General features: G+C 72.0%; 51 protein-coding genes, 1 tRNA gene and 1 pseudogene (2 of these 53 running past the window's edge). 30 read left to right on the top strand and 23 right to left on the bottom strand.

Annotated elements, in window-relative coordinates; genetic code table 11:
* Both JK359_RS08540 and JK359_RS08545 read left to right on the top strand, forming a co-directional pair.
* Positions 1 to 1618: the 3' portion of a fructose-specific PTS transporter subunit EIIC gene (locus tag JK359_RS08540; RefSeq protein WP_201833558.1), read on the top strand. It extends 728 nt beyond the left edge of the window; only the last 1618 of its 2346 coding nucleotides appear in the window; its start codon lies beyond the left edge, outside the window; its stop codon occupies positions 1616 to 1618.
* 120 nt (positions 1619 to 1738) lie between these two features.
* Complete coding sequence (locus JK359_RS08545; protein ID WP_201833560.1) at positions 1739 to 1999, top strand: hypothetical protein; 261 nt, start codon at positions 1739 to 1741, stop codon at positions 1997 to 1999.
* 12 nt (positions 2000 to 2011) lie between these two features.
* Here the strand turns inward: JK359_RS08545 and JK359_RS08550 are convergent, their stop codons facing one another.
* The 4 genes from JK359_RS08550 to JK359_RS08565 form a co-directional block, all read right to left on the bottom strand.
* Positions 2012 to 2758 carry a DUF6227 family protein gene (locus JK359_RS08550; protein WP_201833562.1) on the bottom strand — a complete coding sequence of 249 codons (747 nt, stop codon included), beginning with the start codon at positions 2756 to 2758 and terminating at the stop codon, positions 2012 to 2014.
* Between the two features lie 157 nt (positions 2759 to 2915).
* Complete coding sequence (locus JK359_RS08555; RefSeq protein WP_307788016.1) at positions 2916 to 4136, bottom strand: L,D-transpeptidase; 1221 nt, start codon at positions 4134 to 4136, stop codon at positions 2916 to 2918.
* A gap of 172 nt (positions 4137 to 4308) precedes the next feature.
* Positions 4309 to 5334: a P1 family peptidase gene (locus tag JK359_RS08560; RefSeq protein WP_201833564.1), complete on the bottom strand. Its 1026-nt coding sequence runs from the start codon at positions 5332 to 5334 to the stop codon at positions 4309 to 4311.
* 42 nt (positions 5335 to 5376) lie between these two features.
* Positions 5377 to 6615, bottom strand: coding sequence for a low temperature requirement protein A (locus tag JK359_RS08565; RefSeq protein WP_201833566.1), 1239 nt, complete (start codon positions 6613 to 6615; stop codon positions 5377 to 5379).
* A gap of 148 nt (positions 6616 to 6763) precedes the next feature.
* Between JK359_RS08565 and JK359_RS08570 the strand changes: the two genes are divergently transcribed.
* The gene (locus JK359_RS08570) at positions 6764 to 6940 is read left to right on the top strand and encodes a hypothetical protein (RefSeq protein WP_201833567.1); all 177 of its coding nucleotides are present in this window, start codon (positions 6764 to 6766) and stop codon (positions 6938 to 6940) included.
* 82 nt (positions 6941 to 7022) lie between these two features.
* Here the strand turns inward: JK359_RS08570 and mscL are convergent, their stop codons facing one another.
* From mscL to JK359_RS08600, 6 genes are all read right to left on the bottom strand, one after another.
* A complete protein-coding gene (mscL, locus tag JK359_RS08575) occupies positions 7023 to 7499 on the bottom strand; it encodes a large conductance mechanosensitive channel protein MscL (protein WP_201833569.1) in 477 nt (158 codons plus the stop codon).
* A 138-nt stretch (positions 7500 to 7637) separates the two neighbouring features.
* A complete protein-coding gene (locus JK359_RS08580) occupies positions 7638 to 8150 on the bottom strand; it encodes a CpaB family protein (protein WP_201833986.1) in 513 nt (170 codons plus the stop codon).
* Positions 8151 to 8576: 426 nt separating this feature from the next.
* Positions 8577 to 9410: an S-methyl-5'-thioadenosine phosphorylase gene (locus JK359_RS08585; RefSeq protein ID WP_201833571.1), complete on the bottom strand. Its 834-nt coding sequence runs from the start codon at positions 9408 to 9410 to the stop codon at positions 8577 to 8579.
* Between the two features lie 123 nt (positions 9411 to 9533).
* Entirely contained in the window at positions 9534 to 9839 is a 306-nt protein-coding gene (locus tag JK359_RS08590; protein WP_201833573.1) for an FmdB family zinc ribbon protein, read from the bottom strand.
* Between the two features lie 67 nt (positions 9840 to 9906).
* On the bottom strand, positions 9907 to 11205 hold the full coding sequence (locus JK359_RS08595) for an MFS transporter (protein ID WP_201833575.1): 1299 nt from the start codon (positions 11203 to 11205) through the stop codon (positions 9907 to 9909).
* Positions 11206 to 11563: 358 nt separating this feature from the next.
* On the bottom strand, positions 11564 to 13090 hold the full coding sequence (locus JK359_RS08600; RefSeq protein WP_201833987.1) for a potassium/proton antiporter: 1527 nt from the start codon (positions 13088 to 13090) through the stop codon (positions 11564 to 11566).
* A 192-nt stretch (positions 13091 to 13282) separates the two neighbouring features.
* Between JK359_RS08600 and JK359_RS08605 the strand changes: the two genes are divergently transcribed.
* Positions 13283 to 16153, top strand: coding sequence for a penicillin acylase family protein (locus JK359_RS08605; RefSeq protein ID WP_201833577.1), 2871 nt, complete (start codon positions 13283 to 13285; stop codon positions 16151 to 16153).
* Between the two features lie 122 nt (positions 16154 to 16275).
* Here the strand turns inward: JK359_RS08605 and JK359_RS08610 are convergent, their stop codons facing one another.
* Positions 16276 to 16857, bottom strand: coding sequence for a 5-formyltetrahydrofolate cyclo-ligase (locus tag JK359_RS08610; protein ID WP_201833579.1), 582 nt, complete (start codon positions 16855 to 16857; stop codon positions 16276 to 16278).
* 134 nt (positions 16858 to 16991) lie between these two features.
* On the opposite strand from JK359_RS08610, the gene galU reads away from it, so the two are divergent.
* The 7 genes from galU (at position 16992) to JK359_RS08645 (ending at position 22716) form a co-directional block, all read left to right on the top strand.
* Positions 16992 to 17903 (top strand): UTP--glucose-1-phosphate uridylyltransferase GalU, encoded by a 912-nt coding sequence (gene galU / locus JK359_RS08615; RefSeq protein WP_201833581.1) that lies wholly within the window; start codon positions 16992 to 16994, stop codon positions 17901 to 17903.
* On the top strand, positions 17900 to 19222 hold the full coding sequence (gene glp / locus JK359_RS08620) for a molybdotransferase-like divisome protein Glp (protein WP_201833584.1): 1323 nt from the start codon (positions 17900 to 17902) through the stop codon (positions 19220 to 19222). Before galU ends, glp begins: the two co-directional genes overlap by 4 nt.
* An 85-nt stretch (positions 19223 to 19307) precedes the next feature.
* On the top strand, positions 19308 to 19820 hold the full coding sequence (gene moaC, locus JK359_RS08625; protein WP_201833585.1) for a cyclic pyranopterin monophosphate synthase MoaC: 513 nt from the start codon (positions 19308 to 19310) through the stop codon (positions 19818 to 19820).
* Positions 19817 to 20356, top strand: coding sequence for a MogA/MoaB family molybdenum cofactor biosynthesis protein (locus JK359_RS08630; protein WP_201833586.1), 540 nt, complete (start codon positions 19817 to 19819; stop codon positions 20354 to 20356). The genes moaC and JK359_RS08630 overlap by 4 nt, the downstream gene beginning before the upstream one ends.
* 20 nt (positions 20357 to 20376) lie before the next feature.
* A complete protein-coding gene (locus tag JK359_RS08635; protein WP_201833587.1) occupies positions 20377 to 21054 on the top strand; it encodes a GNAT family N-acetyltransferase in 678 nt (225 codons plus the stop codon).
* 179 nt (positions 21055 to 21233) lie between these two features.
* A complete protein-coding gene (sepX, locus tag JK359_RS08640) occupies positions 21234 to 22559 on the top strand; it encodes a divisome protein SepX/GlpR (RefSeq protein WP_201833588.1) in 1326 nt (441 codons plus the stop codon).
* Positions 22560 to 22642: 83 nt separating this feature from the next.
* A tRNA-Ala gene (locus tag JK359_RS08645) sits at positions 22643 to 22716 on the top strand.
* A gap of 248 nt (positions 22717 to 22964) precedes the next feature.
* On the opposite strand, the gene JK359_RS08650 is transcribed toward JK359_RS08645, so the two are convergent.
* Positions 22965 to 23441, bottom strand: a complete 477-nt coding sequence (locus JK359_RS08650; protein WP_201833590.1) for a GNAT family N-acetyltransferase — start codon at positions 23439 to 23441, stop codon at positions 22965 to 22967.
* An 80-nt stretch (positions 23442 to 23521) separates the two neighbouring features.
* Here JK359_RS08650 and JK359_RS08655 point away from each other — a divergent pair, with 80 nt between their 5' ends.
* Entirely contained in the window at positions 23522 to 24325 is an 804-nt protein-coding gene (locus JK359_RS08655) for an exodeoxyribonuclease III (RefSeq protein ID WP_201833592.1), read from the top strand.
* A 16-nt stretch (positions 24326 to 24341) separates the two neighbouring features.
* Here the strand turns inward: JK359_RS08655 and JK359_RS08660 are convergent, their stop codons facing one another.
* Entirely contained in the window at positions 24342 to 24962 is a 621-nt protein-coding gene (locus JK359_RS08660) for a MerR family transcriptional regulator (protein WP_201833988.1), read from the bottom strand.
* Between the two features lie 243 nt (positions 24963 to 25205).
* Here JK359_RS08660 and JK359_RS08665 point away from each other — a divergent pair, with 243 nt between their 5' ends.
* The 4 genes from JK359_RS08665 (at position 25206) to JK359_RS08680 (ending at position 28921) form a co-directional block, all read left to right on the top strand.
* Entirely contained in the window at positions 25206 to 26729 is a 1524-nt protein-coding gene (locus JK359_RS08665) for a flavin-containing monooxygenase (RefSeq protein ID WP_201833593.1), read from the top strand.
* The gene (locus tag JK359_RS08670) at positions 26726 to 27703 is read left to right on the top strand and encodes an alpha/beta fold hydrolase (protein ID WP_201833594.1); all 978 of its coding nucleotides are present in this window, start codon (positions 26726 to 26728) and stop codon (positions 27701 to 27703) included. Before JK359_RS08665 ends, JK359_RS08670 begins: the two co-directional genes overlap by 4 nt.
* Positions 27700 to 28584 (top strand): SDR family oxidoreductase, encoded by an 885-nt coding sequence (locus tag JK359_RS08675; RefSeq protein WP_201833595.1) that lies wholly within the window; start codon positions 27700 to 27702, stop codon positions 28582 to 28584. Before JK359_RS08670 ends, JK359_RS08675 begins: the two co-directional genes overlap by 4 nt.
* Positions 28585 to 28678: 94 nt before the next feature.
* A complete protein-coding gene (locus JK359_RS08680; RefSeq protein ID WP_201833596.1) occupies positions 28679 to 28921 on the top strand; it encodes a hypothetical protein in 243 nt (80 codons plus the stop codon).
* 244 nt (positions 28922 to 29165) lie between these two features.
* On the opposite strand, the gene JK359_RS08685 is transcribed toward JK359_RS08680, so the two are convergent.
* Positions 29166 to 32813: a S41 family peptidase gene (locus JK359_RS08685; RefSeq protein WP_201833597.1), complete on the bottom strand. Its 3648-nt coding sequence runs from the start codon at positions 32811 to 32813 to the stop codon at positions 29166 to 29168.
* A 154-nt stretch (positions 32814 to 32967) separates the two neighbouring features.
* Here JK359_RS08685 and JK359_RS08690 point away from each other — a divergent pair, with 154 nt between their 5' ends.
* The 5 genes and pseudogenes from JK359_RS08690 to JK359_RS08710 all read left to right on the top strand — a co-directional run bounded on the left by JK359_RS08690 (position 32968) and on the right by JK359_RS08710 (position 37559).
* Positions 32968 to 33615: a TetR/AcrR family transcriptional regulator gene (locus JK359_RS08690; protein WP_201833598.1), complete on the top strand. Its 648-nt coding sequence runs from the start codon at positions 32968 to 32970 to the stop codon at positions 33613 to 33615.
* 101 nt (positions 33616 to 33716) lie between these two features.
* Positions 33717 to 35936: an MMPL family transporter gene (locus tag JK359_RS08695; RefSeq protein WP_201833600.1), complete on the top strand. Its 2220-nt coding sequence runs from the start codon at positions 33717 to 33719 to the stop codon at positions 35934 to 35936.
* Between the two features lie 192 nt (positions 35937 to 36128).
* Positions 36129 to 36344 (top strand): annotated as a pseudogene (locus tag JK359_RS08700) (hypothetical protein); the annotation flags it as partial.
* Positions 36345 to 36361: 17 nt separating this feature from the next.
* A complete protein-coding gene (locus JK359_RS08705; RefSeq protein WP_201833602.1) occupies positions 36362 to 37207 on the top strand; it encodes an EamA family transporter in 846 nt (281 codons plus the stop codon).
* A 73-nt stretch (positions 37208 to 37280) separates the two neighbouring features.
* Entirely contained in the window at positions 37281 to 37559 is a 279-nt protein-coding gene (locus tag JK359_RS08710) for a DUF1876 domain-containing protein (RefSeq protein ID WP_201833604.1), read from the top strand.
* A gap of 23 nt (positions 37560 to 37582) precedes the next feature.
* On the opposite strand, the gene JK359_RS08715 is transcribed toward JK359_RS08710, so the two are convergent.
* The 6 genes from JK359_RS08715 to JK359_RS08740 form a co-directional block, all read right to left on the bottom strand.
* A complete protein-coding gene (locus JK359_RS08715; protein WP_201833606.1) occupies positions 37583 to 38743 on the bottom strand; it encodes a serine hydrolase domain-containing protein in 1161 nt (386 codons plus the stop codon).
* A 73-nt stretch (positions 38744 to 38816) separates the two neighbouring features.
* On the bottom strand, positions 38817 to 39263 hold the full coding sequence (locus JK359_RS08720) for an organic hydroperoxide resistance protein (protein ID WP_201833609.1): 447 nt from the start codon (positions 39261 to 39263) through the stop codon (positions 38817 to 38819).
* A 233-nt stretch (positions 39264 to 39496) separates the two neighbouring features.
* On the bottom strand, positions 39497 to 39928 hold the full coding sequence (locus JK359_RS08725) for a MarR family winged helix-turn-helix transcriptional regulator (protein ID WP_201833989.1): 432 nt from the start codon (positions 39926 to 39928) through the stop codon (positions 39497 to 39499).
* A 29-nt stretch (positions 39929 to 39957) separates the two neighbouring features.
* Positions 39958 to 40716, bottom strand: a complete 759-nt coding sequence (locus JK359_RS08730; RefSeq protein ID WP_201833610.1) for an energy-coupling factor ABC transporter ATP-binding protein — start codon at positions 40714 to 40716, stop codon at positions 39958 to 39960.
* On the bottom strand, positions 40704 to 41465 hold the full coding sequence (gene cbiQ, locus JK359_RS08735) for a cobalt ECF transporter T component CbiQ (protein ID WP_201833612.1): 762 nt from the start codon (positions 41463 to 41465) through the stop codon (positions 40704 to 40706). The genes JK359_RS08730 and cbiQ overlap by 13 nt, the downstream gene beginning before the upstream one ends.
* Before the next feature lies 1 nt (position 41466).
* Positions 41467 to 42546 (bottom strand): energy-coupling factor ABC transporter permease, encoded by a 1080-nt coding sequence (locus JK359_RS08740; protein ID WP_201833614.1) that lies wholly within the window; start codon positions 42544 to 42546, stop codon positions 41467 to 41469.
* A 148-nt stretch (positions 42547 to 42694) separates the two neighbouring features.
* Here JK359_RS08740 and JK359_RS08745 point away from each other — a divergent pair, with 148 nt between their 5' ends.
* Entirely contained in the window at positions 42695 to 43051 is a 357-nt protein-coding gene (locus JK359_RS08745) for an SsgA family sporulation/cell division regulator (RefSeq protein ID WP_201833616.1), read from the top strand.
* A gap of 19 nt (positions 43052 to 43070) precedes the next feature.
* On the opposite strand, the gene JK359_RS08750 is transcribed toward JK359_RS08745, so the two are convergent.
* On the bottom strand, positions 43071 to 44738 hold the full coding sequence (locus tag JK359_RS08750) for a penicillin-binding transpeptidase domain-containing protein (RefSeq protein ID WP_201833618.1): 1668 nt from the start codon (positions 44736 to 44738) through the stop codon (positions 43071 to 43073).
* A 96-nt stretch (positions 44739 to 44834) separates the two neighbouring features.
* On the bottom strand, positions 44835 to 46457 hold the full coding sequence (locus JK359_RS08755; protein ID WP_201833620.1) for a penicillin-binding transpeptidase domain-containing protein: 1623 nt from the start codon (positions 46455 to 46457) through the stop codon (positions 44835 to 44837).
* A 584-nt stretch (positions 46458 to 47041) separates the two neighbouring features.
* Between JK359_RS08755 and JK359_RS08760 the strand changes: the two genes are divergently transcribed.
* Positions 47042 to 47560 carry an immunity 26/phosphotriesterase HocA family protein gene (locus tag JK359_RS08760; RefSeq protein ID WP_201833622.1) on the top strand — a complete coding sequence of 173 codons (519 nt, stop codon included), beginning with the start codon at positions 47042 to 47044 and terminating at the stop codon, positions 47558 to 47560.
* 208 nt (positions 47561 to 47768) lie between these two features.
* Here JK359_RS08760 and JK359_RS08765 read toward each other — a convergent pair whose 3' ends face one another.
* Positions 47769 to 49526, bottom strand: coding sequence for a dolichyl-phosphate-mannose--protein mannosyltransferase (locus JK359_RS08765; RefSeq protein ID WP_201833630.1), 1758 nt, complete (start codon positions 49524 to 49526; stop codon positions 47769 to 47771).
* Between the two features lie 172 nt (positions 49527 to 49698).
* Here JK359_RS08765 and rsmI point away from each other — a divergent pair, with 172 nt between their 5' ends.
* The 7 genes from rsmI to JK359_RS08800 all read left to right on the top strand — a co-directional run.
* Positions 49699 to 50550 (top strand): 16S rRNA (cytidine(1402)-2'-O)-methyltransferase, encoded by an 852-nt coding sequence (rsmI, locus tag JK359_RS08770; protein WP_201833632.1) that lies wholly within the window; start codon positions 49699 to 49701, stop codon positions 50548 to 50550.
* A gap of 220 nt (positions 50551 to 50770) precedes the next feature.
* The gene (locus JK359_RS08775) at positions 50771 to 51172 is read left to right on the top strand and encodes a hypothetical protein (RefSeq protein WP_201833634.1); all 402 of its coding nucleotides are present in this window, start codon (positions 50771 to 50773) and stop codon (positions 51170 to 51172) included.
* Between the two features lie 47 nt (positions 51173 to 51219).
* Positions 51220 to 52116, top strand: a complete 897-nt coding sequence (locus JK359_RS08780) for a TatD family hydrolase (protein ID WP_201833636.1) — start codon at positions 51220 to 51222, stop codon at positions 52114 to 52116.
* A gap of 157 nt (positions 52117 to 52273) precedes the next feature.
* Positions 52274 to 53779: a resuscitation-promoting factor gene (locus JK359_RS08785; protein WP_201833638.1), complete on the top strand. Its 1506-nt coding sequence runs from the start codon at positions 52274 to 52276 to the stop codon at positions 53777 to 53779.
* Between the two features lie 182 nt (positions 53780 to 53961).
* Positions 53962 to 54864 carry a 16S rRNA (adenine(1518)-N(6)/adenine(1519)-N(6))-dimethyltransferase RsmA gene (gene rsmA, locus JK359_RS08790; protein ID WP_201833640.1) on the top strand — a complete coding sequence of 301 codons (903 nt, stop codon included), beginning with the start codon at positions 53962 to 53964 and terminating at the stop codon, positions 54862 to 54864.
* 66 nt (positions 54865 to 54930) lie between these two features.
* Positions 54931 to 55824 carry a 4-(cytidine 5'-diphospho)-2-C-methyl-D-erythritol kinase gene (locus JK359_RS08795; RefSeq protein WP_201833642.1) on the top strand — a complete coding sequence of 298 codons (894 nt, stop codon included), beginning with the start codon at positions 54931 to 54933 and terminating at the stop codon, positions 55822 to 55824.
* A gap of 175 nt (positions 55825 to 55999) precedes the next feature.
* Positions 56000 to 57671: the 5' portion of an ABC-F family ATP-binding cassette domain-containing protein gene (locus JK359_RS08800; protein WP_201833644.1), read on the top strand. Its footprint extends 137 nt past the window's final position; the window shows 1672 of its 1809 coding nt (coding positions 1-1672); its start codon is at positions 56000 to 56002; its stop codon lies off the right edge, out of view.

Raw genomic sequence — 57671 nt, forward strand, 5'->3', positions numbered from 1 at the left:
GACGGGCGCTGATCGGCGTGCCGTCGGTCTCTCCGAGGACACCGTCGCGGCGTCGGCGGCGGCCTCCGCCGGCGCCGCGGCGGGCAGTGCGGCGCGCGGGGCGGACGTGCCGCCCTTCCGGGTCGTCGCCGTCACCTCCTGCCCCACCGGTATCGCGCACACCTACATGGCGGCCGAGTCGTTGGAGAACGCCGGCCGTGCGGCGGGCGTCGAGGTGGCCGTCGAGACCCAGGGCTCGGCCGGCTTCACCCGGCTGGACCCCGCGGTGATCGCCGCGGCGGACGGCGTGGTCTTCGCGCACGACGTCCCCGTGCGCGACAGGGACCGCTTCGCCGGCAAGCCGACCGTCGACGTGGGCGTCAAGGCGGGCATCAACCACCCCGCCGAACTCATCGCGGAGGTCCGCGAGAAGGCGGCGCGCGGCGAGGTGGGCACCCCGGCGCAGGCGCCGTCCGGCACGCCGGTCGAGCGCGCCGGTGGCGCCACCGAGGGCTACGGCACCAAGCTCCGCACGTGGCTGATGTCCGGTGTGAGCTACATGGTTCCGTTCGTCGCCGCGGGCGGCCTCCTCCTCGCCCTGGGCTTCGCGATCGGCGGGTGGCAGGTCAGCAAGGCGCCCTCGGTCATGGACCACTTCGTGTGGACCCAGACCGGCAGCTGGGGCGCCCTGCTCTTCCAGATCGGCCAGGTCGCCTTCAAGTTCCTCGTCCCGGTCCTGGCCGGCTACATCGCCTACGGCATGGCCGACCGCCCCGGCCTCGTCCCCGGTTTCGTCGGCGGCGCGATCGCCCTCGACATCAACGCGGGTTTCCTCGGCGGGCTGGCGGCCGGCCTGGTCGCCGGTGGCGTGGTGACGGCGATCCAGAAGGCACGCATCCCCGCGGCGTTGCGCGGCATCATGCCGGTGGTGGTGATCCCGTTGATCTCCTCGGCGATCGTCGGGTTCCTGATGCTGGTCGTGATCGGCAAGCCCATCGCCAGCGCCCAGAACGGCCTCACCGACTGGCTGAACAGCCTCACCGGCACGAACGCCGTCCTGCTGGGCGCCCTGCTCGGCCTGATGATGTGCTTCGACCTCGGCGGACCGGTCAACAAGGTCGCCTACACCTTCGCCACCGCCGGTATCGCGGTCTCGGACCCCAGCGACTCCGCGATGAAGATCATGGCCGCGGTGATGGCGGCCGGCATGGTCCCGCCGCTGGCGATGGCCCTGGCCACCACCGTGCGGGGCAAGCTGTTCACCCGGGCCGAGCGAGAGAACGGCAAGGCGGCCTGGGTCCTGGGCGCGTCCTTCATCTCCGAGGGCGCGATCCCGTTCGCGGCGGCCGACCCGCTGCGGGTCATCCCGTCCTCCATGGTGGGCGGTGCGCTCGCCGGCGCCCTGTCGATGGTCTTCGACGCCACCCTGCGCGCCCCGCACGGCGGCATCTTCGTGGTCCCCTTGATCGGCAACCCGTTCCTGTACCTGGTCGCCGTCGCCGCCGGTGTCTGCGCCACCACGGCCCTGGTCGTCCTCCTCAAGGGCATGAGCAAGCGGACCGTGCAGCCGACGGCCCCCGACCCCGCCGCGGACTCCGGCGCCGCCTCCGAAGGGACCGAGCAGCCGGTGGCGGCCTGACCCGCCGCACGCGGTCCGCACGCCCTTGTCCCTTTAGTGCGCTGTGACTTGTTCACGGCACCTGCGAGATACGTCACGGTCCGGGGCCAAAGTCCCGGACCGTGGTGTGTACTGGGGCGCATGCCTGATCACGCCCCGCCTCTCCAGCTGATCGGCGGGGCCGTCCTCGCTGTGGCGGCCGTCGCCTGGGCCGTCGTCCTCTTCCGCCTGTTGCGCCTGCTGCGCGGCACCGGTCACCGGCCCGCCGCCCGGCGCCGCTCCGCGCCGCTCGCGGCCCTGCCCCGCCAGAACCGCGTGGGCCCCGCGCTGGAGTCCGTGGAACTGACCCCCGCCGAACGGGACGCCTTCGCCCGCCTGGTACGGCGATTCGCCCAGGGCTGAGACGAGACGCCGCTAACCCTGCCGCGCCGCGCGCCTCTCCATGGCGTCCCGGGCCGCCTCCTCGGTCATGTACACCTCGCACATGTGCCGCCCGTCGGGCGTCGCCGTGTGCTCGACCTCCCACAGGGACAGCTCGGTGCCGTCGGGCAGCAGGAAGGCGTGCTCGTACAGCGCGTAGGTCAGCCCGATCCGCCCGGCCCGGCCGGGCCGTCCGAACGCCTGGGTGATCTCGTGCGCGGTCGCCGTCGACAGCAGGGCCGCAGTCTCCGCGCCGGGGCGGTCGGAGTTCTCCGCACGGCGCAGCAACCGGCGCGCATGGTCCGCCGAGTCGTCGGAGGCGAACATGTGCCGGGGCTCGGGGATCGCCCACAGCCGCATCAGCGCGGGCAGTTCGAAGTCCTGCGTGTCCGGAGGCAGCCCGAGCCGTGCCGTGGCGGCGCCCAGCTCCTCCTCGTCGACGTACACCTCGTGCTCAGGGGCGCTGCCGGGCGTCGGGTTGTGCACCAGTTCCCACAGGGTCACCGCCGAACCGTCGGCGAGCAGCCAGGTGTGCCGGTACGTCTCACGGTGCAGTCCGGCGCTGTGGTACGCCGAGTGCAGCGAACTGTCGTGCGCCAGGGCGCAGTCGAGCTGCCGTATCACTTCGTCCGGCAGTTCGAAGGAGTTCAGGGCGCGGCCGAGGAGCCGCGCGAGATGCTCCTCCGGAGACTCGGGCGACTCGGCTGGTTCGTACGCTGCGGTCTCGTACGGAACGCTCAAGGCATCTCCCGGCGTTGCTGCATGTCACCTTGTGGGTGCATACCGTAGCCCCTCGATCGGACATCATGTCCGGGAACCGAGAAAACGTGCGCCAGGAAAACGGGCGGGCCGCCCGGAAAATTCCCGCGCGGCCCGCCGGCCTGTCAGAATCCGCCGCTCAGGAGGCGCTTCCCGCGGTCCACGCACTCCAGGACATGTTCCAGCCGTTGAGGCCGTTGTCGGGTGAGACCGTGGTGTCGGGGGAGTTCTTGACGATCACGACGTCCCCGATGAGCGAGTTGTCGAAGAACCACTTGGCCGTCGTGGCGCCCTGCGCCCCCTGCACGTCCGCGAGGCCGACACAGCCGTGGCTGGTGCCCTCCCGGCCGAACGGCGGGTTGCCCCTGTTGTACCAGTAGTTGCCGTGGATGAACGTGCCCGACGTCGTCAGCCGCATCGCGTGCGGCACGTCCGGGATGTCGTACTCCCCGCCGAAGCCGACCGTCGAGCCGTTCATGCGGGTCTGCACGAACTTCTCGGAGATCACCATCTGCCCGTTGTACGTCGTGTGCTGCGCGCTGCCCGCCGAGATCGGCACCGACTTGAGGGTCTTGCCGTCCCGCACGACCGTCATCGTCTGCGTGTTGACGTCGACCGTGGAGACCTGCGACCGCCCGACGGTGAAGGAGACGGTCTTCTTCTGCACGCCGTAGACACCCTTGGCGCCCTGCACGCCGTCCAGGTCGATCTTCATCGTGACCTTGGAGCCGGCCTTCCAGTAGTCCTGCGGCCGGAAGTCCAGCCGCTGGTTCCCGAACCAGTGCCCGGCCACCTGCTGGCCGCTGCTGGAGTTCACCGTGATGTGCGACTGCACGGCCTTCTTGTCGGTGATGGCCTTGTCGAAGGTGAAGGACACCGGCATGCCCACGCCGACCGTCGCGCCGTTGTCCGGCGTGTAGCTGCCGATGAAGCTGTTGGCCGAGGTGACGGTGGTGAAGATGGAGTTGGCCGCCGCCGTACGTCCCCCAGAGTCCTTGGCGGTCGCGGATATCCGGTACTTCGTGCCGCGCTCCAGCTGCTCCTTCGGCTTCCAGGTGCCGCCGTCCGCCGATATCGACCCCGGCACCGCCTGGCCCGAGCCCGACACGGTCATCTTCACGTCGGTCAGCTTGCCGTCGCTCACCTTCACGCCGGTGGCGTTGATGGACGCGCCGGTCGAGCCGTCCTTGGCAGAGATCGTGATCTTCGCCGTCGACGTCTTCGGGGAGTCGCTGCCGCCCTTGCCGTCGTCGCTGTCCGCGTTGGCACTGCCGCCGCAGGCGGTCAGGGTGAGGGCGCCGACCATCAGGGCGGCACAGGCCCCCAGTGCGCGCCGCGCAGTAATGTCCGGCGTTGTCACGGGCTGCTCCAGGTTCGTGTGTTGTGCGTGGTCCGTTCCAGTCCGTGAGGAAAGAGGGCCCGGATGCCGGGGAAGGTTCCCTCCGTATCCCTTGAACGCCATCACGTGACAGAACCGCGACAATCCGACGCCGCCCGCCCCCGCCGGAAGCGCCACCAGCCGCCCCCGCGCTTCAGTCCTTCCCGTACAACTCCCCGTACGACGGCCACACTCCGCCCGGCCCGGCGGCCGACTCGGCGGCGCGCAGGGCCCGTACGATCGCCCGGGTCACGACGTCCGCTCCGGCCGCGAGCACCTCGTTGAGCGCCAGAGGGTGCGCGTCGAGCGACCGCCCGCCGGTCGACAGCGCGAACACCGTGTCCCCGTCGTTCAGGAGATGCACCGGCCGTACGGCGCGCGCGATCCCGTCGTGCGCCGTGCCCGCGAGCTTCTGTGCCTGCGCCTTGGACAGGTCCGCGTCCGTCGCGACCACCGCCAGCGTCGTGTTGAGCGGTGCCGGCGCGTTCCCGCCCGCGCTCTCGTCGAGACGGCGGCGTGCGGCCTCGTGCACGCGCTCCTGCGGGTACTCCACCCGCCCCTGGAACAACTCCCCGTACAGCACCCCCGTTTCCGGATCCACCGCCGACCCCGCCGCGTTCGCGACCACCAGCGCCGCCACGGTGATCCCCGGGCCGAGCACCGTGCTCGCGGTACCCACCCCGCCCTTGAACCGTCCGACGACGGCGCCCGTGCCGGCGCCCACGCCCCCCTCCGCCACCCGCGCGCCCGGCCCGCTCGCCGCCGCGGCCTCCACCGCCGAGCGCCCGGTCGCCGCGTCCGGGCGCGCCCGGAAGTTCCCGCCGCGCCCCAGGTCGAAGACGCACGCGGCGGGCACCACCGGCACGACGTGCGCCGGATCCGGGCCCACCGGCACACCGCGCCGCTCCTCCTCCAGCCAGGCCATCACCCCGGAGGCCGCGTCCAGCCCGTAGGCGCTGCCTCCGGTCAGCACGATGGCGTCCACCTTCTGCACCACGTTGCGCGGGTCGAGCGCGTCGGTCTCCTTGGTGCCGGGCCCGCCGCCGCGCACGTCCACGGCGGCGACGGCGCCGCCCTCGGGGGCGAGGACGACCGTGGTGCCGGTGAGCCAACCGCCGCCGGCACGGGTGGCGTGCCCCACGCGCAGCCCGGCGACGTCCGTCAATGCGTCAGCTGTCATGGAGGCCAGTCTGGCCCAGGCCGGTACCTTGCCCGGAGGACTTCAGCCGGCCGCGGCGGTGGCGTCCGCCTCCCGCTGCCGGCCGCGGGTGCGCGCCGTCAGCGTCACCCCGATCGCCACGGAGGCCGAGGAGACCAGTCCCGCCGCGAGCACCGCCCAGTCACCCAGGAAGGTGCAGCAGATCACCAGCAGAGCCGTGCCGGGCAGCACCAGTTGCTGGGCGATGCCCACCTTGAAGTGGCGGGAGTGCAGTGCCCACACGGTCAGCATGTACAGCGCCGTGGGCAGGGTGACGGCCGCTGCGGCGGACAGCGCGGAGATGTGCGCCTTGCCGACCGCCTGTTCCACGGCGACCTCCAGGCCCGCGCCGATCGCAGCCGCGGAGGCGAAGACCAGATAGTGGCCGTAGCCCCAGACGAACGCCCGTCTGCTGGAGCGCAGATGACCGTGGATGGGCACCACGAAGTAGATCCACCACGCGGAGAAGACGATCAGCAGCCCGCCGGCCGCGATGGGCAGCAGCTCGCCCATCGCGTCGTGCTCGTCCACGCCCGACTTCACGGCGACCGTGGCCGCGGCGATCGTCTCGCCGAGCACGATGATGGTGAACAGGCCGTACCGCTCGGCGATGTGATGCGGGTGCCAGGTGGTCTCGTGGCACCTCTCGGCGTACAGCGGCACGCACAGTTCCGCGACCACCATCACGAGGAACACCCAGGGCCGGGCCGGCTCGGGCAGCAGCACCAGGCCGAACCAGCCCACCATGCACAGCAGCACGCCGCCCGCGTAGCGCACCGCCATGGTCCGCTCCGCGTCCGTCGCCGATCTCGCGGCTCTCAGCCACTGCGCGGCCATCGCCAGCCGCATGATGATGTATCCGAGCCAGACCAGCAGGAAGTCGTGCTGCACGAAGGCTTTGGAGACACCGGCGGCCAGGACCAGGACGCCGGCGATCTGCACCAGGGTGACGACCCGGTAGAGCGCGTCGTCGTTGTCGTACGCCGAGGCGAACCAGCTGAAGTTCATCCACGCCCACCAGATGGCGAAGAACACCATCGCGTAGCTGAGGATCCCCTCGCCCGCGTGCCCTTCCGCGACGGCGTGCACCAGCTGTGCGCCCGCCTGTGCGATCGCCACGACGAAGCACAGGTCGAAGAACAGCTCCAAGGGGGAGGCGACGCGGTGCGCCTCGTGCCGCTCGCGCGCGGTGAGCCGCCGCAGGGGGCCGGAGGGCTGCGGTGCGCCCGAGGGGGCGGGCGCCGGAGTGGAACTCGACGTCATGCTTCCCAGGACAGCAGAAAACCGGCCCAAAATCTTGTGAACGGGAGCGCAAGTGAACGAAAGCGGCAGGGCCGTGCGAATCCAGGGATCTCGGGCTGTCTTCCCCCGCTCGGCCGGGCCGTCGTGGCAGGAGCCGTACGCTGGAGGCATGAGCACCGCCCCCGAACCCGAGCAGCGCGACCCGAAGCCCGCGCTGGTCTTCGACGACCCGCTGGACCGGCAGACCTCGGACGACACCGACCGTGGCTGGGGCGAGCGCACGGACGGTGACAGCGCCGCCGACCTGAAGCGCTTCCTCGACGAGAAGCCGCCCCACCACCTCTGAGCGCCACCAGCTCTGAGCCCCACCAGCTCTGAGCCCCACCGCCTCCGAGCCCCGCCCCCGCGGAGCCGCCGTGGCAGGGGCGCTAGCGCTCGCCGGGCCCCGGACCGCGCTGGGCGACCAGAGCGTCGCGGATCTCCTTGAGCACCTCCAGCTCGGTCACCTCGATGACCTCCTTCGTGCCCTCTCGCGCCGCCTTGCGGGCCGCCTGCCGGGCCAGGTACTTCGACATCGGCAGGACCATCAGGAAGTACACCACCGCAGCGGTGATCAGGAACGTCAGCATGGACCCCAGCACGGAGCCCCACAGGATCGGCACACCGCTCTGCACCGTGCCGTCCGGGGCCACCTTGCACGGGGCCTTCAGACAGGAGCTGTAGCTGTCGAGGTTCTGCGTGCCGATCGCGCCGACCAGCGGGTTGATGATCCCCTTCACCACCGAGTTCACGATGTTCGTGAAGGCCGCGCCGATGACCACCGCGACCGCAAGATCGACGACGTTGCCGCGCATCAGGAAGGCCTTGAAGCCCTGCAGGACGCTCGGTTCCTTCTTCGCGCTCACCTAGACGACTCTCCTCGCATGCACCGGGTGTGGAAGGAAACGCTCCGCAACCTACGGCACGGTCCTGCCGTCGTGTCCAGTACCGCAGCACGATCGAGGTAAGCGACACGAATCCGCCGACGGCACGTACGAGCCCCTTCAGCACAGCGTCACCGCCAGCCGGGCGGTGGCGCTCGCGCCGACCAGCCGTGCCGCCGTGGCCCGCGGCACCGACAGCACGACCAGCGCCCCGCTCCCGGTCGCGCCGTCCAGCGGCTCCGGCACCTTCGTCACCCGCACTGCGCGGGCGAGGACCCGGGCGCCGCCGCCGGCCGAGGGGTCCTCGGCGGCGATGACGTCGACGCGGTCACCGGGCCGGAGCAGCTGCACGGTTGCGGCGTCGGCGATCCGCACCGGCGCCGTCACCATGTCCGCCGCGGGGTGCCGCCGTACCGGTTCCGCCGCCGCGGGGCCGCGTGGCCGCTCCGCCTCCCGGAGTGCCGGCCCCGTCCGGGGCCCCGCGGCCACGAGAGCCGCCGCGGTCACCGCGAGGCCGGCCGCGACGGCCCGCCGGTGCTGCCGTAGTAGCCGCTGCAGCTGGTACCGCCCGCCGCGCACACGCACCGCGTCGAACGGGGGCACCTCGCAGATCGCCGGGGCGTCCGTGCCCAGCGGGCGCGGGAGCCGGAGGGGAGGCGGGAAGGAGGGGCGGGTGGGGCGGGCGAGCGGGGACGGCGTCGGGGCGGACGAGGAGGAAGGCGTCGGGGTGGACGAGGAGGAAGGCACGGGAATCACCGCCTGCGAGGAGGAATCCGGCTGGTGATGCCACGATGAGGCCGCACGCCGGATCCCGCAGGCGCCGGTGGATCACAGCCCGGTTGTGGACAACTCGGCCACCCGAACGACGAGTTCCGCCGAGCGCCGACCACCACCGGCTTCCGCCGAGTGCCGCCGAGCAGCACCGGCTTCCGCCGAGTGCCGCCGAGCAGCACCGGCTTCCGCCGAGCAGCACCGGCTCCGCGGAGCACCACCAGCTTCCGCCGAGCACCGCCGCCGACCGGTCCCGGCGTCCCGCCCCTGCGTCCCGCCCCGGCCCCGCTACGGCAGTTCGAACCCCGGGTTCATGCCGCCGAGCGCGTTCACGCACAGGCAGTCGCGTGCTTCGGTGTCCGGCAGTGCCGCCACCGCGTCGAACAGCACGCCACGCAGCCGGTCCACGTTGGCCGCGAAGACCCGCAGCACCTCCTCGTGCGAGACGCCCTCGCCGGTCTCCGCGCCCGCGTCGAGGTCGGTGACCAGGGTCAGCGAGGTGTAGCACAGCTCCAGTTCCCGGGCGAGCGCCGCTTCGGGATGGCCCGTCATGCCCACCACCGACCAGCCCTGCGCCTGGTGCCACAGGGACTCGGCGCGCGTCGAGAAGCGCGGGCCCTCGACCACGACCAGCGTGCCGCCGTCCACCGGCTCCCAGTCCCGGCCGCGCGCAGCCTTCAGCGCGGCGGCCCGCCCGCCGGGGCAGTACGGGTCGGCCATGGAGACGTGCACGACGTTGGGAATGCTGCCGTCGGGCAGCGGCAGCCCGTCGAAGTAGGTCTGCGTCCGGGACTTCGTGCGGTCCACCATCTGGTCCGGCACGAGCAGGGTGCCGGGACCGTACTCGGGACGCAGCCCGCCCACCGCGCACGGAGCGAGGACCTGCCGGACCCCGACCGAGCGCAGGGCCCACAGGTTGGCGCGGTAGTTGATGCGGTGCGGCGGCAGATGGTGTCCCCGGCCGTGCCGGGGCAGGAAGGCGACCCGGCGGCCGGCGACCTCGCCGAGGAAGAGGGAGTCGCTGGGCGGCCCGTAGGGGGTCTCCACCTGGATCTCGGTCACGTCCTCGAGGAACGAGTAGAAACCCGAGCCGCCAATTACGCCGATCTCTGCGTTCGCCATGACCAGCACATTAGCTGGCGGCCGAACAGCGGGGGAGCCGGTGCGGAGTGCCGGGCCGGTGCCGCGGAACGCCGAAGACCCTGCCGTCGTACGAACGGCAGGGTCGGCGTGAGAGGCCGGGCCTCAGGCTGCGGAGCTGGAGGACGACGAAGACGCCGTGGACGACGAGGTCGACGTGGACGTCGACGAGGACGCCTTCGAGTCGCTCGACGTGCCGGACGGCTTCGACGCCGGCGTGCTGCTCGACGTGGAGCCGCGGGAGTCGTTGCGGTAGAAGCCGGAGCCCTTGAAGACGATGCCGACCGCGGAGAACACCTTCTTCAGGCGGCCCTGGCAGTTCGGGCACTCCGTCAGGGCGTCGTCGGTGAACTTCTGCACCGCCTCGAGGCCCTCGCCGCACTCGGTGCACTGGTACTGGTAGGTCGGCACTGTCTTCCTCCTGGCACTCTCACTCGATGAGTGCTAACGACGATCCATAGTGACGTATTCCCGGGGATCAGTCCACCGTCACCGGCACGCGGTGACCGACGCCACGCGCGACCGTGCGGTTCACGGGCCGCGCGACCAGCACCGACCGCAGCGTCACCAGGACCGCCAGGGCGAGCACCGTGCCGGCCATGGGCACCAGGAATCCGGCGCCGTCCCACAGCCGGTCCTCCAGCTGTCCGGCGACCGTGACGGCGGCGGCCTGGCCGAGCGCGACCGCGCCGGTCAGCCAGGTGAAGGCCTCGGTGCGGGCGCCGGCCGGGACCAGGCCCTCGACCAGCGTGTAGCCCGTGATCAGCGCCGGGGCGATGCACATGCCGACCAGCAGGCCGAGCGCGGCGAGCAGCAGCACCGAGTGCGCCGTCCACAGGGCGGAGGCGGCCAGCGCGAGCGCGGCGTAGCCGACGACCAGCCGCTTGTGCGGAGCGACCTTCCAGGCGATCGCACCACAGGCGATGCCGGACAGCATGTTCCCGGCGGCGAACGTGCCGTACAGGACGCCGTTCAGGCCGGGCTCGCCGATCGACTCGGTGAAGGCCGCGAGGCCCACCTGCATGCCGCCGAAGACCGAGCCGATGCCGAGGAAGGTCACGATCAGCACGCGCACGCCCGGCACGCGCAGGGCGGAGACGTGCTGCACACGCGCGTGCTCGCTCTCGGCGGTCACCGAGGGCTGGGTGCTCTTCTGCGCGGCGAACAGCAGACCGCCGACGAGCGTCAGCGTGGCCTCCGTGACCAGGCCGGCCGACGGCGTCACGGTGGTGCACAGCGCGGTCGCCAGCAGCGGACCGAGGACGAAGGTCAGCTCGTCGGTGACCGACTCGAAGGCCGCCGCGGTCGCCATCAGCGGCGACCCCTGGAGCTTCACGCCCCAGCGGGCCCGCACCATCGGACCGACCTGCGGCACCGAGGCGCCGGTCGGGACAGCCGCGAGGAACAGCGCCCACAGGGGGGCGTGCGCCAGCGCGAGCGCCGTCAGGGTCAGGCCGGAGAACGTGTGGACCAGGACGCCGGGGATCAGCACGGCGCGCTGGCCGTAGCGGTCGGCGAGGCGGCCGCTGTAGGGCGCGAACAGCGCCATGGAGACGCCGGTGGCGGCCGCGGCGGCACCCGCGGCACCGTACGAGCCGGTGGTGTGCTGGACGAGCAGCACGATGGAGATCGTCAGCATCGCGAACGGCTGACGTGCAGCGAAGCCGGGGAGCAGGAAGGTCCAGGCGCCGCGGGTGCGCAGCAGCTGTCCGTATCCCGGGCGGGACGACGCCGGTGAGGTCTTCTCCGGCTCGGTGGTGGTGACCGTGGATCCCACGGCCCGTGCCTTTCTGCCGCCTGGTAGCGCGGGCCCCGTGCGGGCCCGGGCGCCGAGAGCTGTCCTCTTGCGCGGACTGCGGTAGATACCGGCGCCCACTGCGGGTGGGGGGCGTGCGGCCGCCATACGGTCGCGCCAGCTCTGCGTCAGGCAGAGTTGGTTCGATCAGGGTGCACCCCGCATCGTACAGGGATCAGCGGCTTGTGCGGCTGTGAAAATGAGCACCATGGCGCCCGGCCACCTGGGATTTCAGGGGCGTGACCGGTGCGGATCCCGTGCGGGCGGGACGACGCCGGTGAGGTCCTCTCCGGCTCGGTGGTGGCCGTGGACGCCGGGGCCCGGCACGAGCCGGCCGGGCTCAGTGCGAGCTGCCCGCCCCGTCGGTGCCCAGCCAGCCCGCCAGCTTGCCGCCGTGGGCGACCGCCCGCAGTCGCCGTTCCGCCGCGTCGCGGACCGGGTCGGTGGCGACGACCAGCAGTTCGTCGCCGCGCCGCAGCACGGTCGAAGGCAGCGGAACAAACGATTTTCCTTCGCGCACGACGAGGGTGACGGCGGCGCCGGGCGGCAGCCGCAGCTCGTTCACCTCCACGCCGTGCATCCGGGATCCCCCGGGGATCGAGACGGACAGCAGGTGGCCGCGCAGCCGCTCCAGGGGAGCGGACTCGATGCCGAGATCGGAGGCCTCGCCCTGCTCGCCCAGGCGCAGGGTGCGGGCCAGCCAGGGCAGGGTCGGCCCCTGGACGAGGGTGTAGACGACGACCAGGACGAAGACGATGTTGAAGATGCTGCGGCTGCCGGCGACGCCGTTCACCATGGGGATGGTCGCCAGGATGATGGGCACGGCGCCGCGCAGTCCCGCCCATGACATCAGGGCCTGCTCCCGCCAGGGCACCCGGAACGGCGCCAGGCTCAGCACCACGCTCAGCGGCCGGGCCACCATGGTCAGCACCAGACCGATGACCAGGGCGGGCCAGATGTCGTCGCCCAGCTCGTGCGGGGTGACCAGCAGGCCGAGCACGACGAACATGCCGATCTGGGCGATCCAGCCGAGCCCCTCCGCGAAGCCGCGGGTGGCGGGCCAGTGCGGGAGCTTGGCGTTGCCGAGCACCATCGAGGCCAGGTAGACGGCCAGGAAGCCGCTGCCGTGCCCCAGGGCACCGGCCGCGTACGCGGTGACGGCGATGGCGAGCACGGCGATCGGGTAGAGGCCGGACGCCGGGAGGGCCACGTGCCTGAGGCCCCAGGAGCCGAACCAGCCCACCGCGAGCCCTACGGCCGCGCCGATGGCCAGTTCCAGGACGATCTCGCCCAGCAGGACGTACCAGTGCTCCACCGGGCCGGCCGTGGAGAAGGCGACGACCAGGATGACCACCGGGGCGTCGTTGAAACCGGACTCGGCCTCCAGCGTGCCCGTCACGCGCGCGGGGAGGGGGATCCTGCGCAGCACCGAGAAGACCGCCGCGGCGTCGGTCGACGAGACCACCGCACCGATGATGAGCGCCTGCCGCCACTCCAGCCCGACCAGGTAGTGCGCCCCGGCCGCGGTCACCCCCACGCTGACCGCGACGCCGAGCGTCGCCAGGGTGGCGGCGGACGACAGGACCGGCCGGACCTCCTTCCACTTCGTGCCCAGGCCGCCCTCGGCGAGGATCACGACCAGGGCCGCGTAGCCCATGACCTGGGTCACTTCGGCGCTGTTGAAGTGGATGTCCGCGATGCCGTCCTGGCCCAGGAGGACGCCGATCCCGAGGTAGACGAGCAGGCTGGGGAGCCCGCTGCGGGAGGAGACCCGGACGGCCGCGACGGCGACGAGCAGGACGACGGAGCAGACGAGCAGGAGCTGGTTGAGGTGGTGGACAGTCAGCGGGCGCCTCCCCTGGGGAATCTCCGGTTACTTCGTTACCTTACCTAACTCTTGACGCTTTCTTGACGTTCGCCAGGGCAAGATCGAACGCTCGTGCGCGCCGGTTCCGGACTCCGCGTCCAGCGGGACGGGACCCTGCGCCTATGGTTGCTCCAGCGCTCATTCAAAGTCACAGCCCGACCTGCCGCTCGCGTTAGGACAGCAAGGACAGCGATGCCCCCCAACACCACCGCCACAACGGGTGACACCGCCACCACGGGTGCCACGTCCGTCACGTCCGGCAGGAAGAAGGGGCGCAGAGCCCGACTGCTCGTGCTCGTACTGGTTCTGGCCCTCGTCGCAGGACTCGCCTACGGCGGCTGGTGGTCGATCAGCACCGTCCGGGCCTCCTTCCCGCAGACCACGGGCACCATCAAGCTGGACGGCCTGTCCGGACCGGTCGACGTCAAGCGGGACGGCTACGGCATCCCGCAGATCTACGCGTCCTCGGACGAGGACCTGTTCATGGCGCAGGGCTTCGTCCAGGCGCAGGACCGGTTCTACGAGATGGACGTGCGCCGGCACATGACCTCCGGGCGCCTGTCGGAGATGTTCGGCAAGGGCCAGGTCGAGAACGACGAGTTCCTGCGCACCCTCGGCTGGGACCGGATCGCCGAGCAGGAGTACGAGACCAAGCTCTCGGACTCCACGAAGAAGTACCTCCAGGCCTACGCCAAGGGGGTCAACGCCTACCTCCAGGGCAAGGACGGCGAGGACATCTCCCTGGAGTACGCGGCCCTGGCCCTCGACAACGACTACAAGCCGGAGAAGTGGACCCCGGTCGACTCCGTCTCCTGGCTGAAGGCGATGGCCTGGGACCTGCGCGGCAACATGCAGGACGAGGTCGACCGCGCGCTGATGACCAGCCGGCTCGGCCCGCAGCAGATCCAGGACCTGTACCCGGCGTACCCCTACGGCCGCAACAAGCCGATCGTGCAGGAAGGCCAGTACGACGCGCTGACCAAGGCCTTCCAGCAGGGCGGATCCGCCAATTCCGGTCAGGGGGCGGCCGGCGGCGCCACGAGCGGCTCCCAGGGCACCACGGGCACGACGGGGACCACGGGTACGGCCGGCGGCGCCACGAGCGGCTCTCAGGGCACGACGGGTACCACCGGCTCCTCCACCTCGGCCGGCACCGGCTCAGGCCTCACGAGCCAGCTGGGGGGCCTCTACAAGGTCCTCGACGATCTCCCCACGGCCGTCGGCGTGAACGGCCAGGGCATCGGCTCCAACTCGTGGGTGGTCGCCGGGAAGCACACCATCACCGGCAAGCCGCTGCTCGCCAACGACCCGCACCTGTCGGCGTCCCTGCCCTCCGTCTGGTACCAGATGGGCCTGCACTGCCGGACCGTCTCGAGCAAGTGCCAGTACGACGTCACCGGCTACACGTTTGCCGGGATGCCCGGTGTGATCATCGGTCACAACGCGAAGATCGCCTGGGGCATGACCAACTCCGGCGTCGACGTCACCGACCTGTACCTGGAGAAGGTCAGCTCGGGCGGCTACCTGTACGACGGCAAGGTCCGGCCCTTCAAGACCCGCGAGGAGACCATCAAGGTCGCCGGCGGCTCCCCGAAGACGATCGTCGTCCGGCAGACGCAGGACGGGATGCCGCTGCTGTCCGACCGTGACGACGAACTGGTCCAGGTCGGCAGGAAGGCCGCCGTGAACACCGCGGCGCCCGACCGGGGCGACGGCTACGGCATCGCCCTGAGGTGGACCGCGCTCGACCCGGGCACCTCGATGGACGCCGTGTTCGCCATCGACAAGGCGGCGGACTGGAGCGACTTCCGGGCGGGGGCGGCCCTGTTCGACGTGCCGTCGCAGAACCTGGTCTTCGCCAGCACGGACAACCACATCGGCTACACGCTGCCCGGCAAGATCCCCACGCGCACCGCCAAGGGCGCAGGCGCCTTCCCGGCGCCGGGCTGGGACTCGAAGTACCGCTGGAAGGGCTTCATCGGGAAGGACGAGCTGCCCTACGAGTACGACCCCGAGCGGGGCTACATCGTCACCGCCAACCAGGCCGTGGTCGACCAGGCCAAGTACCCGTACCGGCTCACCGGCGACTGGGGCTACGGCGCCCGCAGCCAGCGCCTCACCGATCTGATCGAGTCCAAGATCAAGGGCGACGGCCGGATCTCCACCGACGACATGCGGCAGATGCAGCTGGACAACAGCAGCGAGATCGCCAAGCTCCTGGTGCCCAAGCTGCTGAAGCTCAACCTGGACGACCCGGAAGTCCGCGAGGCGCAGAAGCTGCTGGAGGGCTGGGACTACACCCAGGACGCCGACTCCGCCGCGGCCGCGTACTTCAACGCCGTCTGGCGCAACGTCCTGAAGCTGTCCTTCGGCAACAAGCTGCCCAAGGAGCTGCGCGTCAAGGGACAGTGCCTGTGGGTCGACAAGATCGACAGCACCGGCCCGGTGGACGACGACACCAAGGTGCGCGAGTGCGGCCAGCGCGATGCCGAACAGGCGCAGCCGGACGGCGGTGACCGCTGGTTCGAGGTCGTGCGGACCCTGATGGAGAAGCCGGACAGCGACTGGTGGAAGACCCCCGCGTCGGGCACCCGTCCCAAGGCCGACAACCGAGACGAGCTGTTCGTCCGCGCCATGATCGACGCCCGCTGGGAGCTGACCGCCAAGCTCGGCAAGGACATCGACACCTGGAGCTGGGGCCGGCTGCACCGCCTGTTCCTGAAGAACCAGACGCTCGGCACCGAAGGGCCCAAGGTCCTGCAGTACCTCCTCAACCGCGGCCCCTGGAATCTCAGCGGCGGCGAGGCCACGGTGAACGCGAGCGGCTGGAACGCCGCCGGCGGCTACAACGTCGTCTGGGTGCCGTCCATGCGGATGGTGGTCAACCTCAAGGACCTGGACAAGTCCCGGTGGATCAACCTGAGCGGCGCCTCCGGGCACGCCTACAACGCCCACTACACCGACCAGACGGGCAAGTGGGTCAAGGGCGAACTGCTGCCCTGGTCGTTCTCCGGGAAGGCGGTCGGCGACAGCACGAGCGACACGCTCGTCCTCCGGCCGTGAGCCTGCCCCGGAGCCTCCAGGGCCCCGGGGATCCGGACGGCAGCACTCGGAAAGGGCCCTCCACGCACGCGTGGAGGGCCCTTTCCGTGCCCGGGAGCGGTCGCGCGAGCCGGGCCGCCGGGTCAGACGCCGGGGAAGCGGCGAACCCCGGAGGGCGTCACCACCGCGTGCACCGGCTTGTCGTGCGGCTCCGCCGGGACGTCCGCGACGACCTCCGTGTCGTACAGCAGCACCACGAGCCGGGGGCCGGCGCCCGCCCGTTCCAGGCGGGCCAGCACCCGGTCGTACGATCCGCCGCCGCGCCCCAGCCGCATCCCGCGCGCGTCCACCGCGAGCCCCGGCAGCAGGACGACGTCCGCTGCCGTCACGGCGTCCGGGCCGAGCCGCGCGCCCGAGGGCTCGAACAGCGCCATCTTCCCGCCGTGTCGGACCGGCGCGAGGGAGTCCGGGCCGGTGTACTCGCCCCAGTCCAGATCGTTGTCCGGCAGCAGCGCGGGAAGCAGGACACGCACGCCCCGCGCGCGCAGCGCGTCCAGCAGCGTGAGCGTGCCCGGTTCGCTCCCGACGGAGACGTACGCCGCCACCGTGCGCGCGTGCGCCAGCTCGGGCAGCTCCAGGGCGCGCCGCGCCAGCGCGCGGCCGGCCTCGCGCACGTCATCCGCCGTCAACCTGTTCCTCACCGTGAGGAACTCTCGTCGCAACATGCGCTTGTCAGGCTCGCCCGTGCGTCCGTGCTGTGCCACTGGTCGTCCTCGTACCTTTCCCAATGCAGGTCATATGCGGGTCAAGCAACCGGAGCCCCAGATTCCCTGCAAAGGCACCGGATATGGTGGCGGGCATGACTCAGTCCCACCCCAGGATCAGCAAGGCTGTCATTCCCGCAGCCGGCCTCGGCACCCGGTTCCTGCCGGCCACCAAAGCCACTCCCAAGGAGATGCTGCCGGTCGTAGACAAGCCGGCGATCCAGTACGTGGTCGAGGAGGCCGTGTCGGCGGGGCTCGACGACGTCCTCATGATCACCGGGCGCAACAAGCGGCCGCTCGAGGACCACTTCGACCGCAACTACGAGCTGGAGTCGGCGCTCGAGAAGAAGGGCGACGCCGAACGGCTCGCTAAGGTGCAGGAGTCCAGCGACCTGGCCACGATGCACTACGTGCGCCAGGGTGACCCCAAGGGCCTCGGCCACGCCGTGCTGTGCGCCGCCCCGCACGTCGGCCACGAGCCGTTCGCGGTCCTCCTCGGTGACGACCTGATCGACCCGCGGGACCCGCTGCTGCAGCGCATGATCGAGGTCCAGGAGCAGCGCGGCGGCAGCGTGATCGCCCTCATGGAGGTCGCGCCCGAGCAGGTCCACCTCTACGGCTGCGCGGCCGTGGAGGCCACCACCGACGGCGACGTCGTGCAGGTGACCGGACTCGTCGAGAAGCCGGACCCGGCGGACGCCCCGTCGAACTACGCGATCATCGGCCGCTACGTCCTGGACCCGCACATCTTCGACATACTGCGCAAGACCGAGCCCGGCCGCGGCGGCGAGATCCAGCTCACCGACGCCCTCCAGCAGCTCGCGCAGGACGAGAAGATCGGCGGCCCGGTGCACGGCGTCGTCTTCAAGGGCCGCCGCTACGACACCGGGGACCGTGGCGACTTCCTGCGTGCCATTGTCAGACTCGCGTGCGAACGTGAAGACCTGGGCCCGGACTTCCGGACCTGGCTTCGCAGTTACGTAGCCGAGGAGATGCAGCAGTCTTGAGCAGCGCCGCGACCCGTCCCGCCGGCCCGGACGACCTGTGGTCGGTGGACGAGCACCTGGAGGACATCCTCTCGACCGTCCGCCCCCTCGAACCCATCGAGCTGCAACTGCTCGACGCCCAGGGCTGTGTCCTGGTCGACGACGTCACGGTGCCGGTCTCCCTGCCGCCGTTCGACAACAGCTCCATGGACGGGTACGCGGTGCGGGTCGCGGACGTGGCGGGCGCCGGCGAGGAGTTCCCGGCCGCCCTCGAGGTCGTCGGGGACGTCGCGGCGGGCGCGGCCGACCTGGTCCGGGTGGGCCCCGGACAGGCCGCGCGCATCATGACCGGAGCACCGCTGCCGCCCGGCGCCGAGGCCGTCGTCCCCGTCGAGTGGACCGACGGCGGGCTCGGCGAGGGCCCGGTGAGCGGCATGCGCGCCCGCAGCCTGGCCCCCGAGGGCGCCGAGGGCCACGTGCAGGTGTACCGCCCGGTGGAGGCACGCGCGCACGTGCGGGCCAAGGGCAGCGACGTGCGCGCCGGCGACCGGGCCCTGGAGGCCGGCACGATCCTCGGCCCGCCGCAGATCGCACTGCTCGCCGCGATCGGCCGCGGCACGGTCCGGGTGCGCCCGCGCCCGCGCGTGGTCGTGGTGTCCACCGGCAGCGAACTCGTCCAGCCCGGCGAGGAGCTGGCCGGCGGCCAGATCTACGACTCCAACAGCTTCGCCCTCACCGCCGCCGCGCGGGACGCGGGTGCCATCGCCTACCGGGTGGGCGCCGTCGCCGACGACACCGAGACCCTCCGCTCCACCATCGAGGACCAGCTCATCCGCGCGGACCTGCTGGTGACCACGGGCGGGGTGAGCGTCGGGGCGTACGACGTCGTCAAGGAGGCGCTGGCGCACGTCGGCGACGAGGACGAGGCGGGCAGCGGTGTCGAGTTCCGCAAGCTCGCCATGCAGCCCGGCAAGCCCCAGGGCTTCGGCTCCATCGGGCCGGACCACACCCCGCTGCTGGCCCTGCCCGGCAACCCCGTGTCGTCGTACGTCTCCTTCGAGATGTTCGTCCGCCCCGCCATCCGCGCGCTGATGGGCCTCACCGACCTCCACCGGCCCCGCGCGCGGGCCGTCCTGAAGGCGGACGGGGCGCTGCGCTCGCCGAAGGGCCGCCGCCAGTTCCTGCGCGGCACGTACGCCGACGGCGAGGTGGTCCCCGTGGGCGGTGCGGGCTCCCACCTGATCGCGGCGCTGGCGCAGGCCGACGCGCTGATCGTCGTCCCCGAGGACGCCGAGTCCGTCGAGCCCGGCACCGAGGTCGAGGTCGTCCTGCTGGGCTGAGCCCTCCTGGTTGGCGGTACCGTGTCGCGCACAGCAGGCCCGTGCACCGCACTGCCACGGGCCCGGACCGGGAGCACCACACACCATGACTGTGCCTTCCCGGGGGGAGACCCCCGGACCCCCAGTGCAGGACCGACTGACGCACATCGACGAGGCGGGCGCGGCCCGCATGGTCGACGTCTCCGGGAAGGACGTGACCGCGCGCACCGCGCGCGCCAGTGGCCGCGTCCTGGTCTCACCGCGCGTGGTCGAGCTGCTGCGCGGTGAGGGGGTCCCCAAGGGAGACGCCCTGGCCACCGCCCGGATCGCGGGCATCATGGGCGCCAAGCGGACCCCGGACCTGATCCCGCTGTGCCACCCGTTGTCGGTGTCCGGTGTGAAACTGGATCTGTCGGTCGCGGACGACGCCGTGGAGATCCTGGCCACCGTGAAGACCACGGACCGCACGGGTGTCGAGATGGAGGCCCTCACCGCGGTGACGGTCGCCGCGCTCACCGTGATCGACATGGTCAAGGCGGTCGACAAGGGGGCGGTCATCACGGACGTACGGGTCGAGGAGAAGACAGGCGGCAAGTCGGGCGACTGGAGCCGGGCATGACATTCGGTGACACCACGGGAGGCGCGCTGTCGGCGCCGTACGCCGCGCTGGTCGTCACCGCCTCCAGCCGGGCCGCCGCCGGTGTCTACGAGGACAAGGGCGGCCCGCTGATCGTGCGGGGCCTGGAGGATCTCGGGTTCGCCGTGGACGGGCCGCAGGTGGTGCCGGACGGGGACCCGGTGGAAGCGGCGCTGCGAGCGGCCGTGGAGGCGGCGTACGACGTCGTCGTCACCACCGGCGGCACCGGCATCTCGCCGACCGACCGCACGCCCGAGGCGACCCGCGCGGTGATCGACCGCGAGGTGCCGGGCATCGCCGAGGCCATCCGCGCGTACGGCCGGGAGAAGGTGCCCACCGCCGCGCTCTCCCGGGGCCTGGCGGGAGTCGCCGGGGGGACGCTGGTCGTCAACCTGCCCGGTTCGACCGGCGGTGTGCGGGACGGCCTCGCCGTCCTGGAGCCCCTGCTGATCCACGCCGTCGACCAGATTCGCGGCGGTGACCACCCCAGACCCGGCAGCACCGGGGGTGCGAGCTGAACAGCCCTTCCTGGCCCGTCGTGCTGGCGGACGGCGATGTCGTCCTCCGGCCGATAAAGCTGCGCGACCAGCGGGTGTGGCGCGAGGTGAACCGGCGCAACCGGGACTGGCTGCGCCCCTGGGAGGCGACCATCCCGCCGCCCACGCCGAGCGGGCCGATCGTGCACCGGCCGACCTACCGCCAGATGGTCCGGCATCTGCGGTCCGAGGCCGGCTCGGGCCGGATGCTGCCGTTCGTCATCGAGTACCAGGGCCGGCTGGTCGGGCAGCTCACCGTCGCGGGGATCACCTGGGGATCGATGTGCTCGGGACACGTCGGTTACTGGGTGGACGAGGCGGTGGCCGGGCGCGGGGTGATGCCGACGGCCGTCGCGCTCGCGGTGGACCACTGTTTCCGCAGCGTCGGGCTGCACCGCATCGAGGTCTGCATTCGTCCCGAGAACCGGCCGAGCCGCCGGGTCGTGGAGAAACTCGGATTCCGCGAGGAGGGGCTGCGACCGCGCTATCTGCACATCGACGGCGCCTGGCGGGACCACCTCGTCTACGCGCTCACCGCCGAAGAGGTGCCCGACGGTTTGCTCGCCCGCTGGCACCGGGCACGCTCCCGGGGGGCGCAGCACACCGAGGGGGACTCCGGCGAGCCGGACGCGGCGGGCAACGGACGGAGCACGCCCGGGAATCCCGTCGAGCGCTCCTGAATTGAATATATGTTCGAAATTGATCGGCGGCTGACCGACTTGGCGCGCTGAAAATTCGCCACTGTGGCGGCTCTCTGATCGCATCGGTCGAAAAAAATGCTGGAAATATCAGCCAGATCGTGCGACACACCGGCCCAATTGGCGGATGGCCTCGTGCAAACCCCTCTACCGTGTGAGGCGTGAGCAGCAGCGGCCTCATCTACGCAGTCATTGTCGGGGCCTGGGCCGCCTACTTGGTGCCGATGTGGCTCCGTAGGCAGGACGAGCTGAACGAGGCCCGTCCGACGGAACGCTTCAGCACCGCCATCCGGCTGCTGTCCGGAAGGGCGGGCATGGAGCGCCGATACGCCAGGGACCTGCGGGCGCGCTCCGCCCAGGAGGGGGAGCCGGACGCCGGCGATCCGGATGCCGTCACCGACTCGGTGGACGTCCGGGCCTTCGCCGTGCCTCCGACCCGCCGTCAGGTCACCACGGAGAGCGAGCCCGAGGCACCCGGCACCCCGGACCCGGCACGCGACCAAGGGGCCGCACCGGCACCCGACCCAGCCTCCGCCCACCCGCCGGCGCACACGCCGGCCCCGAAGCGGGTACCCGCGGCACGGCAGGCACCCTCGGCACAAGCGTCCTCGGCACAAGCGTCCTCGGCACAAGCACCCTCGGCACAAGCGTCCTCGGCACAAGCGTCCTCGGCGCAGGCGGCCGCAGCACGTGCCCGGCGCTCCAAGGTGCTCGCCCGCCGTCGGCGCACCACGGTGATGCTCTTCGTCGCCTTCACTCTCGGTGCGGTCGTCGCCGCCGTCGGCGGACTCGCCTTCCTCTGGGCGCCTGCCGTACCCGCCGTACTGCTCAGCGTGTACATCGCCCATCTGCGCACCCAGGAGCGCCGCCGCTTCGCGTACCAGATGGACCGCAGGCAGGCCGAGGCCGCGGCCCAGCGGCTGCGGGACCACCAGCCGCGCCGTCGCACCCCCGTCGAGGCGGGCCCCGGCGCCGACGAACCGGAGGACGCATCGGACCCCGGGACCGACACCGGACTCTCCGCGCTCGCCGCCGACCGGCGTGCCCTCGTCGAGCAGACCGACCACGCCGAGTGGGTCGACCAGCAGCGCGAGCGGCAGCGCCGCCCCGGCCAGGGGGACAGCTGGGACCCGGTGCCGGTGCCGCTGCCGACGTACGTGACCGCACCGGTCGCTCCCCGCGCCACCTCCGACGTGGACCTGGGCGCGCCCGGCACCTGGAGTTCGGCGCGGTCCAGCACGGTCGCGCCCGAGCACGAGGCGAGCCACGCGCCGGAGGGTGAGGGCACCGCGCCGGCGTCCGGGACCGCCACGGGATCCGCGTCCGGATCCGGGTCCGCCTCGGGCGCCGAGTCCGGGGACAAGCAGACGGGTGGCCGCAGCGACGCCCGCCGCGCGGCCTCCGCCCGCCGGGCACGTGAGCGTGGCCGCACGCCGCTCTTCGACCAGTACGAGGAGGGCGAGCGCCCGCGCGCCGCCAACGAGTGACCTTGCTTCCCTGCCGTCCTGACCGGTCGGGGAACGGATTTCCAAGCACCCCGATCGGGATGCTAAAGTTTCACTCGTTGCAAGGGCCTGTGGCGCAGTCCGGTAGCGCACCTCGTTCGCATCGAGGGGGCCAGGGGTTCAAATCCCCTCAGGTCCACGCACGACTGTTCCTGAGTCAGCTCAGGAGCGGTGAACGAAGATCCCGCCGATCATCACGATCGGACGGGATCTTCGTCGTTCACGGGGTGAGGTGTTCACCGGGTGCGTCGTTCACGGCGTACAGGGGACCCTCCGCCCCCCGACCCGCCGACCGGGCCGGTCCGGACAGATCCGGGCCCGGCCCGCCCGATCGGATCCGGGCCCGGCGCGCCCGGTCAGTGGCGGAGATCACCACGTGGCCGGGGCTCAGAGCTGCTTGGCGAAGCAGCGGCTGTCCTCGTAGTGCCGGTAGTAACCGAACTTGACGCACGGCGCATAGCCGCTGGACGTGTACAGGGCGATGGCCTCCGGCTGCTTGGTGCCCGTCTCCAGGACCATGCGCAGGCGGCCGGCGGAACGGGCGTCCTCCTCCAGGGCCGTGAGGATGCGGCGGGCGAGCCCCCGCCCGCGCATCGCCTCGACGACGAACATCCGCTTCAACTCGGCGTCGCCGTCCAGGTTGCCCTCGTCGTTGCGGTCCTGGCTGCGCCAGCCGCCGGTGGCGACGGGGCGGTCGTGCTCGTCGTACGCGATCAGGTACACGCCCCGGGGCGAGTCGAAGTCGGTGGGCTCCAGGGCCGTGGCGTCGCCTCCGTCGCCGTAGCGCAGGTGGTACTCGGCTTGGACCTCGTCGTTGAGCTTCACGGCGTCGGGGTGATCGAAACGAACACGGCGTATAATCATGCTGAGTATCGTACTTCTATGCAGTAGACGGGAGTCCGGGGTTTTTCGGACCCCGACCAGTGTGCCGGTATCGTGCCGGGGTGCTGACTGTGACCTCGGTGAACGTGAACGGGCTGCGGGCCGCCGCGAAGAAGGGCTTCGTGGAGTGGCTCGCCGGGACCGAGGCGGACGTCGTCTGCCTGCAGGAGGTGCGTGCCGAGCCGCACCAGCTGCCCCAGGAGGCCGGGCAGCCCGAGGGCTGGCACGTCGTGCACGCCCCGGCCGCGGCCAAGGGCCGCGCGGGCGTCTCCCTCTACACCCGGCGCGAGCCCGACCGGGTCCGGGTCGGTTTCGGCTCGGCCGAGTTCGACGGCAGCGGGCGCTACGTCGAGGCCGAGCTGCCCGGCGTCACCGTCGCCTCCCTCTATCTGCCCTCCGGCGAGGTCGGCACCGAACGGCAGGACGAGAAGGTCCGCTTCATGGACGAATTCCTCGCCCACCTCAAGGAACTGCGCGAGCGGTCCGCCGCCGACGGGCGCGAGGTCCTCGTCTGCGGCGACTGGAACATCGCCCACCAGCGGGCCGACCTCAAGAACTGGCGCGCCAACGGCAAGAACTCCGGCTTCCTGCCGGAGGAGCGGGAGTGGCTCGACCGCGTCCTCGCCATGGACGAGGGCGGTTACGTCGACGTCGTCCGGTCCCTGCACCCGGACGTCGAGGGACCGTACACGTGGTGGTCGTACCGGGGCCGGGCCTTCGACAACGACTCGGGATGGCGCATCGACTACCACGTGTCCACGCCCGGGCTCGCCGGCAAGGCGGTCAAGGGTTTCGTCGAGCGCGCGGCCACGCACGCCGAGCGCTGGTCGGACCACGCCCCGGTGACCGTCGTCTACGACCTCTGAAGGCGGCCGGGGGCCTCTAGTCGGCCTTGTTCAGCCGGCGGTCCAGGGCCAGGGACAGTTCCGCTTCCACCACACTGCGGGCCAGCGGGCGCAGGCGCTGGAGGTCCTCCTCGGGGCCGTGGCGGAGGATCAGGGTGGTGAAGAGTTCGGCCAGGGCCTCGGCGTGCTCGCGGACGCGGGCGGCGGAGGCGAGGACCTCGGCGAGGGGGATGCCCTCGCGGACCAGGGCCGAGGAGACGTCCAGCAGCCGGCGGCTGATGTGGACGATCTCGTCGCCGTCGGTGCCGAGGTAGCCGAGGTCCATGGCGGCCGCGAGGTTCTCGGGGGTCACCTCGCCCTCGAAGCGGGCGGCGAGTTCCTCGGGAGTGAGGCGGACCGGTTCCTCCTCGGTGGGGGTGCCCACGCCGAGCAGGTCGGCGACGTCCCGGCCGTGATCGAAGGCCTCGGCCAGTTCCGCGATGCCGTTGAGCGTGTGGCCGCGCTCCAGGAGGGCGCCGATGGTGCGCAGCCGGGCCAGGTGGTGGTCGTCGTACCAGGCGATACGGCCCTCCCGGCGGGGTGGCGGGAGCAGTTTGCGCTCGCGGTAGAAGCGCAGTGTGCGCACGGTGATGCCGGCCAGGCGGGCCAGCTCCTCCATGCGGTACTCGCGTCCGGCCGCCGTCTGCGCCGCCTCCGGATGGGTGCCCCGGTGGGTCGGCTCCGGGTGTTCTGCGTCCTCTGCCACGCACGAAGCCTATGGTGAATCGCCGGTGCCCGGGGCGGAGCGGCTGCCGCAAACGTCCTTCCCCCACCCCCTACCGCTCGGTACGGAGCTGCTCTACAGTCCCATTGCGCCAGTGTTCACTGGCAGAGTTCCTAGGTGATGCGTGGAGGCTTCGGGATGGCCGAGCACGAGCATGTACGGGTGGCGGTGATCGGGTCCGGCTTCGGCGGGCTGGGGGCCGCCGTGCGGCTGCGCCGCGAAGGGATCACCGACTTCGTCGTCCTGGAGCGGGCCGCCGGCGTAGGCGGCACCTGGCGGGACAACAGTTACCCCGGGTGCGCCTGTGACGTGCCCTCACACCTCTACTCCTTCTCCTTCGCCCCCAACCCCGACTGGCCGCGCACCTTCTCCGGGCAGCGGCACATCCGCGCCTACCTGGAGCACGTCACCGACCTCTTCGGACTGCGCCCGCACATCCGCTTCGACTCCGAGGTCAAACTGATGACCTGGGACGGCGAGAACCTGCGGTGGAACATCGAGACCAGCCGCGGCTCGCTCTCCGCCGACGTCGTCGTCTCCGCCACCGGGCCGCTGTCCGACCCGAAGATCCCCGAGATCCCGGGGCTGGAGACCTTCCCGGGCAAGGTGTTCCACTCCGCCCGCTGGGACCACGACTACGACCTGCGCGGCAAGCGGGTCGCCATGGTCGGCACCGGCGCCTCCGCCATCCAGATCGTGCCCGCCATCCAGCCGCAGGTCGGCCGGCTCACCCTGTTCCAGCGCACCCCGCCGTGGGTGATGCCCCGCCTCGACCGCGCCATCAGCGGCGCCGAGCGGTGGCTGCACCGACGGCTGCCCGTCACCGCCCAGGCCCGGCGCGGCCTGCTGTGGGGCATCCGGGAACTGCAGGTGCAGGCGTTCACCAAGCGACCGGACGAACTCGGCCTGGTCGAGCAGCTCGCCAGGCGCAACATGGCCCGCGCCGTGAAGGACCCGGCCCTGCGCGCCAGACTCACCCCGGACTACCGCATCGGCTGCAAGCGGATCCTGCTGTCCAGCGAGTACTACCCGGCGCTGGCCCGGCCGAACGTGGACGTCGTGGCCAGCGGGCTCGGCGAGATCCGCGGGTCCACGCTCGTGGCCGCCGACGGCACCGAGGCCGAGGCCGACGCGATCGTCTTCGGTACGGGCTTCCACGTCACGGACATGCCCATCGCCGAGCGCGTGGTCGGCGCGGACGGCGTCACGCTCGCGGAGTCCTGGAAGGACGGCATGCAGGCGCTGCGCGGGGCCGCGGCCGCCGGGTTCCCCAACTGGATGACGATCATCGGGCCCAACACCGGCCTCGGGAACTCCTCCATGATCCTCATGATCGAGTCCCAGCTGAACTACATGGCCGACTATCTGCGGCAACTGGACGTCCTCGGCGGCCGTGTGGCCCTCGATGCCCGGCCGGCGGCCGTCGAGGACTGGAACCGCAAGGTCCAGGAGCGCATGAAGCGGACGGTGTGGAACACCGGCGGCTGCACCAGCTGGTACCTGGACGCGAGCGGGCGCAACACCACCATCTGGCCCGGTACGACGACGGAGTTCCGGCGCGCGACCCGGCGGGTCGACCTCGCGGAGTACGAGGTCGTACGGAAGGCCGCCGGGAGCCCGGGGACAGTGCGCGCCGCGCAGAAGAGCGAGGCCGCTGCATGAGCCGTCCCGCCTTCGTCACCAGCGGCCCCTACGCCCCGCCGGTCCCCGCCCGCACCCTCTCCGCCGTCTCCGCCGACGGCGCCCGGCTGCACGTCGAGGTGCACGGCCCCGAGGGGGCGCCCCCCGTCGTCCTCTCCCACGGCTGGACCTGCTCGACGGCGTTCTGGGCGGCCCAGATACGAGAGCTGGCGGCCGACCACCGGGTGATCGCCTACGACCAGAGGGGGCACGGGCGCAGCCCCGCGAGCCCCGTGTGCACCACCCGGGCGCTGGCGGACGACCTCGAAGCGGTGCTGGCCACGACCCTCGCGCCCGGGGAGCAGGCGCTGATCGTCGGCCACTCGATGGGCGGCATGACGGTCATGGCCGCGGCCGGGCGCCCCCGGCTCCGGGAGCACGCCGCCGCCGTCCTGCTGTGCAGCACGGGCAGTTCGCGGCTGGTCGCGGAGTCCCGTGTGCTGCCGTTGCGGGCGGGGCGGGTCCGCACCTGGATCACCGGGCGCATCCTCGGCTCGCGCGCTCCCCTCGGACCGGTCACGCCGGTCGCGAAGACCATCCTCAAGTACGCCACCATGGGCGCCGGTTCCGCCGCCCACCGGGTGGAGGCGTGCGCGCGCATCGTGCACGCCTGCCCGCGCACCGTGCGTCACGCGTGGGCGGCCGTGCTCGCGGCGCTCGATCTCGACCACGGCGTGGGCCAGTTGCACGCGCCGACAGCCGTGCTGCACGGCGCCGACGACCGGCTCACGCCCGTCGTACACGCCCGTGCGCTGGTCGCCGCGCTGCCGCACTGCATCGGTCTCACCGAGCTGCCCGGCACCGGCCACATGACCCCCATCGAGGCGCCCGAGCTGGTGACCGGCCGCATCCGGGAACTCGTCGGGACGTACGTCACGGGGTCCGGAACCGGTGCCGGGGCCGTGCAGGAACCCGAGAACCGTTCCACACCCGCGCAGATCAAGGAGGGCGCATGAGCAAGGTCAGCCTCGAAGGACAGGTCGCCGTCGTCACCGGAGCGGCGCGCGGCGTCGGTGAGCTGCTGGCGCGCAAGCTGTCCGCGCGCGGGGCGAAGGTCGCACTGGTCGGACTGGAGGAGGAGGCGCTCAAGGAGGTCTCCGGGCGGCTGCACAGCGACAGCGCCCACTGGTACGCAGACGTCACCGACCACGAGACGATGAGCCGGGTCGCGCAGGAGGTGAAGGAGCGGTTCGGGAAGGTCGACATCGTGGTCGCCAACGCCGGTGTGGCGACGGGCGGTCCGTTCGCCGACTCCGACCCGCAGGCGTGGCGGCGCGTGATCGAGGTGAATCTGATCGGTTCGGCGGTGACCGCGCGCGCGTTCCTGCCGGTGCTGACCGAGAGCCGGGGCTATCTGCTGCAGATCGCCTCGCTCGCCGCGATCACCCCGGCGCCGATGATGACCGCATACTGCGCGTCCAAGTCGGGGGTGGAGGCGTACGCGCACAGTCTGCGTGCCGAGGTCGGTCACCAGGGGGTGCGGGTCGGCGTCGGCTACCTGTCCTGGACCGACACCGACATGGTGCGCGGCGCCGACCAGGACGACGTGATGCGGGAGTTGCGGCAGCGGCTGCCGTGGCCGTCGAACAAGACGTACCCGCTGGGACCCGCGGTGGACCGGCTCGTCGCCGGGATCGAGCGGCGCTCGGCGCATGTGTACGGGCAGTGGTGGCTGCGCGGCATGCAGGGCGTGCGCGGGTATCTCCCGGCGCTCATCGGGACGGTGGGCCAGCGCGAGATGCAGCGGTTCGCGCCGCGCTTGCAGGGGATGCGCACGGGGCTCGTCGGCGCAGGTGGGGCGGCGGACGAGGCCGCGCGCGCTACGCACCGTGACTGATCGACATGCAGTCCGTGTTCGCCCGTGTGAATCTGGTCGAGGCCCCACAGCGGGGCCGACCCCCCACCCCCACCCACTACGGGAGTGAACCCACATGGGTATGAAGGACCAGTTCCAGGAGAAGTCGCACCAGGCCAAGGAGAAGATCGGCCAGGGCCGCGAGAAGGCCGGTCAGCAGAGCGGCCAGCGCAGCGGCCAGCCGGGCGGCCAGCAGGGCGGCCAGCAGGGCCGCAAGGGGCAGCGGCAGCAGCCCGAGCAGGGCCGGCAGAACTTCCGTGACATCGAGGACACGGAGCAGCAGGTGGAGGACCGCTTCGACCGGGACTACGACGCCTAGTCGGTGCGGTCGGCCTCGGCCGACTTGACGTGGGGCGCCCTTCCTTCGGGGAGGGCGCCCTGCGTTTGCCTTTTTCCGGGGTGGTTTTGCGATGGGTGCGGGTGCGGGTGCGGGTGCGTGGGGGCTTGTCGCGCAGTTCCCCGCGCCCCTTTGACGTGGGGGCTTGTCGCGTAGTTGCCCGCGGTCCGGGCTTGTCGCGCAGTTCCCCGCGCCCCTTTGGCGTGGGGCTTGCTGCGTGAGTTGCTCACCCTGCCCGTGGGGGGAGTTGTGGTCTTGCCCTGTTGGGGGTGTCGTCGTAGGTCGGGGGGACCGCCGCGGGGTTGGACTCCAGCAGTTCCAGGGCCAGTTCGACCGCGTCGACGAGCTGGGCGTGGCGGCCCTCCGCCCAGTCCAGGGGGGTGCGCATGATCTCCAGGTCGGGGGCGACGCCGTGGTTCTCGACCGACCAGCCGTAGGCGTCGAACCAGGCCGCGTTCATCGGCACGGTGATGACCGTGCCGTCGCCCAGGCGGTGCCGGCCGGTCATGCCGACGACTCCGCCCCAGGTGCGCTGGCCGACGACCGGGCCGAGTTTCAGCAGCTTGAACGCGGCGGTGATCATGTCGCCGTCGGACGAGGTCGCCTCGTCGGCCAGCGCCACCACGGGCCCGCGGGGGGCGTTGGAGGTGTACGAGACCGGCTGCGCGTCCCGGGTCAGGTCCCAGCCCAGGATCGTGCGGGTCAGCTTCTCGATGACGAGTTCGCTGATGTGCCCGCCCGCGTTGCCGCGCACGTCCACGATCAGTGCGGGCCGGGACACCTCCATGCGCAGGTCGCGGTTGAACTGGGCCCAGCCGGAGCCGCCCATGTCGGGGATGTGCAGGTAGCCGCACTTTCCGCCGCTCGCCTCCCGGACGACCTCGCGGCGTTTGGCCACCCAGTCCTGGTAGCGCAGCGGGCGTTCGTCGACGAGCGGGACGACGGCGACCCGCCGGGCCCGGCCGGCCTCGTCGTCCGCCGGGGTGAAGGTCAGCTCCACGGTCGTACCGCCCGATCCGGCGAGCAGCGGGTAGGGCCCGGTGACCGGGTCGACCGGGCGGCCGTCGACGTGGGTCAGGACGGCGCCCTCGCGGATGCCCGTGCCGGCCAGCGGTGAGCGGGCCTTGGAGTCGGAGGAGTCGCCGGGCAGGATGCGCTTGACCAGCCAGCGGCCGTCGCGGCGGACGAAGTTGGCGCCGAGCAGGCCCTGCCAGCGCTGGTAGTGGGGCGGGCCCTCGTTGCGGCGGGCGGCGGTGACGTAGGCGTGGGAGGTGCCGAGTTCGCCGAGGACCTCGCGCAGCAGGTCGGCGAACTCGTCGGGGGAGGCGATGCGTTCGACCAGCGGGCGGTACTGCTCGAGCACCGCGTCCCAGTCGATGCCGCACATGCCCGGGTCCCAGAAGTAGCTGCGGATCAGGCGTCCGGCCTCGTCGTAGGCCTGGCGCCACTCGGCGGGCGGGTCGACGTGGTGGAGGATGCGGCGCAGGTCGATCCAGACGGTCGTGTCGCCGTCGCCGGGCTCGGTCGACGGCACCGCCCGCAGGTCGCCCTCGTCCACCACGACCAGCCGGGAGCCGTCGCCGCTCACCGCGAACCAGTCGAGGTGGCTGACGAGTTCGGACTTCTTCGCCTTGCTGATGTTGAAGTACTCGAGGGTCGGGCGGCCGGTGGTGTCGTCCGGGCTGGCGAAGGTCTCGCCGAGCGCACCGGAGATCGGCCAGCGCAGCCAGACCAGACCGCCGCCCGCGACCGGGTGCAGCGCGGAGTACTTGGACGCTATGACCGGGAACGGTGTGACCCGGCTGGCCAGCCCCTCCACCTCGACCGTCACCGTGCCGGCCTCGCCGGTCTCCTCGTCCTCCAGCGGGTCCAGTCCGCCGGCGGCCGGGCGGCCCTCGGGGTTGAGGGCGAAGGGTGACGGGGTCGCGGAGGAGAGCGGGACGAGGTAGGGGCGGCAGCCCAGCGGGAAGGACAGGTCGCCGGTGTGGACGTCGTACACCGGGTCGAAGCCGCGCCAGGAGAGGAAGGCGAGGTAGCGGCCGTCCCGCGTGAAGACGGGGTTCTCGTCCTCGAAGCGGCCGTTCGTCACGTCCACGATCAGCCGGTCCTTGATGCGGGCCAGTTTGATCTGCCGCAGGGAGCGGCCGATGCCGGGGTGCGACCAGGTGAGCCAGGAGCCGTCGGGGGAGAAAGCGAGGTCGTGGACGGGCCCGTTGACGGACCGGATCAGCTCGACCACCACACCGGCCGAGCCGGCGTCACCCCCCGCACCGGCCGAGCCGGAGTCACCCCCCGCACCGGCCGAGGCGGAGTCACCGGCACCACTCCCGTCACTGCCGTCACCGGCGTCACTGCCGTCACCGGCGTCGTCGACGTCACTGTTGTCACTGCCGTCACCAGCATCACCGGCGTCACCGGAGCCGGTCGACCCCGGGGCCGCCGTGGCATCGGCACCGGCATCCTGGGCAGAGTCCGCGGCCGCCCCCCGCTTCGCGTCGCCGCCGGTCTCCTCGGCAGTGTCCGTGCCGGCTTCCCGCCCGGAGCCGGCGCCCATTTCCCCGTCAGGGGCCGCGGTGGCCTCCGGCTCCTCCGGGGGACCGGTTCCGGCCCCTTCTTCCTCCGGCTCCTCCGCGGGACCGCTTCCGGCCCCTTCTTCCGCCGGCTCCGTCACGTCGATCAGCAGCAGTCGCCCGTCGTGGGACGCGACGGCCAGTCGTTCGCCCTCGGGGTCGGAGACCAGTTCCAGGACGCGGCCCAGCTCGCCGGAGGCCAACCGGCGGGGCGGGCGGTCGCCGGTGGCGCGGGGGAGGTGGGCGATCTCGACCGCGTCCTCGCCCTCGGCGTCGGTGACGTAGGCGACCTGGCCGGTGGAGCCCAGCATCTCCGGAAGCCGTACCCGGACGCCGGGCGTGTCGGTCATCGTGCGGGCGGGGCCGTCGCGGTGGGTGAGCCAGTACAGGCTGCCGCGCACGACGACCGCGCTGGCCCGCCCGGTCTCGTCCACGGAGATGCCGTTGACGTTCTGCGCGGCCGGCACCTGGTAGCGGCGGCGGCCGGTGCGCGGTCCGGCGAGCCTGACGCCGAGCCGGCGCGGTGTGCCGCCCGGGGAGAAGTCGTCCACCAGCCACAGGTCGCCCGCGCACTGGTAGACCACCCTGCTGCCGTCGCTGGAGGCGTGCCGGGCGTAGAAGGCGTCGTGGTCGGTGTGGCGGCGCAGGTCGGTGCCGTCGTGGGCGCAGGAGTAGAGATTGCCGACGCCCTCGTGGTCCGAGAGGAAGGCGATCCGGCCGGCGACGAACATGGGGCAGGCCAGGTGGCCCTCGATCTCGGGCAGCAGCCGCTGTCCGTGCAGCCACAGCCGGCCCATGGCGCCGCCGCGGTACCGCTTCCAGGACGCCGGTTCGTGCGGCGGGGTGCCGGTCAGCAGCAGGGTCTTGTGTTCGCCGGCGACGTCGGCGACCTGGATGTCGGAGACTGGCCCCCAGGGCAGCCGGCCGCCCGGATCGCCGTCGGGCGGGACCTTGTAGGCCCAGGTGAAATAGGAGAAGGGCTGGCCGTGGGAGGCCACGGCCAGGATGTCGCCGTCGGGGGTCCAGCCGCACACCTGGGTGTCGGCGCTGCCCCAGTACGTCAACTGCCTTGCGGGGCCGCCGCCGTCGACGCCGACGAGGTGGATCTCGGGGACGAGGCTGCGCCAGGTCGTGTACGCGATGCGGCGGCCGTCGGGGGAGAAGCGCGGGTGACCGGCTTTGGTGCGGTCCGCGGTGAGCCGCCAGGCGCGGCCCGGGGCGTCGAGCGGGGCCAGCCAGAGGTCGTCCTCGGCCACGAAGCAGAGCAGGTCGCCACTGAGATGGGGAAGGCGCAGATAGCTCACCTCCCCATGCTTTTCCGCTCAAGGGGCCGCAGCAACTTATGGGCTCTTCACCTCCGTGACCCAGCACACGTACGAAACGGTTTCGTTTCGCTCCCTCGGGGGGTATCTTCATGGAGTACGAAGTCGAAGGCTCCGGAGCGGGAAGGTGACCGGCATGACCGAAGCCGCATCCAGAGGCGCGGTGTCAGCCGCACCGGTGGAACCGGTGCTCGCACCGGGGCGTCGCAGCCGGATCACGCCCGAGCGGGAGGCCGAGCTGTACGAGGCCGTGCTCGACCTGCTCCGGGAGGTCGGCTACGACGCCCTGACCATGGACGCCGTGGCCACCCGCACCCGGTCCAGCAAGGCCACGCTCTACCGCCAGTGGGGCGGCAAGGCCGAGCTGGTGGCGAAGGCCGTGCGGCACAACAAGCCGGGCGGTTCGGCCGACGCGGTCGACACCGGTTCCTTCAGGGGTGACCTGCACGCCCTCACGCTGCGCTCCGACGACTGCGAGATGGAGCAGAACGCCGCGCTGATGCGAGGCCTGGCGATGGCGATGCACGGCAACGCGGACCTCCGCAAGGCGTTCCGCGAGCACCTGATCGAGCCGGAGATGGCGGAGTTCCGCCGGGTGCTGCAGCGGGCGGTCGACCGGGGTGAGGTCCGTGCGGACAACCCCGCGATCGACTACGTGATGCACATGATGATCGGCGGGTTCGCCGCCCGCACCCTGATCGACGAACGACCCCCGACGCAGGACTTCCTTCTCTCGTACATCGACGCCGTGGTGCTCCCCGCCCTCGGCGTACGCCCCACCTGATCTCCCCACCACGCAAGCCCACCACCTGACGTCACCGCTCACGTCGTCGGGCTGACCATCCCTGCCCACACGTCCCACGACATGACCGGGAGTACGCCTCCGTGGCCACGTTCCTCTACAAACTCGGCCGGCTCGCCTTCCGGCGACGGCACTTCGTCGCCCTGATATGGGTTGCCCTGCTCACCCTCGCCGGGGTGGGCGCCGCCTCCGCGCCGGCGGCGGGCAACACGTCCTTCTCCATCCCCGGCACCGAGGCCCAGAAGGCCTTCGACCTGCTGGAACAGCGCTTCCCCGGCATGAGCGCCGACGGCGCGACCGCACGGGTGGTCTTCAAGGCGCCGAGCGGCGAGAAGATGACGGACGCCGCCAACCGGGCGACCGTCAAGAAGACCGTCAAGGAGCTGGGGACCGGCTCCGAGGTCGCCTCCGTCGCCGACCCCTACGTCGGACACGCCGTCAGCAAGAACGGCTCCATCGCCTACGCCTCGGTGAAGTACAAGGTCTCCGGCATGGAACTGGAGGACTCCTCGCGGGACGCCCTGAAGGAGGCCGCGCAGCACGCGCGGGACGCCGGGCTGACCGTCGAGGTCGGCGGTGACGCGCTGAACGCGACGCCCGAGACCGGCTCCAGCGAGGTCATCGGTATCGCGATCGCCGCCGTCGTCCTCGTCATCACCTTCGGCTCCCTGCTCGCCGCCGGATTCCCGCTGCTGACCGCGATCATCGGTGTCGGCATCGGCGTCTCCACGATCACCGCGCTCGCCGACACCCTGGACCTCGGCTCGACGACCTCCACCCTGGCGTCGATGATCGGCCTCGCCGTCGGTATCGACTACGCCCTGTTCATCGTCTCCCGCTACCGCGCCGAACTCGCCGAGGGGCGCGAGCGCGAGGAGGCCGTCGGCCGTGCCGTCGGCACCGCGGGCTCGGCGGTGGTCTTCGCCGGCCTGACCGTCGTCATCGCCCTGGTCGGCCTGTCCGTCGTCAACATCCCGATGCTGACGAAGATGGGCGTCGCCGCCGCGGGCACCGTCGCCATCGCCGTCCTCATCGCCCTGACGATGATCCCGGCGCTCCTCGGCTACGCCGGCCGGAAGATCAAGCCCACCGGCGAGAAGAGCAAGCTGCTCGGCGGCGGCCGTACCCCGAAGAAGCCGGGCCGCCCCAACATGGGCACCCGCTGGGCCAGCTTCGTCGTCCGCCGGCCGGTCGCCGTCCTGCTGCTCGGTGTGCTCGGCCTGGGCGCGGCGGCGCTGCCGGCCTCGTCCCTGGAGCTGGGCCTGCCGGACGACGGCTCCCAGCCCGTCTCCACCACCCAGCGCCGCGCCTACGACCTCCTCTCCGACGGCTTCGGACCCGGCTTCAACGGCCCGCTGATGGTCGTCGTCGACGCCAAGGACAGCGCCCGTCCGAAGGCCGCGTTCAAGGAGGTCGGCAAGGAGATCAAGGGCCTGAAGGACGTCGTCACGGTCACCCCGGCCACGCCCAACAAGGCCGGCGACACCGCGACGATCACCGTCGTGCCCAAGTCCAAGCCGTCCTCGGCGACGACCGAGGACCTGGTGCACGCGATCCGCGACAAGGGCGCGGACATCGCCGCGAAGACCGGCTCCGAGGTCCTGGTCACCGGCTCCACCGCGATGAACATCGACGTCTCGCAGAAGCTGAACGACGCGCTCCTGCCCTACCTCGCCCTGGTGGTCGGCCTCGCCTTCCTCCTGCTGATCGTGGTCTTCCGCTCGGTCCTCGTCCCGCTGAAGGCGGCCCTCGGCTTCCTGCTCAGTGTGCTCGCGGCCCTCGGGGCGGTCGTCGCGGTCTTCCAGTGGGGCTGGCTGTCCGGCCTGATGAACGTCGAGCAGACCGGCCCGGTCATGTCGATGATGCCGATCTTCATGGTGGGCGTCGTCTTCGGCCTCGCGATGGACTACGAGGTCTTCCTCGTGACCCGGATGCGGGAGGCGTACGTCCACGGCGAGAAGCCCAGCCAGGCCGTGGTGACGGGCTTCCGGCACGGCGCACGGGTGGTGACCGCCGCCGCCGTCATCATGATCGCCGTCTTCTCCGGCTTCATCGGCTCCAGCGAGTCGATGGTCAAGATGATCGGTTTCGGCCTCGCGATCGCCGTCTTCTTCGACGCGTTCATCGTCCGCATGGCCATCGTCCCGGCGGTGCTCGCCCTGCTCGGCAAGCGCGCCTGGTGGCTGCCGAAGTGGCTGGACCGCGCGCTGCCCAACGTGGACGTCGAGGGCGAGGGCCTGCGCTCGGCCGAGGAGCGCAGGGACTCCGACCCCGGCCAGGACAGGGAGCTGGTACGCGCCTGACGTACCGCCTCTGACCGCACAGCGGCCGGTGAGGGTGCCCGTGGGGACGGGGCTGCACCCTCACCGGCTTTTCGCTGCCCCGCCCCGCCCCGCGCCGGTGCCGGGCCTCCCAGGTGGCCGGCAACCGGTGCCGGGCGGGCCGGCGGACAACTCGTTCGCGTGTGCCGTGCAGCCACCGCTAGCGTGCCGTTCATGACGACGACAGCCGCCACCGACGCCGAAGAGCCCGGGGCGCACCCCCGGTTCGCCGAAGCGCTGCGGGCGCTCGGGCCGGACGATGTCCTCGCGCGTACCCGCCGGTTCCCCGAGGGCACCAGGACCGCCGCCGACGCCGCCACCGCGATCGGGTGTGAACTGAGCCGGATCTGCGAGGAACTGGTCGCCCACGCCGGCGCCGCCCTGGTGGACGTCCGCGAGCGCACCGCGTGACCCCGCTCGTCGCGACGGCCGTCCTGCTCGCCGCCGTCACCCACGCGAGCTGGAACGCCATCGCGCACCGCATCCCCGACAAGCTGGTCGGCTTCACCCTGATCTCCGGCGGCGGGGTGCTGATCGGGCTCGCCGCGCTGCCCTTCGTGGCCGTCCCGGCGGGACCCGCGTGGCCGTTCCTGCTGGTCTCCGCGGCGGTGCACATCGCCTACTACGCCCTGCTGATGACCTCGTTCCGGCTGGGCGACTTCGGACAGGCCTACCCCATCGCGCGCGGCAGCGCCCCGCTCGTGGTCACGGTGCTGGCCGCCGTCTTCGCCCACGAGGTGCCCGGCGCCTGGGCGATGGCCGGCATCGCCGTGTCCTGCCTCGGGCTCACCGGCGTCAGCCTGTGGGGACTGCGCGGACGCCGGCCCGACTGGGCGGCGATCGGCGCGGCCCTGGCGACCGGTCTGACGATCGCCGCGTACACGGTCATCGACGGCATGGGCGTACGCGCCTCGCACTCGCCGCTCGGATACATAGCCTGGCTGATGGTCCTCCAGGGCGTCGTGGTGCCCGCGTACATGTACGCACGCGAGCGGGGCGGGGCCGCCCGGCTGCTGCGGCCGTACGCCGGACTCGGCTTCCTCGGCGCCGCCCTCTCCGTCGCCGCGTACGCCCTGGTCCTGTGGGCCCAGACCCGTGCCGCGCTCGCCCCCATCGCCGCCCTGCGCGAGTCGTCCATCATCGTCGGCGCGGCCATCGGCGCCCTGTTCTTCAAGGAGCGCTTCGGCGCACCCCGGATCGCGGCGGCCGGGCTGCTGGTGGCTGGGATCGGGCTGATGCTGCGCGCCGGATAGCGGGCGGTGCCGACATGACGACGCGGGCACCCTGGCGCACCCTGGAAGCAGCGGTTTCTGGGAGGTGTTCGACATGATGCACACCGCTGTCGGATGGCACGTCGAGCTGGAGTTCAAGGAGGAGGACGACCAGCACACGCGCGCGGTGGCCATGGTGCGCCTGGCCGACGGTACCGAGGTCCGGGCGCACGGCCGGGCCAGCCGGCACAGCGTCGACGCGAACCAGCCCCGGGTCGGCGAGGAGATCGCCGGTGCGCGCGCCCTCAACGAACTGGCGATGCGGCTGCTCACCAAGGCCCACGACGAGATCGACGCGGAGTCCGGCCGGACCTCGCACCCGATCAACGTGTGACGCACGCCCGGGGCGGCCGAGTCCTAGGCGAGCGCCGTGCGCACCGCTCGCACCAGCGCCTGCGCCCGCGGGTCCGCCGTCACGCTCTTGCGGAATCCGTTGGTGACGTAGCCGAAGGCGACGTGGGTCTCCGGGTCGGCGAAGGCGAGCGCGCCGCCGCGGCCGGGGTGGCCGAAGGAGCCGGGGGAGAGCAGCGGGGACGCCGCGCCGTGCAGCATGTGGCCGAGGCCGAAGCGGGTGCCGACCACCAGGACCCGGTCGGGCCCGGCGGACTGCTCGGTACGGGCCAGCGCGGCCGTCTCCGGGGTGAACAGCCGGGTGCCGCCGTCCACCTCGCCGATGAGCGAGGCGTAGAAGCGGGCCAGTCCGTCGGCGGTGGCGATGCCGTTGGACGCGGGCAGGGCGGCGGCGCGGTAGGCGGGGGCGTTCTCGTCGGGCAGCGGGGTGATCGCGGCGAACGCCCGGCGGGTCAGCGACTCCGGGTCGGCGTAGGCCTCGGCCACCGCGCGCTTCGGGCGGGTTCTCAGGCCGCCCGCGCTCTCGGGTGCGTCCACCGGCCCGACGCGGCCCACGCGCGCTTGCTCCGACTCGGGCAGGCCGAGCCACAGATCGGCGCCGACCGGCCGGGCCAGTTCGTCGGCCAGCCACGCGCCGGCCGGGCGGCCGGTGACCCGGCGGAGCAGCTCGCCGGCGAGCCAGCTGAAGGTCTGGGCGTGGTAGCCGTGGTCCGTGCCCGGCTCCCACACCGGTGCCTGTGCGGCGACGGCCGCGGCGCCCAGCTCCGGGTCGGCGGCCTCGGCGGGGGTCAGCGGGCGGTCCAGCACGGGTACGCCCGCACGGTGCGCGAGCAGGTGCCGGACGAGCGTGTGCTCCTTGCCGGCCGCCTTGTACTCGGGCCAGTACGTGCCGACCGGGGCGTCCAGGTCCAGCTCGCCGCGCTGGTGCAGGAGCAGCAGTCCGGCGGCCACGACGCCCTTGGTCGCGGAGCGCACGATCTGCGCGGTCCCGGGCTCCCAGGGAGCCGTGCCGTCCACGTCCTTGGTGCCGGCCCACAGGTCCACGACCTTGTGCCCGTCCCGGTAGACGGCCACGGCCGCGCCGCGCTCGCCGAGCAGCGCGAAGTTCGCGGCGAACGCCTCCCTGACCGGCTCGAAGCCGTCGGCCACAGTGCCGTTCACGTCCACGTCCGCCGTCCCTTCCGATCGCCTGCGACAGTGGGTCCAACAGGTGGTCCGCGCCTGCGATTCCTTGGCGGGATCAGCCGAGCAGAATCGTTACATCGATGTTGCCGCGGGTGGCGTTCGAGTAGGGGCAGACCTCGTGCGCCGCGTCCACCAGCCGGGTCGCCACCTCCGGGTCCAGCACCGGCAGGGAGACGCTGAGGGCGACCGCGAGGCCGTATCCGCGCTGCCTGTTCGGGCCGATGCCGACCTTCGCGGCCACCGTGGAACCGGTGAGGTCGTAGCCCTCGCGGTTGCCGACCAGGATCAGCGCGTTGTGGAAGCAGGTGCTGTAGCCGGCCGCGAACAGCTGCTCCGGGTTGGTGCCGTTGCCGTCGCCGCCCAGTGCCGGCGGCATCGCGACCTTCAGCTCGAGCCGCCCGTCCTGGCTGGTCACGTAGCCGTCCCGGCCGCCGTGGGCGGTGGCCTCGGCGACGTACATGATCTTCGTCGGGCGGGTGTCGACAGTGGTGCCCTCGGTCATGACCGGCCTCCCCCGGAACAAGTGGCGCACAAGTACATCGTGCACAAGGTACTGGCTGGTAGGTCAGCAGCCTCGGGCAGGGGTACCGAGGGAGCGGTCCGGGACCGGCGGCGGTCGACGGCCGGTGCGCGGAGTCAGCGGTCGGCCGGCTGCCGGGGGTCAGGCGCCGGCCGGTGCGGGGAGTCAGCGGTTGGCCGGCCGCCGGGGGGGCAGGCGCCGGCCTGCGCACGGGATCAGTGGCGGTCGGCTGCCGTGGTGGCGCGTTCGGTGAGGTTCCACAGCTGTTCGCGCAGGTGCGCGACCTCCTGGGCGCCGAGACCCGTGGTCGTGAGCAGGGCGCCTGGTACGCGCGCCGCGCGCTCCCGGAGCACCTCGCCGCGCCCGGTGCACGCGACCAGAACCGAGCGCTCGTCGCCGACCGCGCGCTCCCGGCGTACCAGCCCCGCCCCCTCCAGCCGCTTCAGCAGCGGCGAGACGGTGCCGTAGTCCAGCCGCAGGGCGGCCGCCAGTTCCTTCACGCTGGTCTCGCCGCGCTCCCACAGGACCAGCAGCACGAGGTACTGCGGATAGGTCAGCCCCAGGTCGTCCAGCAGGGGACGGTACGCGGCGGTCACGGCGCGCTGCGCGGCGTACAGCGCGAAGCACAGCTGGTCGTCCAGCAGCATCGAGCCCTCGACGGCAGGGTCCTGGTTCGTCACGCGCCCATTGTCACGGACGCCGGGTCGAAGCCGAACGGCAGCTCAAGCCGGTGCGCCCGCATCAGGGTGTCGTCGGAGAGCAGCTCGCCGGTCGGGCCGTCCGCCGCGATCACGCCCTCGCTCAGGATCAGCGAGCGCGGGCACAGCTCCAGGGCGTACGGCAGGTCGTGCGTGACCATGAGGACGGTGACGTCCAGGGAGCGCAGGATGTCGGCGAGTTCGCGGCGCGAGGCCGGGTCCAGGTTGGAGGACGGCTCGTCCAGGACGAGGATCTCCGGCTCCATGGCGAGCACGGTGGCCACCGCGACCCGGCGCCGCTGGCCGAAGGACAGGTGGTGCGGCGGCCGGTCTGCGAAGTCCTGCATCCCGACCCGCTCCAGAGCGCCGCGCACCCGCTCCTCCAGCGCGGCCCCCCTGATCCCGGCGGCGGCCGGCCCGAAGGCCACGTCCTCCCGCACGGTCGGCATGAACAGCTGGTCGTCCGGGTCCTGGAAGACGATGCCGACCTTCTGCCGGATCGCCGCCATGTGCTGTTTGCCGACGGGCAGCCCGGCCACGGTCACCGAGCCGGTGCCGCCGCCCAGGATGCCGTTCAGGTGCAGCACCAGCGTGGTCTTGCCGGCGCCGTTGGGGCCGAGCAGGGCGACCCGCTCGCCGCGTGCGAGGGAGAAGTCGACCCCGAACAAGGCCTGATGGCCGTCCGGGTAGGCGAAGGCGAGGCCGGAGACCTCCAGAGAAGCAGTCACAGGACCCATCCCAGCAGACAGACGACGAGGGCGGCACAGGGGAGCGTGAGGGCGCGGCGCCATTGCGCGCCGGACGCGGTCACCTCGTCGATGACCGGCATCGCACCGGCGTACCCCCGGCTCATCATGGCCAGGTGCACGCGCTCGCCACGCTCGTAGGAGCGGATGAACAGCGCGCCGGCGGACTTGGCGAGCACGCCCCAGTGGCGTACGCCCCGGGCCTCGAAGCCACGTGACTCGCGGGCGATCCGCATCCGGCGCATCTCGTCGGTGATGACGTCACCGTAGCGGATCATGAAGGACGCGATCTGCACCAGCAGCGGCGGCAGTTTCAGCCGCTGCAGCCCGAGCAGGAGTTCGCGCAGCTCGGTGGTGGCGGCCAGGAGCACGGAGGCGGCGACGCCGAGGGTGCCCTTGGCGAGCACGTTCCAGGCACCCCACAGCCCGTTGACGCTCAGGGAGAGTCCCAGCACCCGTACCTGCTCGCCCTCCGCCACGAACGGCATGAGGACCGCGAAGGCGACGAACGGCACCTCGATCAGCAGCCGTTTCAGGAGGAAACCGGCGGGCACGCGCGCATGGTGGGCGACGCCGGCGAGCAGCACCGCGTACAGGGCGAACGCCCACATCGCCTCACGCGGGGTCGACACCACGACCACCACGAACAGGAGGGCGGCGGCGAGCTTGGTGTGCGGAGGCAGGGCGTGCACGGGCGAGTGCCCGTGCCGGTACAGCCTGTGCGCGTGTCCGGCTCCCACGTCAGACGCCGGTGTCGACGGGGGAGACGTCGGCGCTGCGCCGACGGCGCAGCGCCCAGAACACCGTGCTGCCCGCGACGACCGTGACGCCGACTCCGATCACACCGGCGAGACCACCGGACAGCCGGGCGTCGGAGACGTCCTTGACGCCGTAGTCGGCGAGCGGCGAGCCGGCCGCGGCATGCTCCTCGGTCTTCTCGTCGATCCCCTTGTCGTGCGCGACCTTCTCCAGGCCGTCCGGGTTCGAGGAGGCGTAGAAGCTGACGAAGCCGGCGAGGACGAGGGAGGTGACGAGGCCGGTCACCCACAGCGTGCGCCGGGAGGTGCGCGCGGCGACGGGCGTGGTGGGCGCGGGCGCGTCCACCAGGGTGCCGTTCACGCGCAGCCGGAGCCGCTGCCGCAGGCCGCGCGCGCCGTACACGAGGTCCGGGCGTACGGCGATGACGGCGCCGACGGTGAGCGCGGTGATGACCGCCTCACCGATGCCGATCAGCACGTGCACGCCGATCATCGCGGTCGCGACCTTGCCGATGGAGACGTCGGTGGTGCCGCCGACCGCGTAGATCAGCGTGAAGGCGACCGCCGCGGCGGGCACCGACACGAGCGCGGCGACGAAGGAGGCCACGGTCACCGAGCGCCGCTTGCGGGGCAGGACCGCGAGCAGGCCGCGGAAGACGGCGTACGACACCACGGTGGTGACGAGGGCCATGTCGGTGATGTTCACCCCGAGCGCGGTGAGCCCGCCGTCGGCGAACAGCACGCCCTGCATCAGCAGCACGACCGACACGCACAGGACGGCTGTGTACGGGCCGACGAGGATCGCGGCGAGGGCCCCGCCCAGCAGATGCCCGCTGGTCCCGGCGGCGACCGGGAAGTTGAGCATCTGTACGGCGAAGATGAACGCCGCCACCAGGCCGGCCAGCGGGGCGGTGCGCTCTCCCCCGTACTCGGCTTCGCCCGCGCGGGAGGTGGCTCCCAGTTCGCGGCGGGCACCGCGCAGGCTCACCGCGAGGGCGCCGGCGGCGACCACTCCGGTGATCGCGGAGGTCGGGGCGTCGATGAATCCGTCAGGTACGTGCACCGTACGATTTTAGGGCCTTGTTGCGAACCTCTTGCAAGAGAGACGAGGTTTCCGTTTTCCGCGGGCGCAAAGCGGAAAATGTGGGACATTGGAGAGAAAGCGGATGCATGGCTTTCGCTTGGGTCACACAGCGTGAGAGGGCGGTCCGATGTCTGTAGTCGAACAGTACGCGCGCGCCCACATCGTCACGGACGAGGAGGACCCGGGGGCCGTACCCGTCATGCTGCGGTACGACCCCGACTCCGATCCACGATCGGTACGGGTCGGCCTGCCGGGACCGCACGAGTGGACGTTCTCCCGCGCGCTGCTCGAACAGGGGCTGCGGGCCCCGGTCGAGAGCGGCGACGTCCGCGTGTGGCCGTGCGGACGCGTCCAGGCCGTCGTCGAGTTCCACACCGACCACGGTGTCTCGGTGGTGCAGTTCGAGTCGAAGGCGCTGTTCCGCTTCCTCCGCCGCACCTACACCGTCGACACCGTCGGCACCCGGTCGACCGTGCGCGGCTGACCGCCCCCTCGGCCGTCGGTCAGCCGCCCGTCTTCAGCAGCTTCGCCACGATCGGGCCCGCCGAGTCGCCGCCGTGTCCGCCCGCCTGGACCACGCCCGCCGCGGCCAGGTCGCCCCGGTAGGCGGTGAACCAGCCGTTCGGCTTCTTCTGCCCGTCGACCTCGGCCGAACCGGTCTTCGCGCCGTAGTCCGGGCCGAGCCCCGACATGGCCTCGGCGGCCGTGCCGTACGCGGCCGTGTACCGCATCAGCTCGCGCAGCTGCGAGAGCGCCTTGGCCGGCAGGGCGCGCGAGGCGGTGGCCAGGGTGCGGTGGTCGACCGACGGCGACACCAGGTACGGCTGGTGGAAGGAGCCCGACTTCACGGTGGCCGCGACCGACGCCATGTTCAGCGGGTTCATGCGCACCCCGCCCTGCCCGATCAGCGAGGCCGCCATCTGTGCCGCGGACTGCACCGGCACCGAGCCGTCGAAGGTGGGCACACCGATCGCCCAGTTGTTCATCGACAGCCCGAAGACCTGCTGGGCCTGCTTGGTCAGGTCGTCGTCCTTCAGCTTCTTCGCCTGGCTGATGAAGGCGGTGTTGCAGGAGCGGGCGAAGCTCGCCTTGAACGTGCCGCCCTTGATCTCGAAGTCGTCGTCGTTGTGGAACTTCCAGCCGCCGTAGGTGACCGTCTTCGGGCAGGGGTGGCTCTTGTCGGCCGCCGCCAGGCCCTTCTCGATCAGCAGCGACGACGTGATGATCTTCATCGTGGAGCCCGGCGCGAGGGAGCCCTGGAAGGCGGTGTTGAAGCCGTGCCCGCTGTTGGCGACGGCGAGGATCTCACCGGTCGAGGGGCGCAGCACGACCACCGAGGCCCGCGCCCGCCCGGCCACCTGCTGCTCGGCCGCAGCCTGCAGGGACGGGTTCAGCGTCGTCTTCACCGTGCCCGGTGTGCCCTTGCTCAGCTCCACGAGCGTCTTGGCGGACAGCTTCGCCGCCTTGGCCGCCTTGCCGCGCACCACGCGCAGTTCGACGCCCGCCTTGCCGCCCGCCGTCTTGCCGTACTTCTCCCGCAGCCCGTCCAGCACGGTGCCCAGGGACGGGTACCGGGCCGCCGTCAGCTCGTCGCCGTCCCGGTCCAGCGCCTTGACGGGCGGGGTGCCGGACTCGCCGGTGACCAGCGTGTCGCCGTCCTTCAGGTCCGGGTGCACGACGGCCGAGTGCCAGTCGACCAGCGGCTTGCCGTCGCCCGGCCGCCGTACGACGGTGAGCGAACTGCCGTAGGCCAGCGGCTTGCTGAGGTCCCGGTACGACACCGTCGCCTTCACCGAGAACGGCACCTTGGCGCCCGTCGCCGCCCCAGGGGTGAGCGTCACGGCCTTCAGGCGGGCGTCCTTGGTGTAGCCGGTGAGCAGTTCGGCTGCGGCGGACGGGTCGTCGGTGGCGGCCGCCGCCTCGGTGACCTTGCCGTGCTGCCAGGCGGTGAGGAAGCGGGTGGTGGCGGTACGGACCTCGGCCGCGGTGAGCGGGCCGGTGCGGACGGCCTTGTGGCCGGCCCCGCCGCCGGGCCGGTCGTCGGCCGCGGCGCCGCCGCCGTAGAGCGCGTAGACGCCGAACCCGGCGCCCCCGACCACCACGGCGATCATTCCGCCGAGTACGGCAGGACGGGTCTTCCGTCGCTCGGCGACACGCCTTCTGTTGCCCACAGCCTCAGTTCCTCCGCGCCTTCCCCAGGGTCCCCGTATCCCTCACACACCCCAACGACCGCAATCACCTTAAAGTCCCCGGCTCTGCGGGTGACGTCAGCCGGCATTCCGTAGCACGCTTGCGACAATCGGCCCGGCCGCGTCGATGCCGTGCCCGCCGTCCTGGACCATCGCCGCCGCGGCCATGTCGTCGCGGTAGCCGGTGAACCAACTGTCGGACCTGGCCTCCCCGTCGGCCTCCGCGGAGCCGGTCTTCGCCCCTACGTCCCCATGCAGTCCGGCCATCACGCCCGCCGCGGTGCCGCTGTGCGCGGTACGGCTCATCATCGCGCGCAGCTGCCCGACCGTGGCCGGCGACAGCCCACGCGCGCGTGCCGGTTCACGGCCGTCCAGCGCCAGCGGCACGATCACGGGCTGGCGGAACGTTCCGGTGATCGCGGTCGCCGTGACGGAGGCCATGTTGAGCGGGTTCATCTGGACCTGGCCCTGGCCGATCAGGGCGGCCGCGGTGTCCGGGCCGCCCGAAGCGGGGACCCGGCCGTCGAAGGAGGGCACGCCCACCTTCCAGTCCCGCCCGATCCCGAACCGCTCCTCGGCCTCCTCGGTGAGGGAGTCGGCCTTGACCTCGTCCGCGAACTTCACGAACGCCGTGTTGCAGGAGCGGGCGAAGCTGTCGCCGAGGGAGGCGTGCTCGTCCGGCTGGAGGCCCTTGAGGTTGTGGAAGGTCTGGCTCTGCCACACGGCCGACGGCGGGCAGGGCGCCGAGCCGTTCGCGGTGGTCAGGCCGTTGTCGATGAGGGTGGCCGCGCTGACGATCTTCATGGTGGAGCCGGGGGCGCGCTCGCCGAGGAAGGCCGCGTCGAAGCCGTCCCGGCGGTTGTTGGCGACCGCCAGGATCTCGCCGGTGCTCGGCTTGACGGCCACCACCGAGGACTCGGGGTGCTTCTCCACCGCCGCCTCGGCCGCCGCCTGCGCGCTCGCGCTGAGCGTCGTCCGGAGCTTGCCGGGCTTGCCCTTCGCCAGGGTGACGAGCGTGGTGTCCGCGGCCTGGCTGCCGTCGGCGGCGGCCTGATGCCGGATCACGAGTTCCACCCCGGGCCGGCCGCTGGTCCGGTCGCCGTACCGGCGGCGCAACTCGTCCAGGACCCGGCCGAGGGAGGGGTATGTGCGCCGCTCCAGCACCTTTCCGTCGCGGTCGACGGCCTCGATCTCCGGGGCGGCCGACTCGCCGGTGGCGAGCGTGTCCCCCTTGCGCAGGCGCGGGTGGAGCACGGAGGGCTGCCAGTCGACCAGGGCGCGGTGCGAGGTCTCGCCGCGTACGACGGTCAGCGTGCTCCGGTAGGACAGGGGCCGGGAGGTGCCCTGGTACGACACCGTCGCCTCGACCCTGAACGGCACGGTGTCGCCGGCGGGCGTGCCGGGCGTGATGCGCACCTTGCGGATGTGCGCGTCGTCGCCGAAGGCGCGCAGCAGCGCGCCCGCCGCGCCGGGGTAGTTCGTGTACGACGCCGCGGCCGCCGCGTCGCCCTTCTCCCAGGCGTTGAAGAACGCGCCGGACGCGTCCTTCACCTCGGATCCGCTGGGCGGTCCCGTCTTCACGGACGCCGTGCCGCCGTCACCGTCGAGCGCGGACGCGATGTTGTACAAGCCGTAACCGGCCCCGCCCAGGAGCGTGACGCACACGCTGCCTATGACGGCCGCCTTCACCCCGTTGCGCATTGCGCGGATTCCCTCCCCTTGGTCCTGTTTTGAACGCGTTCAAAACAGATCTTGGGGGAACTGTAAGCGGTTTCACCGCCGTGCGGGCGAGGGTTGCCGATTGTTGTCCGAACAGAGACCTCGTCCGTCAAGTCACGAGAACTCGTGCCCTGACACGGCCGTAGGGCCGGGGCGCAATCGAAGCATGGGCGCACGCCCGGACACGTAAGGCCGACTACCAGGAGTGAGCCACATGCTGAACCGTCCCTCACCGTCATGGCGGGTCCTGACAGCCGTCTCGTTCGCGATCTGCCTCATCGCCCTCCTGACGTGGGTGCTGGAAGGCGGCAGGATCACCGGCGCCTCCCTCGGCTGCCTGCTGACCGGCATCGGAGCGGTGATCGCGACGAGACAGGCCTCCCGGCAGCCGAGCCCGCGGACGACCCACATCGGGCACTCCGCCAGACGTAAACGGTCTTCCCGTCTGTGCAGGCGTCATACTCGCCGCAGAGCGGAACCTCGCCGGCCATGCAGGTGCTGGGGCCGCCCGGCTGGACCCACGTATCCAGCCGAGAGGATCCGGGCCCGAGGGGAATAATCCACACATGCAGCAGCCGGCAGCGGGGCCCAGGAAGGTCACCAAGGCCCGCGCCAGTAGAGCCCCTGGACGGGTAGCGCGCATCGATCTGGGCGACGGCCGATGCGCTTTCGGCCGGCAACTCACCGGATTGTGCGTCGAGTTCTACGACCTCGTCGGCCGGCCTGGAGCGCCTGTCGACCTCATCGAGATCGTTGCGGCACCCGTCGCCTTCAAGATCTGGGTCATGGATTCGGCATTTCGGCGCCGTAGCGGCTGGGAGCTGCTCGACGTAGTGCCCCTGACCCGCGAGGAACAGGCCGTGGTCCATGTGTTCAGCAAGCAAGATCCGCTCAGCGGCAGTGTCACCGTCCATCGCGTCGATCCGGTCACCCGGGCGGGCCGTGAAACGCCCTCGACGCTCGAAGAGGGCCGGAAGCTGGAGCGGGCTGCTGTCTGGGCGCCTGAGCACATCGAAGACCGGCTGAGAGACCACTTCGACGGCCGCCCGAACAAATGGGTGGAATCTCTGCGCCTGAAGCCGTGATGCCAGGGAAGATCGACCGAGGCGCAGGCGTCGTTGGCCGACGTCGACAGGCCTGCGTGATCGACCTGACAAGGATGAAGCTGGATCGCGGAACTGTCCCTCAGCGGATCACCACCCGTGGATCGACGTGGGTCGTACCAGCAGTGATGATCCGCACGCGGACCCCACCCCCCGGAAGGCTGCCCTAGCTCTTGGTAGGTCTGCCCGGCTAGACCCAGGTGTCCAGCCACATCCGAGACCGCCAGGAGTCGATCGGGATGGCCTGGCCGGTGTAGAGGGGCCAGAAGTAGATGAAGTTCCAGGCGATCAGCAGGACCAGGACGCCCGCTGCCGAGGCGCCGAGTACGCGACGGGTGTCGGAGGAGCGGGGTGGGCCGATGATCGCGCCGGTCATCATGGCCACCGCCAGACACAGGAACGGCAGGAAGACGACCGCGTAGAAGAGGAAGATCGTCCGCTCCTGGTACAGGAACCACGGGAGGTAGCCCGCCGCGATGCCGCAGGCGATCGCGCCGGCCCGCCAGTCACGGCGGAACGCCCACCGCCACAGCACGTAGCCGATCGCCACGCAGGCCGCCCACCACAGCAGCGGTGTGCCGATCGCGAGCACCTCCCGGGCGCACTTCTGGCCCGCGTCCGCCGGGCAGCCGTCGGCGCCGGGGGAGGGTGACTCGTAGAAGTACGACACCGGACGGCCCAGCACGATCCAGCTCCACGGGTTGGACTGGTACGTGTGCGGCTGGTCGAGGTGGACGTGGAAGACGTACACCTCGTGCTCGTAGTGCCACAGGCTGCGCAGCCAGTCCGGCAGGAACGACCAGGTGCCGCCCTTGCCGTCGGTGGCCGCCCAGTTGCGGTAGTAGCCGCCGGTGCCGTCGGACGGGGACAGGATCCAGCCGGTCCAGGAGGCGACGTAGACCACCAGCGCCACCGGCACCGTCGCCAGGAAGGCGAGACCGGTGTCGTACTTGAGGACGGCGAGGTACGGCCGGCGGGCGCCGGCCACCTTGCGGGTGCCGACGTCCCACAGGACCGTCATCACACAGAACGCGGCCAGGACGTACAGGCCGTTCCACTTCGTGCCCACGGCCAGGCCCAGCATCAGCCCGGCCCCCCAGCGCCAGGGCCGCCAGCCGAAGCGGAAGGTGTCGGCGACCTCACCGTCCGGCCTGACCCGGCCGTCCGGGGCCACGGGCAGCGCGGCGGCCAGTCTCTCCCGTGCCCGGTCCCGGTCCACCACCAGACAGCCGAAAGCGGCCAGCACGAAGAACATCAGCACGCCGTCGAGCAGCGAGGTCCGGCTCATCACGAAGTGCAGGCCGTCCACCGCCATCAGCGCGCCCGCGAGGCAGCCCAGGAACGTGGAGCGGAACATCCGCCGCCCGATCCGGCACAGCAGCAGCACGCTCAGCGTCCCGAGCAGAGCCGTCATGAAACGCCAGCCGAACGGGTTGAACCCGAACATCAGCTCGCCGAGCCCGATGACGTACTTCCCGACCGGCGGATGCACCACGTAGGCCGGGTCCGTCGGGAGCGACAGATGGCCGTGCTGCTGAAGCACCAGGTCGTTGGCGTTCTTGCCGTACTTGTCCCAGCTGACCTCGAAACCGCGGTGGACGAGCGCCCAGGCGTCCTTGGCGTAGTACGTCTCGTCGAATATCACCGCCCGCGGGCTGCCCAGGTTCCAGAACCGCATCACGCCCGCCATCAGCGTCACCAGCAGCGGCCCGCCCCAGCCCGACCAGCGGGTGATCCGCCCGGCGAGGACCGGTGGCACGCCGAGCACCCGCCACAGCCGCGGGCTCGGCTCGGCGTACGGCGGCACCAGCCGGTCGCGTACGTCGCCCGAGGGCGCGTCCGTGGCCGGTGCGTACCCGAATCGGCGCAGCCGCTGCTGCCACGACGGCCGCTGGTCTTGCGGCGTCTGGCCCTGCCGGAGGTCCATGGAGGACGCGGTACTGGTCACCGCGCCATCGTAGGGAACCGTCCTGTGCGAGTCCCGTGCATGTGCGGTACCGGTCGGGACACGGTCGGATTCCCCCGCCGCTCAGGGGCGCGTCACCCCGCCGCTCAGAGGCGCGTGCCCCCGGCCGCCGGGCGCCCGGAAGCGGCCCCGGAACTCCTGGGAGGATGGGGGGGTGACTGGAACCCTTGTCCTGGCAGGAACCCCCATCGGCGACATCGCGGACGCGCCGCCCCGGCTCGCCGAGGAACTGGCCGGCGCCGACGTGGTCGCCGCCGAGGACACCCGGCGGCTGCGCCGGCTCACCCAGGCGCTGGGCGTCACCACCAGGGGGCGTGTCGTCTCGTACTTCGAGGGCAACGAGTCCGCCCGCACCCCCGAACTGGTCGAGGAGCTGGTCGGCGGGGCCCGCGTCCTGCTGGTGACCGACGCCGGCATGCCGTCCGTCTCCGACCCCGGCTACCGGCTGGTCGCCGCCGCCGTGGAGCGGGACATCCGGGTCACCGCCGTGCCCGGCCCGTCCGCCGTGCTCACCGCGCTCGCCCTGTCCGGGCTGCCCGTCGACCGGTTCTGCTTCGAGGGCTTCCTGCCGCGCAAGACCGGCGAGCGGCTGTCCCGGCTGCGCGAGGTCGAGGGCGAGCGGCGCACCCTCGTCTACTTCGAGGCCCCGCACCGGCTCGACGACACCCTCGCCGCCATGGCCGAGGTCTTCGGCGGGGACCGGCGGGCCGCCGTCTGCCGCGAGCTGACCAAGACGTACGAGGAGGTACGGCGCGGTCCGCTGGCCGAGCTGGCGCAGTGGGCCGCGGAGGGCGTGCGCGGGGAGATCACCGTCGTCGTCGAGGGCGCCCCCGAGGCCGGGCCCGAGGAGGTCGACGCCGCGGAGCTGGTCCGCCGGGTGCGGCTGCGGGAGGAGGCCGGCGAGCGCCGCAAGGAGGCCATCGCGGCCGTGGCGGCGGAGGCGGGACTGCAGAAGCGGGTCGTCTTCGACGCGGTGGTCGAGGCCAAGAAGGCCGGCCTCGGGTAGCGCCGCGCCCGCGCGGGCGCCCGCGTGCGCCCCATGGGAGGGCAAAAGGCTGCCGGTGAATGCAAAGCCCACGCTCCTCACCCGAGGCGGTTTGGCAAGCGGATTCCAAATCGCCTCCAACACTCGACAGCTCGGGTGCATTCGCACCCGGGGAGGCGTCCACTGGTCGAAGGGACGCACCCGCCCAACACCGGACGCACCCGTCCAACAGGGAGCTGGCATGAGTGACATAGCAGGGCAGACCGGCCTCCGCGGTACGGCCACAGCCGTCGTTCACGAGTCCTATTCGTTCGCCTGCATGCGCTGCGGGCACGGCTGGGAGCAGTCGTACGAGATAGAGCACCACACGGACGCCGAAGGGCACGACTTCGTGCGGTACGTGGCCGACGGCAGGGTCGTGCCGTCGCCGCTGAGCCGGCCGAGCTGCCACAACTGCGACGGTCACATCGTGCGGATCATGCGCGCGGGCCAGGTCTCGTCGGTGCGCGGCGCGGCCGGCGGCCAGCGCAGCGTGCCGCAGGCGGGCCCGGTCGAGGTGCCGCAGGTCCCGGCCGGGGCCGAGCGGCCCCACCACTGGCACCTGTCCGACCTCCTGCACCCCTTCCAGCGCAGGGCCAGCTGAACGGATCACCCGTCTGCGCGGGCATGCCCCTTTCGTAGGATCGGGGCATGCCTTCGAACGCCGGCCAGCGCTCCCACGACGACAAGAACGCGGCCCCGCCGCTTCCGGCTCCCCTCCAGGTGCCCGTCGCCGACTCCCACACCCACCTCGACATGCAGTCCGGAACCGTCGAGGAAGGCCTGGCGAAGGCCGCGTCGGTGGGCGTCACGACCGTCGTCCAGGTCGGCTGTGACATCAAGGGCTCGCAGTGGGCCGCCGAGATCGCCGCCGCGCACGAGAACGTCCATGCCACCGTCGCCCTCCACCCCAACGAGGGCCCGCGCATCGTCCACGGCGATCCCGACGGCTGGTCGAGGCAGGGGGCCCGGCAGCCCGGCGGTGACGCCGCGCTGGACGAGGCCCTCGCCGAGATCGACCGGCTCGCCGGACTGCCCCAGGTCAAGGGCGTCGGCGAGACAGGCCTGGACTACTTCCGCACCGGCCCCGAGGGCAAGGCGGCCCAGGAGCGCTCCTTCCGCGCCCACATCGAGATCGCCAAGCGGCACGGCAAGGCCCTGGTCATCCACGACCGAGACGCCCACGCCGACGTGCTGCGCATCCTGGCGGAGGAGGGTGCCCCCGAGCGCACCGTCTTCCACTGCTACTCCGGCGACGCCGACATGGCCGGGATCTGCGCCCGCGAGGGCTACTTCATGTCCTTCGCCGGCAACGTCACCTTCAAGAACGCCCAGAACCTGCGGGACGCGGTCGCCGTCGCCCCGCTGGAACTGCTCCTCGTGGAGACCGACGCGCCCTTCCTGACCCCGGCGCCGTACCGCGGACGGCCCAACGCCCCGTATCTCATTCCGGTCACGGTCCGGGCGATGGCCGCCGTGCGCGGCATCGGCGAGGACGCCCTGGCGACGGCGCTGGGAGCGAACACCGCCCGCGCCTTCGATTACTGAGCGTGTATTGATCATAACTGGCCGATAACGTCCGGCCGGTCTCGCGCCCGGTTCGACCGCGACCGTGCGTAGTCGTGCCGCTTTGGAGAGTGACGGGTGCTCCGCTAGGTTCTGGGGGCCCGATCCGGACCCCTCTGGCCCTCTGGAGCGTGTCGGCGTGAGCAAGTCGCAGTACGAGACGTACGAGGCCTACGGCCCCGAGCCCTCCGTGCACACCGCGGAAACCCTTCCGTACGGGCTGTACCAGGACACCTACCGGCCCGCCTACGAAGCCGAGGCCTACTACGTCACCGAGCCGGCCCTGCCGGCACCACGGCAGACGACGATCGCCTTCGGGACGGCACCGTACGAACCCGAGGCACCCGAGGCACCCGAGGGATTCGAGGTACCCGGGGCACTCGAGAACTTCGAGGCAGCCGAAGCATTTGAGGCGGCCGGAGCGTTCGAGGCGGCCGGAGCGTTCGAGGCAGCCGAGGAGTTCGGGGTCCCCGAGCAGGACGGGGCGGCCGGGGCCTCGGGGGCCGGCGGGCGGGCCGCCCGCCGGCGCCGGGCGCGCTTCACGGACCGGCCCGACTCCGCCGTGCGCCGCCTGCTGCCCCAGGCGCTGGTCGTGGCCTTCCTGGCCGGCGGCACCACCGCGTTCGTCGCCAAGGACAAGGCGATCGAGCTGAGCGTCGAAGGCAGGCCGCGCAGCCTGCACACCTTCGCCGACGACGTGAGCGAGCTGCTCACCGAGGAGGGCGTGCGGGTCGGGGCGCACGACATGATCGCCCCCGCCCCCGGCACGGCACTCGCCAGCGGTGACGCGGTCGCGGTGCGGTACGGGCGCCCCGTACGGCTCACCCTCGACGGCCGGCAGCGCGAGGTGTGGACGACGGCACACACCGTGGAGGGCGCGCTGCACGAGATGGGGGTGCGCGCCGAGGGCGCGTACCTGTCCACGTCGCGCTCCCAGCGCATCGGACGCACCGGGCTCGCGCTCGACGTGCGCACCGAGCGCGCCGTCACGGTCATGGCGGACGGCCGGACCCGCACCATCCGCACCAACGCGGCCACCGTCCGCGAGGCCGTCGAGGAGGCCGGGATCACCCTGCGCGGCCAGGACACCACCTCCGTACCGCCGGAGAGCTTCCCGCGCGACGGGCAGACGGTGACCGTGCTGCGGGTGACCGGCAGCCGGGAGGTCCGCGAGGAGCTGATCCCCTTCGAGGCCGAGCGGATCGAGGACCCCACCCTCTTCAAGGGCACCGAGGTCGTCGCCCGGGCCGGCCGGCCCGGGCTGCGCCGGACCACCTACCTGGTGCGCAGCGTCAACGGGGTCCGGGAGAAACCGCGCCGGGAGAAGACCGAGGTGGTGCGCAAGCCGCGCAAGCAGGTGGTCAAGGTGGGGACCAAGCCCCGTCCGCACTCCGTGCACGGTGCGGACCACCTCAACTGGCGCGGGCTCGCGGCGTGCGAGTCCGGCGGCCGGGCGCACGCGGTCGACCCCTCCGGCACGTACGGGGGGCTCTACCAGTTCGACACGCACACCTGGCGCAGCCTCGGCGGCAGTGGGCGTCCCCAGGACGCGTCGGCGGAGGAACAGACGTACCGGGCGAAGAAGCTGTACCTGAAGCGGGGGGCCACTCCCTGGCCGCATTGCGGGATGAGGCTGAAGGGGTAGCCGACAGCGCGTCATGGGGGGAGCCGGGGGAGCCGTGGAGCGCCGTGGGGGCGCGGGTCCGGTGCCGGGTGCGGGTCGTCCGTGGCCGGTCGCGCGGTTCCCCGCGTCCCCTGGTGGGGTGCCCGCGTGCCTCGTGAGTGAGCGTGGCGAGGCGGGGCGGTGGGGGACCGTACCCTTGTTCCGTGAGCAGCCCCACCTCCGACGCCCTCCTCGGCCCCGCCGACGTCCGTGAACTCGCGGCGGCGCTCGGTGTCCGTCCCACCAAGCAGCGCGGCCAGAACTTCGTGATCGACGCGAACACGGTCCGCCGTATCGTCCGCACCGCGGAGGTCCGCCCCGACGACGTGGTCGTCGAGGTCGGCCCGGGGCTCGGCTCCCTCACCCTCGCGCTGCTGGAGGTCGCCGACCGGGTCACCGCCGTCGAGATCGACGACGTCCTGGCCTCCGCGCTGCCCGCGACCATCGCCGCGCGCATGCCCGGGCGCGCCGACCGGTTCGCGCTGGTCCATTCCGACGCGATGCACGTCACCGGACTGCCGGGCCCCGCGCCGACCGCCCTCGTGGCGAACCTGCCGTACAACGTCGCCGTACCCGTGCTGCTGCACATGCTCGACACCTTCCCGAGCATCGAGCGGACGCTGGTCATGGTGCAGTCGGAGGTCGCCGACCGGCTCGCCGCGACACCCGGGAACAAGGTGTACGGCGTCCCCTCCGTGAAGGCCAACTGGTACGCCGAGGTGAAGCGGGCCGGGGCCATCGGACGCAACGTCTTCTGGCCCGCGCCGAACGTCGACAGCGGGCTGGTCTCCCTCGTCCGGCGGGCCGAGCCGATCAAGACGACCGCGTCGAAGAGCGAGGTCTTCACGGTCATCGACGCGGCGTTCGCCCAGCGCCGCAAGACGCTGCGGGCGGCGCTCGCCGGCTGGGCCGGCTCCGCCGCGGCGGCCGAGGCGGCCCTGGTCGCGGCCGGTGTCTCCCCGCAGGCCCGCGGTGAGTCGCTGACCGTCGAGGAGTTCGCCCGCGTCGCCGAGCACCGCGAGGCGTTCGCCGACGGCGCTGCCGGGAACGCCCCGCCGGCCGAGTAGGCCGCGGCGCGCCGAGCAGCGCCGACACCGCCCGTACAGCCCGTACCGCAAGGAGCCCGGTCAGCAGTGAGCGTCACGGTCCGCGTCCCCGCCAAGGTCAACGTCCAGCTCGCCGTGGGCGCCGCCCGCCCCGACGGGTTCCACGACCTGGCCAACGTCTTCCTCGCCGTCGGCCTGTACGACGAGGTCACCGTCACCCCGGCCGACGAGCTGCGCGTCACCTGCGCGGGCCCGGACGCCGACCAGGTCCCCCTGGACCGCACCAACCTGGCCGCGCGCGCCGCGATCGCCCTCGCCGGGCGGCGTGGCATCGAACCGGCCGTGCACATCCACATCGACAAGGACATCCCGGTCGCCGGCGGTATGGCGGGCGGCAGCGCGGACGGCGCGGGCGCGCTGCTCGCCTGCAACACGCTGTGGGGCACGGGCGCCTCGCGGGCCGAACTGCTCGCGATCTGCGCCGAGCTGGGCAGCGACGTGCCGTTCAGCCTGGTCGGCGGGGCGGCCCTGGGCGTCGGCCGCGGGGAGCAGCTGACGGCCCTGGAGGCCGGCGGCACCTTCCACTGGGTGTTCGCGATGGCCGAGCGGGGCCTGTCCACGCCGGCGGTGTTCCGCGAGTTCGACCGGCTGGCCGAGGGACGGGAGATCCCCGAGCCGGTGGCCTCGGCGGAACTGCTGGAAGCGCTGGCCAAGGGGGACCCGGAGGCGCTGGCGGGAGCCCTGTCCAACGACCTCCAGCCCGCCGCGCTGTCCCTGTTCCCGGAACTGGCGGACACACTGGAGGCGGGCCGCGGGGCCGGTGCGCTCGCCACGCTGGTCTCCGGGTCCGGGCCGACGACGGCGTTCCTCGCGCGGGACGCCGAGTCGGCGGAGAAGGTGGCGCAGGCGCTGCAGACCTCGGGAACGTGCAGGGCGGTACGGACCGCGGCGGGGCCGGTCGCGGGGGCGACGGTTCTCTGAGAGGGCCCGGGGCCGGTCGCGGAGCGCGGTCCGGTGCCGCGGGGGCGATCCCGGCCAGCCACCACGGACAGTGACCGTCCCCTCGCCCCCGGGCCCACCCGCCGAGGCCCTACGCTAGAAGGCTGACCCCCGCGGCTGAGCCGCATGCCGACACAGCCCCGCGCACAGGAGTGAAATGGCCGTCAACCTGGTCAATGTCGAGAACGTCAGCAAGGTGTACGGCACCCGTGCCCTGCTGGACGGCGTCTCGCTCGGTGTGCAGGAAGGGGACCGGATCGGGGTCGTCGGACGCAACGGCGACGGCAAGACCACCCTCATCCGGATGCTCGCCAAGCTGGAGGAGGCCGACACCGGGCGGGTCACCCACTCCGGCGGCCTGCGGCTCGCCGTGCTCACCCAGCACGACTCCCTCGACCCGGCCGCCACCGTCCGCCACGAGGTCATCGGCGACATGGCCGACCACGAGTGGGCCGGCAACGCCAAGGTGAGGGACGTGCTGACCGGGCTGTTCGGGGGGCTCGACCTGCCCGGGTTCCCGAAAGGGCTCGACACCGTCATCGGACCGCTGTCCGGTGGCGAGCGGCGCCGGATCGCGCTCGCCAAGCTGCTCATCGAGGAACAGGACCTGATCGTCCTCGACGAGCCCACCAACCACCTCGACGTCGAGGGCATCGCCTGGCTCGCCCGGCACCTGCGGGACCGGCGCTCGGCGCTGGTCTGCGTGACGCACGACCGCTGGTTCCTGGACCAGGTGTGCACCCGCATGTGGGACGTGCAGCGCGGTGACGTCTTCGAGTACGAGGGCGGCTACTCCGACTACGTCTTCGCCCGCGCCGAACGCGAGCGCATCGCCGCCACCGAGGAGGCCAAGCGGCAGAACCTGATCCGCAAGGAGCTGGCCTGGCTGCGGCGCGGGGCGCCCGCGCGGACGTCCAAGCCGCGGTTCCGGGTCGAGGCCGCCAACGAACTGATCGCGGACGTGCCGCCGCCCCGGGACAGCAGCGAGCTGATGAAGTTCGCCTCCTCGCGGCTCGGCAAGACGGTCTTCGACCTGGAGGACGTCACCGTGCAGGCCGGCCCCAAGGTGCTGCTCAAGCACCTCACCTGGCAGCTCGGTCCCGGTGACCGCATCGGCCTCGTCGGTGTGAACGGAGCCGGGAAGACCTCGCTGCTGCGGGCCATGGCCGCCGCCGCCCGCACGGACGGCGAGGAACAGCCCACGGGCGGGCGGATCGCCGTGGGCAGGACGGTCAAACTCGCCTACCTCTCCCAGGAGGTCGCCGAACTCGACCCCACCTGGCGGGTACTGGAGGCCGTGCAGCGGGTCCGTGAGCGCGTCGACCTCGGCAAGGGCCGCGAGATGACCGCCGGTCAGCTCTGCGAGACGTTCGGCTTCGGCAAGGAGAAGCAGTGGACGCCGGTCGGCGACCTCTCCGGTGGTGAGCGGCGGCGGCTCCAGCTGCTGCGGCTCCTCATGGACGAGCCCAACGTCCTCTTCCTGGACGAGCCCACCAACGACCTCGACATCGAGACCCTCACCCAGCTCGAGGACGTCCTCGACGGCTGGCCCGGCTCGATGATCGTCATCTCCCACGACCGGTTCTTCGTGGAGCGTACGACGGACCGGGTGTTCGCCCTGCTCGGCGACGGCGCGCTGCGGATGCTGCCGCGCGGGATCGACGAGTACCTGGAGCGGCGCCGGAGCATGGAGGAGGCGGTCGCCGCGCAGGCCGCCGCCGCGGCACCCCGGCCGGCCGTCCAGGAGAAGAGCGCCGCCGACCAGCGTGCCGCGAAGAAGGAACTCCAGAAGATCGAGCGCCAGTTGGACAAGATCTCCGAGAAGGAGT

Source organism: Streptomyces actinomycinicus (genome assembly GCF_016741775.1).
Lineage (GTDB): Bacteria > Actinomycetota > Actinomycetes > Streptomycetales > Streptomycetaceae > Streptomyces > Streptomyces actinomycinicus.

Coding starts and splice junctions, on each gene's coding strand:
- JK359_RS08545 (WP_201833560.1), top strand. CDS start 1,739: ATGCCTGATCACGCCCCGCCTCTCCAGCTGATCGGCGGGGCCGTCCTC.
- JK359_RS08560 (WP_201833564.1), bottom strand. CDS start 5,334: ATGACAGCTGACGCATTGACGGACGTCGCCGGGCTGCGCGTGGGGCAC.
- JK359_RS08565 (WP_201833566.1), bottom strand. CDS start 6,615: ATGACGTCGAGTTCCACTCCGGCGCCCGCCCCCTCGGGCGCACCGCAG.
- JK359_RS08570 (WP_201833567.1), top strand. CDS start 6,764: ATGAGCACCGCCCCCGAACCCGAGCAGCGCGACCCGAAGCCCGCGCTG.
- JK359_RS08585 (WP_201833571.1), bottom strand. CDS start 9,410: ATGGCGAACGCAGAGATCGGCGTAATTGGCGGCTCGGGTTTCTACTCG.
- JK359_RS08605 (WP_201833577.1), top strand. CDS start 13,283: ATGCCCCCCAACACCACCGCCACAACGGGTGACACCGCCACCACGGGT.
- JK359_RS08610 (WP_201833579.1), bottom strand. CDS start 16,857: ATGTTGCGACGAGAGTTCCTCACGGTGAGGAACAGGTTGACGGCGGAT.
- galU (WP_201833581.1), top strand. CDS start 16,992: ATGACTCAGTCCCACCCCAGGATCAGCAAGGCTGTCATTCCCGCAGCC.
- moaC (WP_201833585.1), top strand. CDS start 19,308: ATGACTGTGCCTTCCCGGGGGGAGACCCCCGGACCCCCAGTGCAGGAC.
- JK359_RS08630 (WP_201833586.1), top strand. CDS start 19,817: ATGACATTCGGTGACACCACGGGAGGCGCGCTGTCGGCGCCGTACGCC.
- JK359_RS08650 (WP_201833590.1), bottom strand. CDS start 23,441: ATGATTATACGCCGTGTTCGTTTCGATCACCCCGACGCCGTGAAGCTC.
- JK359_RS08660 (WP_201833988.1), bottom strand. CDS start 24,962: ATGGAGGAGCTGGCCCGCCTGGCCGGCATCACCGTGCGCACACTGCGC.
- JK359_RS08665 (WP_201833593.1), top strand. CDS start 25,206: ATGGCCGAGCACGAGCATGTACGGGTGGCGGTGATCGGGTCCGGCTTC.
- JK359_RS08670 (WP_201833594.1), top strand. CDS start 26,726: ATGAGCCGTCCCGCCTTCGTCACCAGCGGCCCCTACGCCCCGCCGGTC.
- JK359_RS08675 (WP_201833595.1), top strand. CDS start 27,700: ATGAGCAAGGTCAGCCTCGAAGGACAGGTCGCCGTCGTCACCGGAGCG.
- JK359_RS08680 (WP_201833596.1), top strand. CDS start 28,679: ATGGGTATGAAGGACCAGTTCCAGGAGAAGTCGCACCAGGCCAAGGAG.
- JK359_RS08690 (WP_201833598.1), top strand. CDS start 32,968: ATGACCGAAGCCGCATCCAGAGGCGCGGTGTCAGCCGCACCGGTGGAA.
- JK359_RS08710 (WP_201833604.1), top strand. CDS start 37,281: ATGATGCACACCGCTGTCGGATGGCACGTCGAGCTGGAGTTCAAGGAG.
- JK359_RS08720 (WP_201833609.1), bottom strand. CDS start 39,263: ATGACCGAGGGCACCACTGTCGACACCCGCCCGACGAAGATCATGTAC.
- JK359_RS08725 (WP_201833989.1), bottom strand. CDS start 39,928: ATGCTGCTGGACGACCAGCTGTGCTTCGCGCTGTACGCCGCGCAGCGC.
- JK359_RS08730 (WP_201833610.1), bottom strand. CDS start 40,716: ATGGGTCCTGTGACTGCTTCTCTGGAGGTCTCCGGCCTCGCCTTCGCC.
- JK359_RS08745 (WP_201833616.1), top strand. CDS start 42,695: ATGTCTGTAGTCGAACAGTACGCGCGCGCCCACATCGTCACGGACGAG.
- JK359_RS08755 (WP_201833620.1), bottom strand. CDS start 46,457: ATGCGCAACGGGGTGAAGGCGGCCGTCATAGGCAGCGTGTGCGTCACG.
- JK359_RS08760 (WP_201833622.1), top strand. CDS start 47,042: ATGCAGCAGCCGGCAGCGGGGCCCAGGAAGGTCACCAAGGCCCGCGCC.
- JK359_RS08775 (WP_201833634.1), top strand. CDS start 50,771: ATGAGTGACATAGCAGGGCAGACCGGCCTCCGCGGTACGGCCACAGCC.
- JK359_RS08780 (WP_201833636.1), top strand. CDS start 51,220: ATGCCTTCGAACGCCGGCCAGCGCTCCCACGACGACAAGAACGCGGCC.